This is a genomic window from Chitinophaga chungangae, from assembly GCF_017742215.1.
Classification (GTDB): Bacteria; Bacteroidota; Bacteroidia; order Chitinophagales; family Chitinophagaceae; genus Chitinophaga; species Chitinophaga chungangae.
Genome location: NZ_JAGHKP010000001.1, coordinates 807,402 through 865,072, shown reverse-complemented (window position 1 = coordinate 865,072; position 57,671 = coordinate 807,402). Strand labels below are relative to the sequence as shown.

General features: G+C 53.8%; 47 protein-coding genes (2 of these 47 cut by a window edge). 12 read left to right on the top strand and 35 right to left on the bottom strand.

What is annotated here, in order from left to right; translation table 11 throughout:
- The 7 genes from J7I43_RS03735 to J7I43_RS03705 form a co-directional block, all read right to left on the bottom strand.
- Nucleotides 1–159, bottom strand: the 5' end (the start) of a protein-coding gene (locus tag J7I43_RS03735; protein ID WP_209143379.1) for a TonB-dependent receptor. It extends 3,216 nt beyond the left edge of the window; only the first 159 of its 3,375 coding nucleotides appear in the window; the start codon lies at nucleotides 157–159; the stop codon falls past the left edge of the window.
- A 50-nt stretch (nucleotides 160–209) separates the two neighbouring features.
- Nucleotides 210–1,346 (bottom strand): FecR family protein, encoded by a 1,137-nt coding sequence (locus tag J7I43_RS03730; protein WP_209143377.1) that lies wholly within the window; start codon nucleotides 1,344–1,346, stop codon nucleotides 210–212.
- Nucleotides 1,347–1,424: 78 nt separating this feature from the next.
- A complete protein-coding gene (locus J7I43_RS03725) occupies nucleotides 1,425–2,006 on the bottom strand; it encodes an RNA polymerase sigma-70 factor (RefSeq protein WP_209143375.1) in 582 nt (193 codons plus the stop codon).
- Between the two features lie 237 nt (nucleotides 2,007–2,243).
- Nucleotides 2,244–3,659 (bottom strand): efflux transporter outer membrane subunit, encoded by a 1,416-nt coding sequence (locus J7I43_RS03720; RefSeq protein ID WP_209143373.1) that lies wholly within the window; start codon nucleotides 3,657–3,659, stop codon nucleotides 2,244–2,246.
- A complete protein-coding gene (locus tag J7I43_RS03715; RefSeq protein WP_209143371.1) occupies nucleotides 3,652–6,786 on the bottom strand; it encodes an efflux RND transporter permease subunit in 3,135 nt (1,044 codons plus the stop codon). The genes J7I43_RS03720 and J7I43_RS03715 overlap by 8 nt, the downstream gene beginning before the upstream one ends.
- Nucleotides 6,787–6,821: 35 nt before the next feature.
- Nucleotides 6,822–7,940 carry an efflux RND transporter periplasmic adaptor subunit gene (locus J7I43_RS03710; RefSeq protein WP_209143370.1) on the bottom strand — a complete coding sequence of 373 codons (1,119 nt, stop codon included), beginning with the start codon at nucleotides 7,938–7,940 and terminating at the stop codon, nucleotides 6,822–6,824.
- A 98-nt stretch (nucleotides 7,941–8,038) separates the two neighbouring features.
- Complete coding sequence (locus J7I43_RS03705) at nucleotides 8,039–8,404, bottom strand: hypothetical protein (RefSeq protein WP_209143367.1); 366 nt, start codon at nucleotides 8,402–8,404, stop codon at nucleotides 8,039–8,041.
- A 245-nt stretch (nucleotides 8,405–8,649) separates the two neighbouring features.
- Between J7I43_RS03705 and J7I43_RS03700 the strand changes: the two genes are divergently transcribed.
- Nucleotides 8,650–11,397, top strand: coding sequence for a sugar-binding domain-containing protein (locus tag J7I43_RS03700; protein WP_209143365.1), 2,748 nt, complete (start codon nucleotides 8,650–8,652; stop codon nucleotides 11,395–11,397).
- Between the two features lie 57 nt (nucleotides 11,398–11,454).
- Here J7I43_RS03700 and J7I43_RS03695 read toward each other — a convergent pair whose 3' ends face one another.
- From J7I43_RS03695 to J7I43_RS03675, 5 genes are all read right to left on the bottom strand, one after another.
- Nucleotides 11,455–12,042 carry a hypothetical protein gene (locus J7I43_RS03695; RefSeq protein ID WP_209143363.1) on the bottom strand — a complete coding sequence of 196 codons (588 nt, stop codon included), beginning with the start codon at nucleotides 12,040–12,042 and terminating at the stop codon, nucleotides 11,455–11,457.
- A gap of 70 nt (nucleotides 12,043–12,112) precedes the next feature.
- On the bottom strand, nucleotides 12,113–15,295 hold the full coding sequence (locus J7I43_RS03690; protein WP_209143361.1) for an error-prone DNA polymerase: 3,183 nt from the start codon (nucleotides 15,293–15,295) through the stop codon (nucleotides 12,113–12,115).
- Between the two features lie 180 nt (nucleotides 15,296–15,475).
- Entirely contained in the window at nucleotides 15,476–16,975 is a 1,500-nt protein-coding gene (locus J7I43_RS03685) for a Y-family DNA polymerase (RefSeq protein ID WP_209143360.1), read from the bottom strand.
- A 238-nt stretch (nucleotides 16,976–17,213) separates the two neighbouring features.
- Nucleotides 17,214–17,948, bottom strand: a complete 735-nt coding sequence (locus tag J7I43_RS03680; RefSeq protein ID WP_209143358.1) for an ImuA family protein — start codon at nucleotides 17,946–17,948, stop codon at nucleotides 17,214–17,216.
- A gap of 237 nt (nucleotides 17,949–18,185) precedes the next feature.
- Complete coding sequence (locus J7I43_RS03675) at nucleotides 18,186–19,235, bottom strand: sensor histidine kinase (RefSeq protein WP_209143356.1); 1,050 nt, start codon at nucleotides 19,233–19,235, stop codon at nucleotides 18,186–18,188.
- A gap of 130 nt (nucleotides 19,236–19,365) precedes the next feature.
- Between J7I43_RS03675 and J7I43_RS03670 the strand changes: the two genes are divergently transcribed.
- The gene (locus J7I43_RS03670; RefSeq protein ID WP_209143354.1) at nucleotides 19,366–20,295 is read left to right on the top strand and encodes a dihydrodipicolinate synthase family protein; all 930 of its coding nucleotides are present in this window, start codon (nucleotides 19,366–19,368) and stop codon (nucleotides 20,293–20,295) included.
- A 134-nt stretch (nucleotides 20,296–20,429) separates the two neighbouring features.
- Nucleotides 20,430–21,923 carry a TlpA family protein disulfide reductase gene (locus J7I43_RS03665; RefSeq protein ID WP_209143352.1) on the top strand — a complete coding sequence of 498 codons (1,494 nt, stop codon included), beginning with the start codon at nucleotides 20,430–20,432 and terminating at the stop codon, nucleotides 21,921–21,923.
- Nucleotides 21,924–21,957: 34 nt separating this feature from the next.
- Here J7I43_RS03665 and J7I43_RS03660 read toward each other — a convergent pair whose 3' ends face one another.
- The 7 genes from J7I43_RS03660 to J7I43_RS03630 all read right to left on the bottom strand — a co-directional run bounded on the left by J7I43_RS03660 (nucleotide 21,958) and on the right by J7I43_RS03630 (nucleotide 27,932).
- On the bottom strand, nucleotides 21,958–22,812 hold the full coding sequence (locus tag J7I43_RS03660) for an NAD(P)-dependent oxidoreductase (protein ID WP_209143350.1): 855 nt from the start codon (nucleotides 22,810–22,812) through the stop codon (nucleotides 21,958–21,960).
- 33 nt (nucleotides 22,813–22,845) lie between these two features.
- On the bottom strand, nucleotides 22,846–23,289 hold the full coding sequence (locus J7I43_RS03655; RefSeq protein ID WP_209143348.1) for a hypothetical protein: 444 nt from the start codon (nucleotides 23,287–23,289) through the stop codon (nucleotides 22,846–22,848).
- Between the two features lie 5 nt (nucleotides 23,290–23,294).
- A complete protein-coding gene (locus J7I43_RS03650) occupies nucleotides 23,295–23,648 on the bottom strand; it encodes a cupin domain-containing protein (RefSeq protein WP_209143346.1) in 354 nt (117 codons plus the stop codon).
- 90 nt (nucleotides 23,649–23,738) lie between these two features.
- Complete coding sequence (locus tag J7I43_RS03645; protein WP_209143344.1) at nucleotides 23,739–24,164, bottom strand: secondary thiamine-phosphate synthase enzyme YjbQ; 426 nt, start codon at nucleotides 24,162–24,164, stop codon at nucleotides 23,739–23,741.
- A gap of 134 nt (nucleotides 24,165–24,298) precedes the next feature.
- Entirely contained in the window at nucleotides 24,299–24,544 is a 246-nt protein-coding gene (locus J7I43_RS03640; RefSeq protein ID WP_209143342.1) for a hypothetical protein, read from the bottom strand.
- Nucleotides 24,545–24,753: 209 nt separating this feature from the next.
- On the bottom strand, nucleotides 24,754–26,166 hold the full coding sequence (locus tag J7I43_RS03635; RefSeq protein ID WP_209143340.1) for an alkaline phosphatase: 1,413 nt from the start codon (nucleotides 26,164–26,166) through the stop codon (nucleotides 24,754–24,756).
- A 110-nt stretch (nucleotides 26,167–26,276) separates the two neighbouring features.
- Nucleotides 26,277–27,932 carry an FAD-binding dehydrogenase gene (locus J7I43_RS03630; protein ID WP_209143338.1) on the bottom strand — a complete coding sequence of 552 codons (1,656 nt, stop codon included), beginning with the start codon at nucleotides 27,930–27,932 and terminating at the stop codon, nucleotides 26,277–26,279.
- Nucleotides 27,933–28,022: 90 nt separating this feature from the next.
- Here J7I43_RS03630 and J7I43_RS03625 point away from each other — a divergent pair, with 90 nt between their 5' ends.
- Entirely contained in the window at nucleotides 28,023–28,451 is a 429-nt protein-coding gene (locus J7I43_RS03625; RefSeq protein ID WP_209143336.1) for a protein kinase family protein, read from the top strand.
- Between the two features lie 77 nt (nucleotides 28,452–28,528).
- Here the strand turns inward: J7I43_RS03625 and J7I43_RS03620 are convergent, their stop codons facing one another.
- The 7 genes from J7I43_RS03620 to J7I43_RS03590 all read right to left on the bottom strand — a co-directional run bounded on the left by J7I43_RS03620 (nucleotide 28,529) and on the right by J7I43_RS03590 (nucleotide 40,504).
- A complete protein-coding gene (locus tag J7I43_RS03620) occupies nucleotides 28,529–29,857 on the bottom strand; it encodes an esterase/lipase family protein (RefSeq protein ID WP_209143334.1) in 1,329 nt (442 codons plus the stop codon).
- Nucleotides 29,858–30,080: 223 nt separating this feature from the next.
- Nucleotides 30,081–31,505, bottom strand: a complete 1,425-nt coding sequence (locus tag J7I43_RS03615) for a Gfo/Idh/MocA family protein (RefSeq protein WP_209143332.1) — start codon at nucleotides 31,503–31,505, stop codon at nucleotides 30,081–30,083.
- Nucleotides 31,506–31,568: 63 nt separating this feature from the next.
- Nucleotides 31,569–32,060 carry a DUF1772 domain-containing protein gene (locus J7I43_RS03610; protein WP_209143330.1) on the bottom strand — a complete coding sequence of 164 codons (492 nt, stop codon included), beginning with the start codon at nucleotides 32,058–32,060 and terminating at the stop codon, nucleotides 31,569–31,571.
- Between the two features lie 106 nt (nucleotides 32,061–32,166).
- On the bottom strand, nucleotides 32,167–33,690 hold the full coding sequence (locus J7I43_RS03605; RefSeq protein WP_209143328.1) for a DUF5689 domain-containing protein: 1,524 nt from the start codon (nucleotides 33,688–33,690) through the stop codon (nucleotides 32,167–32,169).
- 45 nt (nucleotides 33,691–33,735) lie between these two features.
- Nucleotides 33,736–35,253 (bottom strand): SusD/RagB family nutrient-binding outer membrane lipoprotein, encoded by a 1,518-nt coding sequence (locus tag J7I43_RS03600; RefSeq protein ID WP_209143326.1) that lies wholly within the window; start codon nucleotides 35,251–35,253, stop codon nucleotides 33,736–33,738.
- A gap of 11 nt (nucleotides 35,254–35,264) precedes the next feature.
- Nucleotides 35,265–38,522 carry a SusC/RagA family TonB-linked outer membrane protein gene (locus tag J7I43_RS03595; RefSeq protein ID WP_209143324.1) on the bottom strand — a complete coding sequence of 1,086 codons (3,258 nt, stop codon included), beginning with the start codon at nucleotides 38,520–38,522 and terminating at the stop codon, nucleotides 35,265–35,267.
- A 632-nt stretch (nucleotides 38,523–39,154) separates the two neighbouring features.
- Nucleotides 39,155–40,504, bottom strand: coding sequence for a glycoside hydrolase family 140 protein (locus J7I43_RS03590; protein ID WP_209143322.1), 1,350 nt, complete (start codon nucleotides 40,502–40,504; stop codon nucleotides 39,155–39,157).
- Between the two features lie 106 nt (nucleotides 40,505–40,610).
- On the opposite strand from J7I43_RS03590, the gene J7I43_RS03585 reads away from it, so the two are divergent.
- From J7I43_RS03585 to J7I43_RS03575, 3 genes are all read left to right on the top strand, one after another.
- Nucleotides 40,611–40,814 (top strand): hypothetical protein, encoded by a 204-nt coding sequence (locus J7I43_RS03585; RefSeq protein ID WP_209143320.1) that lies wholly within the window; start codon nucleotides 40,611–40,613, stop codon nucleotides 40,812–40,814.
- Between the two features lie 113 nt (nucleotides 40,815–40,927).
- Nucleotides 40,928–41,230 (top strand): polyhydroxyalkanoic acid system family protein, encoded by a 303-nt coding sequence (locus J7I43_RS03580; RefSeq protein WP_209143318.1) that lies wholly within the window; start codon nucleotides 40,928–40,930, stop codon nucleotides 41,228–41,230.
- Between the two features lie 109 nt (nucleotides 41,231–41,339).
- Nucleotides 41,340–42,353: a LacI family DNA-binding transcriptional regulator gene (locus J7I43_RS03575; protein WP_209143316.1), complete on the top strand. Its 1,014-nt coding sequence runs from the start codon at nucleotides 41,340–41,342 to the stop codon at nucleotides 42,351–42,353.
- Nucleotides 42,354–42,810: 457 nt separating this feature from the next.
- On the opposite strand, the gene J7I43_RS03570 is transcribed toward J7I43_RS03575, so the two are convergent.
- The gene (locus J7I43_RS03570; protein ID WP_209143314.1) at nucleotides 42,811–44,073 is read right to left on the bottom strand and encodes a hypothetical protein; all 1,263 of its coding nucleotides are present in this window, start codon (nucleotides 44,071–44,073) and stop codon (nucleotides 42,811–42,813) included.
- A gap of 177 nt (nucleotides 44,074–44,250) precedes the next feature.
- On the opposite strand from J7I43_RS03570, the gene J7I43_RS03565 reads away from it, so the two are divergent.
- From J7I43_RS03565 to J7I43_RS03555, 3 genes are all read left to right on the top strand, one after another.
- Nucleotides 44,251–45,138, top strand: coding sequence for an oxidoreductase (locus J7I43_RS03565; protein ID WP_209143312.1), 888 nt, complete (start codon nucleotides 44,251–44,253; stop codon nucleotides 45,136–45,138).
- A gap of 72 nt (nucleotides 45,139–45,210) precedes the next feature.
- A complete protein-coding gene (locus tag J7I43_RS03560) occupies nucleotides 45,211–46,014 on the top strand; it encodes an AraC family transcriptional regulator (protein WP_209143310.1) in 804 nt (267 codons plus the stop codon).
- 79 nt (nucleotides 46,015–46,093) lie between these two features.
- Nucleotides 46,094–47,656, top strand: a complete 1,563-nt coding sequence (locus J7I43_RS03555) for a hypothetical protein (protein ID WP_209143308.1) — start codon at nucleotides 46,094–46,096, stop codon at nucleotides 47,654–47,656.
- Nucleotides 47,657–48,473: 817 nt separating this feature from the next.
- Here J7I43_RS03555 and J7I43_RS03550 read toward each other — a convergent pair.
- Nucleotides 48,474–48,989 carry a DinB family protein gene (locus J7I43_RS03550; protein ID WP_209143306.1) on the bottom strand — a complete coding sequence of 172 codons (516 nt, stop codon included), beginning with the start codon at nucleotides 48,987–48,989 and terminating at the stop codon, nucleotides 48,474–48,476.
- A gap of 115 nt (nucleotides 48,990–49,104) precedes the next feature.
- Here J7I43_RS03550 and J7I43_RS03545 point away from each other — a divergent pair, with 115 nt between their 5' ends.
- Complete coding sequence (locus J7I43_RS03545; RefSeq protein WP_209143304.1) at nucleotides 49,105–49,986, top strand: glutamate--tRNA ligase family protein; 882 nt, start codon at nucleotides 49,105–49,107, stop codon at nucleotides 49,984–49,986.
- Between the two features lie 42 nt (nucleotides 49,987–50,028).
- Nucleotides 50,029–52,470, top strand: coding sequence for an ABC transporter permease (locus J7I43_RS03540; protein WP_209143302.1), 2,442 nt, complete (start codon nucleotides 50,029–50,031; stop codon nucleotides 52,468–52,470).
- Nucleotides 52,471–52,525: 55 nt separating this feature from the next.
- On the opposite strand, the gene J7I43_RS03535 is transcribed toward J7I43_RS03540, so the two are convergent.
- From J7I43_RS03535 to J7I43_RS03505, 7 genes are all read right to left on the bottom strand, one after another.
- On the bottom strand, nucleotides 52,526–52,807 hold the full coding sequence (locus J7I43_RS03535; RefSeq protein WP_209143300.1) for a BBE domain-containing protein: 282 nt from the start codon (nucleotides 52,805–52,807) through the stop codon (nucleotides 52,526–52,528).
- A 157-nt stretch (nucleotides 52,808–52,964) separates the two neighbouring features.
- Entirely contained in the window at nucleotides 52,965–53,198 is a 234-nt protein-coding gene (locus tag J7I43_RS03530) for an FAD-binding oxidoreductase (protein WP_209143298.1), read from the bottom strand.
- Between the two features lie 133 nt (nucleotides 53,199–53,331).
- Nucleotides 53,332–54,690, bottom strand: coding sequence for an acyl-CoA dehydrogenase family protein (locus J7I43_RS03525; RefSeq protein WP_209143296.1), 1,359 nt, complete (start codon nucleotides 54,688–54,690; stop codon nucleotides 53,332–53,334).
- A 23-nt stretch (nucleotides 54,691–54,713) separates the two neighbouring features.
- Complete coding sequence (locus J7I43_RS03520; RefSeq protein WP_209143294.1) at nucleotides 54,714–55,169, bottom strand: OsmC family protein; 456 nt, start codon at nucleotides 55,167–55,169, stop codon at nucleotides 54,714–54,716.
- A gap of 36 nt (nucleotides 55,170–55,205) precedes the next feature.
- The gene (locus tag J7I43_RS03515; protein ID WP_209143292.1) at nucleotides 55,206–56,291 is read right to left on the bottom strand and encodes an amidohydrolase family protein; all 1,086 of its coding nucleotides are present in this window, start codon (nucleotides 56,289–56,291) and stop codon (nucleotides 55,206–55,208) included.
- 83 nt (nucleotides 56,292–56,374) lie between these two features.
- Nucleotides 56,375–57,520 (bottom strand): glycoside hydrolase family 130 protein, encoded by a 1,146-nt coding sequence (locus J7I43_RS03510; RefSeq protein WP_209143290.1) that lies wholly within the window; start codon nucleotides 57,518–57,520, stop codon nucleotides 56,375–56,377.
- Nucleotides 57,521–57,538: 18 nt separating this feature from the next.
- Nucleotides 57,539–57,671, bottom strand: the 3' portion of a protein-coding gene (locus tag J7I43_RS03505) for a hypothetical protein (protein ID WP_209143288.1). 374 nt of this gene lie beyond the right edge of the window; the window shows 133 of its 507 coding nt (coding positions 375–507); the start codon falls outside the window, past its right edge — the gene reads right to left on this strand; its stop codon occupies nucleotides 57,539–57,541.

Genomic DNA, 57,671 nt, shown 5'->3' with positions numbered 1-57,671 from the left:
TTTTAATTCGATCAGCACGGCTTCTACCGAAGCGTCTTTGACCTTCAGTGTGATCAGTTGCGCAAATGCGGACGCCCGCACCTGCATAAATGCGATCATACATAACGCGAAAGTCAGCTTCCCAAAAATGAGGAATTTCAATGTGTGGAACCGTTGCATAGCAAACATTTTGGCTGTTATGGTTAATAATGGCAAATATGATATGGCGATCAGCGGAGCACCTCGATCGTGCCGCCTTTCAGTTCAAAACGAACGCTTTCTGTCATTTCCAGCATCTCTAATACGCCGGAAACATTACTGTAACGTGATACGGTGCCGGAGAAGGTCAGCCCCGGCATGTCGCCCGCGTATACGGACCGAACGTCGTACCAGCGGGCGAGTTTGCGCATAATGCTATGGATTTCTTCGTTATCGAAAATAAAAAGCCCGTTCTTCCAGGCCACGGCTTCTTCCACGTTCGCCTGCCTGGTAGTGATGGCATTGCCGACCACCGCCTGCATGCCGGGTTTCAGCAGCTTCCTGCCGGATGCGTTGCTCACGGCCACGCTGCCTTCCAGCAGCGTTACTTTGCTTTTGGATTCGTCCGGGTAGGCCATTACGTTGAAATGCGTACCGAGCACTTCCACCGCGGTGCCGTTGAACGATACTTTGAAGGGCCGCGCGGCGTCTTTCGTTACTTCAAAGTAGGCTTCGCCGGTAATTTCCACGGCGCGCTCCCGCGCGCTGAACGCGGAAGGGAAACGAAGCGAGGAAGCGGCATTGAGCCATACGTTCGTGCCGTCTGCCAGCGTGATCCTGAATTGCCCGCCTACCGGCGTGGAAAGCGTATGCACCTGTATCGCACCCGCATCCGCGCCGGCGTTGTACGCCAGGCTGCCGCTGTCCAGCTTTATCGCGCGGATGCCGCCCTGCGCGAATAACGTGCCGTTAGACGCACTGTCCAGCACAATACGCCGACCATTGCCTAATGTGAGCGTGGCTTTGTTACCGCCCGGGGGGCGGTCGTTTTCGTGAATGGCAACAGCGGTAACGGGAGAAACAGGAGAAGGTTTGAGCAGCCACCAGCCCAACGCGGCAAACAGCAGTATGGCCGCAGCGGTGGCGACACGCCTCAAAGTGCGGATGCGCGCGGTTTTCCGCCACCCGATCTTCTGCTCGATAGTGCGTAGCAGTCTTTTTTCATGAAGCTCGCGGCTTTCTGCCAGCAACGACGGCACTTCCAGCTCACGTCCGTCATCGTGGGCCAGCCATCCGGCCAGCTCAGCAGATTCTTCGGGCGTAATATCGCCCTGCAGCTGCTTTCGGGCAAGCTCGCGGTAACGTTCGTTCGTGGAATGGCCTTGCATCAGCAAAAGGGTTTCTAATACAAGGTCAATTGAAAAAGGATTTACCCTGAACGGAAGGAAAAAAAATTTTGAAAGGGATTACAGGAACATCATCAGCATCCTGGAAATGAGCTGCCCGAGGCCGGCGCGGAGTACTTTAAGCGCCCTGCTGATGTGGGTTTCGACGGTTTTTTCGGACACTTTCATGTAACGGGCTATTTCGCGCTGGCTGTATCCCTCGCCGCGAAGGCGGTACGCGAGCCGGCATTTTTCAGGCAGCGCGGCGACCATTTTTTCGAGCCAGCCTCTCAGGTCTTCGAACCCGAGCCATTCTTCGGTGGAGCGGTCTTCGGGCGAAAGACTGCGTGCGGTATCGCGGAGATAAGTTTCGGCTTTGTGCTGCCGGGCGAGGAAATTCAGGATGCGGTACCGCACGGCCACCACCAGGTAACCGGTCAGCTGCTCCCGTACCTCCAGCGATTCGCGGCGCTGCCAGAGGTCGGTGAACACGTCCTGCACAATGCTTTCCGCTTCGGAAACGTCGTTCAGTTTTTTGCCCGCGATGTAAAGCAATTTATCCCAATACCTTTTATAAATCTCCCGGAACGCGTGCGGCTCACCGCTCCGGAGAAGACCCAAGAGTTCTTCATCAGTGTGGAATTGCAGATGGATGACCGCCATCAATGTAGGTATTAAAATGTGGTTGAATTACCCAAAATCTCTTCTACCTGTCTTTTGCAAACATACTGCTAAATCGTTAATGCAGGAGGTTAAAAATTGAAATAAAACAAACCAATGCGTATTACGGGGGAGTATGTTTATATATATGTGGCAGGTTAACAATCGTTTTGAAAAAAAAAGGCGGAACAGGTCATTACAACCCGTCCCGCCGGTATAAGTCAGTAATTTTTATTGATATTATTGCAGCACCCCCCCGCCAAGCGCCCGGTACAGTTCCACGAGGCCCACATTTACGTGCCTTCTCGTGGAAACCAGCGCCAGCTCCGCTTCCAGCACGCTTTTCTGCGCGGTGATCACCTCGAGGTACGAGGCGTAGCCGGTCGTGTACATGGTATTGGCGGTAGCCACCGCGCCCGTGAGCACAGCTACTTCCTTATTTTTCAAAGCATATACCCGCTGCTGGTTCTCCACTTTGTTCAACGCCGTGGCGATCTCTTTGTAACCGTCCACCACGGCCTGCTGCCAATGATAAAACGCGCTGGTGGCCGATGCGGTGGAGATATTGAACTGCGATTTCAGTTGCCGTTTGTTAAAGATCGGCGCGGTAATGCCGCCAGCAATGCCCCATGCGATGGACGCAGGGGTTTGAAACAGCAGTCCCGCTTTAAATGAATTAAAACCCGCGTAAGGCGTAAGGGTAAGCGACGGCAGGAAAGAAGCGCGCGCGGCTTCCACATCCGCGCGGCTGGCGGCCAATTCCAGTTCGGCCTGGCGTACGTCCGGGCGCCGCAGCAGCAAACTTACGGGGATGTTGCCCGTTACCGCGACGGGCAACGAAGTGTCCACCCTCCGGGCGATGGGCATCGGGAAGCGGCCCAGCGCGGCGTTCAGCTGGTTCTCGATCGCATTGATCTCCTGCCGGATGTTATACGCCAGCCCCTGCGTGCTCAACAGCTGTGCGGTGAACTGCTGTACGGCCAGCTCGGTGGCGCGCCCCGCGGCCTTCTGCACGTTCACGGTGGCTACGGCGGTTTCCTGCAAAAGAATATTCCTTTCAATGATCCTCAGCTCCTCATCCAGCGCGGTAAGCTCGTAATACATGCCCGCAATGCCGGCGGCAATCTGTGTTTTCAGCAGCCGCTGCCCTTCCTGCGAAGCCAGCAGCCGGTGGTACGCAGCTTTTTTCCGGCTTTTCAGTTTCCCCCACAGATCGATCTCCCACGAACTGCGCAAGCCCACGAAATAATCGGGCACGTTGCGCGGGATGCGCTGGTCTTTATCGATGTTGGGCGACAGGTTCGTATCAAAATTCCCGACGCCGTTCATCGTATAATCGCCGTATTTCTCCACGCCTGCGCTCACGGAAAGATCAAGGGAAGGCAATGCCGCGTTTTTTGCGGACAACAAATTCGCGCGCGCCGCTTCGATGCGCTGCGCCGCGGCCAGCAGGTCGTTGTTGCGCAACATGGCCGTATCTATCAGCGCGCGAAGATGCGGGTCGCGGAACACTTGCTGAAAAGCGGACAAAGAAAGCGTATCGTTCCCCGCAACCGGTACGGGCCGGGCTTCGGGCAGGGTGAGCTTCCCGGGCATACTGCACGCGCCAAGGCCCGTCATCGTCAATACCAGCAAGCCTTTGCATATATTATTCATTCGTATAAGCATTTAATTCAACATTCTTTTTCCTCGTGATGGACGCAAACAGCACATACAAACCGGGTATAACGATCACGCCGAACAGCGTGCCGATCAGCATGCCGCCCGCCGCGGCGGTACCGATGGAACGGTTGCCCATGGCGCCCGCGCCCGATGCAAGACACAATGGTATCAAACCCGCGATGAACGCGAAAGAGGTCATCAGGATCGGCCGCAGCCTCGACACCGCTCCCTGTATCGCCGCCTTCCGGATACTTGCGCCCTGTTTGTTGCGCAGTACGGCGAACTCCACGATCAGGATCGCGTTTTTGCCCAGCAGGCCGATCAGCATCACCAGCGCAACCTGTGCGTAGATGTTGTTTTCCAGGCCCAGCAGGTACAGGCTGAAAAACGCGCCGAAAATGCCTGCGGGCAGCGAAAGCAGTACCGGCAAAGGCAGCAGCAGGCTTTCGTATTGCGCGGCGAGCAGCAGGTAAACGAATACCAGGCAGATCAGGAAAATAAACGCCGCCTGGTTGCCGGAAGCGATCTGTTCGCGCGTCATGCCGCTCCATTCGTACGTGAAACCGCGCGGCAACTCCTTCGCGGCAACTTCTTCCGCCGCACGGATGGCGTCTCCGCTGCTGTAGCCGGGTGAGGCATCGCCGTTGATCATGGCGGAGGTGTACATATTGTAACGTGTGAGCTGTTCAGGTCCGTATACCCGTTCCAGTTTGATGAAATCCGCGTAAGGCACCATTTCTCCCCGGTCGTTTTTGACGTGCAGCAGCAACAGGTCTTCCGGTTTGCTGCGGAACTGCGGTTCGGCCTGCACCATCACCTTGTACATCTGCCCGAAACGGATAAAGTTGGACGCATAATAGCTGCCCACCAGCGTTTGAAGGTTACTCATCGCATTGTCGATATTCACGCCTTTTTTGGCGGCCATCGCCTGGTCGAGGTGGATGAGGTATTGCGGAAATTCCGCGTCGAAGCTGGTAAAAGCGCTGCTGATCTCGGGGCGGTCGTTGAGCGCGTCGATGAACTTGTTCGTGATGCGCGCCGTTTGCACGAAATCGCTGCTGCCCGTGCGGTCTATCACGCGTAATTCAAAACCGCTGGAGTTACCAAAGCCCGGTACGGTGGGCGGCGGGAAAAATTCTATCGAAGCGTCGGAAATGGAGCGGGTCTCTTTTTGCAGTTTCGCGATCACCGCGTTAACGTCCATCTCACGCTCTTCCCAGGATTTGAGGTTCACCATCGCCATACCGTACGATGCGCCGGCCACTTCGTTCACGAGGCTGTAACCCGCCAGCGTGGAGATCGATTCCACTTCATCGAACTGCCCGGCAATGGCCTGCACTTCGTCCAGCACCTTTTCCGTGCGCTCCAGCGTAGCGCCCGGCGGCGCCGTTACGTTCACGTAGATGATCCCCTGGTCTTCCGTCGGGATAAAACCGGAAGGCAGCACCGCGCTGACGCCCCAGGTGAAAATGAAGAACAATATGAGGCTGATCAGCGTCACCCACCTGCGGCCGGCTATCAGCCGCATGAAGCGGGCGTAACCGCGTTCCGTTGCGTTATAGCCTCGGTTAAAGCCGTTGAAGAAACGTTGCAGCCAACCTTTTTTCCTGCCGGTATTATGTTTCAGCATGATGGCGCAAAGCGCGGGGGTAAGCGTAACGGCGTTGATGCCGGAGATCACGATCGCCACCGCCAGGGTAAGCGAGAACTGCCGGTAAAACACGCCCACGGGGCCGGATAAAAACGCCACCGGGATAAACACGGCGGACATCACGAGCGTAATGGCCACCAGAGCGCCGCTGATCTCGCGCATGGCCGCCAGCGTGGCTTCCATGGGCGGCATGTGTTCCTCTGTCATCTTCACATGCACGGCCTCCACCACCACGATCGCATTGTCTACCACGATGCCGATCGCCAGCACGAGTGCAAACAGGGTGAGCAGGTTGATGGAAAAACCCATCATCTGCATAAACGCCAGCGTGCCGATCAGCGCTACAGGCACTGCCAGCGCGGGAATGAGCGTTGACCGGAAGTCCTGCAAAAAGATGAACACCACCAGGAACACCAGCAGGAAAGCTTCCACCAGCGTGCGCATCACTTCGGAAATAGAAGCGTCGAGGAAGCGGGAAACGTCGTAGTTGAAGTTGTAGGTCATGCCCGGAGGGAACGACGTACGCTGCATTTCTTCCATCTTCGCTTTTACGTTGCTGATCACGTCGCGGGCATTGGAGCCGGGGCGTTGTTTGAGCATGATGGAAGCCGACGGTTTGCCGTCTGTTTTGGACACCATGCTGTACGTGAGCGAACCGAATTCCACGTCCGCCACGTCTTTCAGCAACAACAAAGCCCCGTCCGATCCCGAGCGCAGCACGATCTGTTTGTATTGCTCCGGCTCGAAAAATTTACCGGTGTACCGCAGTACATATTGCAGCATCAGCGGGTCTTTGTCCGAGCTTTCGCCCGTTTTGCCCGGCGCGGCTTCTACGTTCTGTTTGCGGATGGCGGCGATCACTTCTTCGGCGGAAATATTGTATGCCAGCATACGGTCGGGCTTCAGCCAGACGCGCATCGCGTATTCCTTAGCGCCCATGATCTCCGCACGGCCCACGCCGTCGATGCGTTTGAGCTCCTGCAACACGGTGATGTCCGCAAAATTGTAAATGAACTGCTCGTCGAGCGTGGTATCGTCGCTCATGATGTTGAGGTAGAGCAGCATGCTGTTCACTTCCTTTTCCGTGGTCACCCCGCTTTTGATCACCTCTTCCGGCAGCTCGTCGATGATGGTGGCCACGCGGTTCTGCACGTTCACTGCGGCCTGGTCGGGATCGGTCTCCACGCTGAAATTGATCGTGATCACGGTAAGACCGTTGTTGCTGGAAACGGAGGACATGTAGGTCATGCCCGGCACGCCGTTGATGGCACGCTCCAGCGGCGTGGCCACTGCTTTGGCGCATACTTCGGCGTTAGCGCCGGTGTATTTCGCCGTTACCGTTACGGAAGGCGGCACGATGTCCGGGAATTGCGTGACCGGCAGCGAAATGAGCGCCAGCAGGCCTACCAGCAGGATAATAAGAGATATGACCAGTGATAACACCGGTCTTTTTATAAAAGTATCAAACATGTTCTTCGTGATTTTTCCGATAAAGGAGGTTTAGGTCAACTACGCAGCAAACTGTCCATTGCAACGGGTTTCGGCTCGATCTTCATACCGTCGCGGATATTGCGCACGCCTTCGCAGACCACGCGTTCCCCGGGCTTCAGCCCGCTTTCCACGATATAAAAATGAGCGAACCGCGTTTGCGGATGGAAGTTTTTCATTTTCACTTTATTTTCCTTATCCACCACGAAAACATAGTTTTTGTCCTGCATTTCAAACACGGCCTTTTGCGGTACGATCACCACGTCTTCCAGTTCGCTGCGGAGCTTTACTTTACCGCTGGCGCCGTGTTTGAGCAATTTGCCGGGGTTCGGGAACCGTGCGCGGAACGCGATGGAACCGGTGTTTTCCTCGAACTCCCCTTCCACCGTTTCGATCTCGCCGATGTGCGCGTAACGCGCGCCGTCCGCCAGTTCGAGGCGTACTTTGCGGTAGGCGTCTTCCCCGTTGGCGAGGGATTTTTTATAATGCAGGTACTCGGTTTCGGAAACGGAAAAATAGGCGTACACCTGGCGCGTGTCAGACACGGTGGTGAACAGCGAGCCTTCGTTGATGAGGCTGCCGGTTTTCAGCGGGATGCGGTCTATCAACCCGTCGAACGGCGCGCGCACGTTGGTGTAGCTCAGCCGCATGGCCGCGTTGGCTTCGGCGGAGCGGGCTTCGTCTATTTTCGCTTTGGCCGCGGCAAGCCGCGCTTCGGCCACTTCCAGTTCCGTTGCCGCCACTACTTTTTTTTCCACGAGCAATTTCACTTTGCCTGTTTCGAGCTCGGCGGCTTTCGCTTCGGCGATCACGTTGGTGAGGGCGGCTTTGGCGCGGGCAAGCTCGGCGCTGTATTCGGCATCGCTGATGCTGAACAGCAACTGGCCTTTTTTCACTTCCTGGCCTTCGTCCACATAGATCTTTTCAAGAAAACCGCTTACCCTGGCCCTTACTTCCACGTTCTGAACGGCCTGTATATTGGCTACGTACGAGCGGTAGAACATGGTGTCTGTTGCGATCAGCTCGGTTACGGGTAATGTTTTGATGTCTTTTTCGTTGGTCTTTTCTCCTTTCGCGGCGCATCCGGCCATGGCAAGCACAGGCAGCGATGCGATCAGCCACTTCGTCAGTTGCATAATAAAAAGTTATAAGTATTTGGTTACGGCAAAAAAAATCCCGGCCGGCCGACATTCGGCCGTTAAAAAAGTAGGAACAAAAATGCTGGAAGCGATTGTCAGAATGGGGTTAACCGGAAAAGGAAAGAATAGTACGCAGGTAAAAATGCGTGTTGGAAACGATATTCCCCGGTTTTGTTTTCGGGGATGAAGATGCTTAATGTAGGGTTTTGCGGAAGCCTGAAGATGGCGTAATTCTCGAAGCTGTATTGCCTGGAAGCGCCGGAAATATACAGGCGCGATTTGCGGCGGTGTTTCGGTGTTTTCGCGATCTCATGAACGGGCTCGTCTTCTTCCATGTGCACCGGCGCTCGGTGTTTCTCCGCAAGAGACTGCCAGCCGCCGTCCGCAAGCTGGCGATGCGCTGCTACAACGGGCACGGAAAGGCTCACCAGCTGAATGGTCAGCATGATGACACAGATCATCCATTGCTTTAATATGTGTTTGTTTTTCCGCATCACGAATCGCAAAAATAAAATTTATGCGTTAGAAGTCAAAACCGCTCTTCAACTTTTAGCACAATCGTGTTATTCGGCAGTAAGCCGTAAAACAAGCTGGAACAGGCGATGCGAGGGGATCGTAAAATAATCCATCAATTTCCATACATCCTCTATTTGGGCGCAGGGCTGTATCTTCTATTTTAGCGGCATCGATCAACAATCCACGTGTAATGAAAAACAATGTATCCCGTTATGTATTCCTGTTATTGTTGCTGGCTGCCGCGCCGCATGTAAATGCCCAGCAGCGGGAAAATACATCGTCCATTTCACTCGCCGGCATCTGGAAATTCAAGCTCGACGCCTTCGAAACCGGCATCAGCGCCAACGGCGTGCAACTCTTGCCTTCGCTGCCTGAAGAGATCACGCTGCCGGGCTCTACGGACCAGGCTGGAAAAGGCTATAAAACGCAGGACATGGGCTCGCTGCGCCTCACCCGGCTGTTCGAATACAAAGGCCCGGCCTGGTACGAAAAGAAAATATTCGTTCCCGCCGAATGGCAGCACAAAGACGTGCAACTGTTCCTCGAAAGGGTACACTGGCAGTCCAGCATATGGATCAACGGCAAACCGGCCGGCAAACGCGAAAGTCTTTCCACCCCGCATACCTACATGGTTACCGGGTCCATCCAGCCGGGGAAGATCAATACCATCCTTATCCGCGTGAACAATGACAACATCTACGGCATCGCGTATAGCCACGCCATCAGCGCCGAAACACAAACCAACTGGAACGGCATCACCGGCAAAATGATGCTGCAGGCGTTCGATAAAGTGCGCATCGGCGACGTGGAGGTATTCCCGGACATCGCGCAGAAACAGGCCCGGTTGAAAATAAAAGTGGTGAACAACAGTGGCAAACCGGTGCAGGGAAAACTCAATTTCACTTCCGGCTCCAAAACCGCCACCACCGCGTTCTCCGGAAAAGATTCCATTATTCACGCGGAGGCGGTGCTGCCGCTTGGCGGCGATATGCGTTTGTGGGATGAATTTGATCCTTCATTATACACGCTTCATTCTGATTTGTCCGCCGGCGCAGGCGAACAAACTTACCGCGATTCGCGCGACATTACTTTCGGTATGCGCGAAATAACCACCGATAACAAACGCATCGCCGTCAACGGCAGGCCGGTGTTTATCAGGGCTACCGTTCATTGCGCGGAATTCCCGGTCACCGGTTACCCGCCCGCCGACATCGACGCGTGGCTCCGCATTTTTTATACCTGCAAGGCTTACGGCCTCAACGCCGTGCGTTTCCATTCCTGGTGCCCGCCCGAAGCGGCGTTTGATGCGGCAGACCAATTGGGGCTGTATCTACAGGTCGAAAATTCCGACTGGCGGTTCACCGTCGGGCAGGATTCCGCCACCAACCGTTTCCTGCAGGAAGAAGCCGTGCGCATACTCGAAACATACGGCAATCATCCTTCGTTTACGATGATGGGCGAAGGCAACGAACTGGTAGGCCCTACGGTGAAACCATTTCTTTCCGGCCTCGTGAGCGAATGGCGGAAAAAAGACCCGCGCCGCATTTACACCGGCAGCGCGGCTTACCCGATGGTGCCGGAAAACCAGTTCAACGTTTTTTACGGCGCCCGCCCCCAGCGGTGGAAAGAAGGCTTAAAAGGAAGGTTCAACGTAAAACCGCTCGATACACGGTACGATTATGCGGAATACGTCGCCAAATCGGAGGTGCCGATGATCACGCATGAAGTGGGGCAATGGTGCGTGTACCCGAACTTCGCCGAGCTGCCGAAATACACCGGCGTGCTCAAACCCTACAACTACGAGCTTTTCCGCGAATCGTTGCGCGAGCATCATATGCTGGACCAGGCGGAACAATTCACGATGGCTTCGGGGAAATTCCAGGTGATACAGAAAAAAGAAGAGATCGAATCGTACCTGCGAACGCCGCAGCTGGCGGGTTATCACCTGCTGCAGCTGAACGACTTCCCCGGCCAGGGCACGTCGCCCGTGGGTGTGGTAGACGTATTCTGGGACCCCAAACCTTACGTTTCCGCCAAAGAATTCAGCGCTTACCAGGCCGCAAGGGTGCCGTTAATGAGAACGGACGGGCTCACCTATACCAATTCGCAAACTTTCCGCGCCACCATTCAATTCGCCAACTTCGGCCCTTCCGCGATGGAGAACGTTTCCACGGAATGGTCGCTGCAATACGAAGACGGCCGGGCTTATGAAAAAGGCAGCTTCCCGCAGCAACATATTGCGATAGGCAGTCCTTTCACGCTCGGGGAAATATCGTTGCCGCTGAACCGGATAGAAAAAGCCTCGCGCATGACGCTCACCGTGAATGCGGGCGGGCACAGCAACGAATGGCGCATCTGGGTATACCCGGCCACGCTGCCCGCCGTGCCGGCCAAAGGCGTACTGGTAACGGGCAGCCTGAACGACAAGGCGAAAAAGACATTGCAGAACGGCGGGAAAGTATTGCTGCTGGCGGATACGGCCGCCATCGCATCCGATGTGCCGCCGGGTTTTTCCGGCATTTCCTGGAACGCGGTATGGTCTGGTATGCCGCCCAACCTGCTAGGCATTCTTTGCGACCCGCAGCATCCGGCGCTGGCCGATTTCCCGACCGAATACCATTCCAACTGGCAATGGTGGGATGTTGTGGCGCATTCCCGCCCCATGCTGCTGGACAGTATGCCCGCGTCGTTTAAACCACTTGTGCAGATGATACCGGACTGGAACAAAAACAACAAAATTGGGTTGGTGTTTGAAGCGAAAGTCGGGAAAGGCAGCCTGTTGATGACGAGCGTAGACCTGGTGCACGATATGGACAAAAGGCCCGTGGCCCGGCAGTTGCTGTACAGCCTGCAACGGTACGCGGCCGGCGAACAGTTCACGCCGGGGAATGAAATTTCGCTGCAACAGTTGGAACAGCTTTTTAAGACGGGAAAATAATCGCATAAAAAAGGGCTGCTCTGTTTAAAGCAGCCCTTTCGTTTATTTTGAAACCTGTTATTTTGCCTTTTTTGCTACCAGTTTGCCGAAATCCTTACCGGCTTTGGCATAAGCGTCGCCGATGCGCAAACCCGTGTCGAACTGGCCTTTACCGCCTTTTTCACGGTCTACCCTGATCTTGCAGACCGGTTTTTTCAGGTCGGCCGTATCATAAATGGCGATTTCCAGCTCAATTTCCGCGTAAGCGGATTTAATGCCCACGTTGTAACCCGGCTCGATAAAACGGGTGTCTACCACCATCACATATTTCGAAGCGGCGCCCTCGTCGAGTTTGATTTCGGCGTATTTGGAAAACAGCTCTATGAATTTGGGATGATAACGTTTCTCCCTGTCTGCATACCAGCTTTTTTCCCATTCATCGCCTTTGCCGGCCTCCTTGTCATTTTTTTCCTTTTTCTTCTTTTTGATGTAGTTCTCTTCTTTACCGAGCTCGCCTACACGGAGTTTGTCGTATATGAACGACACTTTCATTTCAGATACGTCTTTGAGAAATACAAGGCTGCCTTTGGTCACTTCCTGTGCCTTCGACTGCAGGGCGATAAACGGGGCTCCCGCGAACATTGCGAGAAAAAGTAATTTTTTCATACGTTAAGGGATTAATTTTTAAACGGATCGAAATTACATATTTTATCCATCTATTTTCGTTTATTTTCTCTTAATGAAAGTTCCGGCCTTTGTAGAAGATGTTTTTCGCGTCCGTTTCGCCGGGCGTTGGTTGTTGCGGGGTGGGGATCAGCGGTTGGTCGTCTCCGGGGATGGTCATGTTGCGCAGCAGTTTGGTGAGGTTAAAACATTTCTGAACGACTACGTGCACCACTTCCCCTTCGCGCTGCACTTTTCCCTCCACCATCAGCAATCTCGATTGTACGATCTCCTTGCGGTATTTGTCGAACAGCTTTTCGAAGACCACGAGGTTGGAAAAACTGGTTTCGTCTTCGATAGTGATAAAACACACGCCGCTGGCGGTAGAGGGGCGTTGCCTCACCAGCACGAGGCCGGCCACTTTCACGAGCGAACCGTCTATTGTTTCGCTGATCTCCTTCGTGGAGAGCACGTTCAGCATCTTCAGCTGTTCCCGTACAAAACTCACCGGGTGCGCTTTCAGCGATAATGTGGTGGAAGCGTAATCCTGCACTACGTGTTCCGCTTCGCTCATAAACGGCAGCTCCACCTGTATTTCTTTTGCGCTTTCCGAAGGCTGCCCTTCAAAAAGCGCGATGGGCCTGTCGTGCAGGGCGGCCACTTCCCAGAGGGCCTGCCGGCGGTCGAGGCCGAGCGAGCGGAAAGCATCGGCGTCCGCCAGTTTTTCCAGCGCGGTTTGTGAAACGCCCGCTTCGCGGATGGCGGTGATGCTGGTATAACCTGTTCCGCGTGCGGCGGTGAGCGTATCCGTATCTTCTTGTTTAAAGCCGCCTACCTGCCGGAAACCGAGGCGGATCGCGCGGTATTTCGGGGCGCCGTTTTCGAGGGTATTGTCCCAAAGGGAATGGTTCACATCCACGGGGCGCACTTCCACGCCGTGTTTTCGCGCATCGATCACGATCTGCGCGGGCTGGTAAAATCCCATCGGCATGCTGTTGAGCAATGCGGTGGCGAATACGTCAGGGTGATGATATTTCAGCCAGGAGCTGACATATACCAGCAATGCGAAACTTGCGGCATGGCTTTCGGGGAAACCGTAGCTGCCGAAACCTTCCAGCTGGTGGAATACGCGGCGGGCGAAATCTTCCTTGTAACCTTTTTTCATCATGCCGTCGACCAGTTTTTTTTCGAAGCGGCTTACTTTTCCGTGGGACTTGAAGGTGGCCATGCTGCGCCGCAGCTCGTCTGCTTCTGCGGGCGTAAATCCCGCTGCAACGATCGCGATCTTCATCGCCTGTTCCTGGAACAGCGGCACGCCCAGCGTGCGTTTGAGAATATCTTCCAATTCTTTTGAAGGGTATTCCACATCCTCTTCTTTATTTCTCCGCCGCAGGTAAGGATGCACCATGTCTCCCTGTATAGGCCCGGGCCGCACAATGGCCACTTCGATCACGAGATCGTAAAAACATTTCGGTTTGAGCCGCGGCAGCATCGACATTTGGGCGCGGCTTTCGATCTGGAATACGCCGAGCGTATCGGCATGACTGATCATTTTATACACGTCGGCATCATCTTGCGGGATATTCGCGAGCGTGAGCGCCCGGCCGTAATGCTGCTTCGCAAGGTCAAAAGCCTTGCGGATGCAGGTAAGCATGCCCAGCGCCAGTACGTCTATTTTCAGGAAACCGAGCGTGTCGATGTCATCTTTATTCCATTCAATATTCGTTCTGTCTTCCATTCTTGCGTTCATCACCGGGCAGAGGTCGGTCAATTTGCCGCGCGTGATCACGAAGCCGCCGGTATGCTGGCCCAGCTGGCGTGGGAAGCCCATCATCTGTTCCGTCAGTTCCAGTACTTTCCGCAAATGCGGTTCGGAGGGGTCGAGCCCTTCTTCCCGGATGCGGTCTTCGTCTACCCCGTCATCGAAATAAGACAATGCGCCGCTCAACCGGTCGATCAGGTCGATCGAAAGGCCCATGGCCTTTCCCACGTCCCTCACCGCGCCTTTTTGCCGTTGCTGGGTAACGGTGGCTACGATGGCGGCGCGGTCGCGGCCGTATTTTTCATAAATGTACTGGATCACTTCTTCGCGGCGTTCGTGCTCAAAATCCACGTCGATATCGGGCGGCTCGTTGCGGGCCGATGAAATGAAACGTTCGAACAGCGTGTCGAACTTGGCCGGGTTCACCGCGGTGATGCCGAGGCAATAACAGACGGTGGAGTTGGCCGCGGAACCGCGTCCCTGGCACAGGATGCCTTGTTTCCGCGCAAAACGAACGATGTCGTGTACGGTCAGGAAATAAGAGGCGTAGTTCATTTCCTCCATGAAAGCCAGTTCGTAAACGATGGCCGAGGAGATCTTTTCCGGGATATTGTTGCCGAAATGTTCGCGCGCGCCTTCCCAGGCAAGGTGGGTAAGTTCCTCCTGGGGCGTGCGGCCATCGGTGGTCAGTTCTTCGGGATAAATATATTCCAGGCTGCTTAGCGAAAAAACGCAGGCTTCTTCGATCTCTTTGCTCCGCCTGATCGCGTCGGGGTAACGCATGAAGAGGCGCTGCATTTCACCGATCGGTTTGAGGTAACGTTCTGCGTTGCTGTGCAGCAGGTATCCCGCTTCCTGGATGGTCGTTTTTTCGCGCACGCAGGTAAGCACGTCCTGCAGCTCGCGGCGTTGCGGGATGTGATAATGCACGTCGTTGGTGGCTACCATGGGCATGCCGAATTTTTCGGAAAGCCGGGCGAGGCGGTAGAGTTTTTTCTGATCGTCGCCATCATAAGAGCGGCTTGCGCCGAGATAAAGGTTTTGTCCGAATGCTTCGCGGTATTGCTGCAATGCCGCCGTAAAATCCTCTTCGAAATCGAATTGTGCGTTGAGCGTGACGGGCGGCACCACGATCAGTTTCATACCGTGATGATGCGCGTATACATCCTGCCGGTAGAGGTGGCATTGTCCTTTTTCGGCGCGCAGGTTGCCGGTGGTGAGCAGCGCGGACAGGCGGCTGTAAGCGTCTTTATCCGTCGGGTAGGCCAGCAGGCTGGGACCGTCCAGCAGATCGATGCGGCATGCGGGAATAATGCGGATGCCGTATTCTTTAGCGGCGGCATGCCCGCGCACGATACCGGCAAAAGTGTTCCTGTCGGTAATGGCAATTGCCGAATAGCCGTATTCAGCGGCCTGTTCCACCAGTTCTTCCGGGTGCGATGCGCCGCGAAGGAAACTGAAATTGCTGGTAACCTGCAGTTCTGTATAATTCATGCCTCTTTTCTTTCTTCACGCAAAAAATGTATAGGTAAAACCATTCCGGGCAAACAAATCATTTATCATTTTTACTTTATGGAAATTTTCCCGGGCTACAAACGTTGTTTTGTTTTATGAGATTAATTTTAAACCACTGCCTGCACTGTAATACCCGAAATCGAAAATGCGGTTTTCCCCTCACGCAAAAAAACCATGTATAAACCACTGCCTGCGCTGGTCTTCGTTGTAATGCCCGGACCGGAACAGCCAGTAACGGCCGCCCTGTTCGTCTTCCACGGTGTAATAATCCCGGTGCTCCCCTCCATCGATCCACCATTCGCGTTCTATGCGCTCCGGGCCGTCCGCTTTTTTGATCTGGTGCAACCGGCCCCTGTAGCGGAACAACATCGGCGGGTAATCGGGAATGGGCGCAGTGACCTCCACCTCTTCGGGATGCGGCAGCAACAGCACCGGCCTCGGCCTGTCCAGCCGCCAGCCGGAGGCCGGTTTGTCTTTTAAAGACAACGCCTTCGTTACTGATCTTTCCGGCCAGTAATGTTCGCCGGGCAAAAACCGGCGGACGGCGCCTTCCCCTGCCTTACCGGCCAGCCTGTCCAGCAATTCCGCCACAGCAGCGTCTTCCAGGCCCGGGCCGGATGCCCATAGTTTCTCCTGCTCATGTTCCACTTCTTCCACCTGCGGCGCTTCCAGCACAAATAATTCGATGCCCAGCGCCGGCTCGATGGCGGATATTTTCTGTTCGAATAATTTGTACAAATGCTCCCTGTGATGCGAAGCGCGGGTAACGGCCACGTTTATCTCCACCATTTTTCCATCTACCCTGAAACATTTCAGCGCAGCGGTCCTCAATCCTTTCCCTTCCGCTTCCAGGCGTTTGCAAAGCGTTTCCAGCAGGCGGTCGATGGCAATGCCGATGCCCGTCGCCGTTTGGATAGGTTCCAGGCAATTGAGCCGTTCCTGGTACGGCGGATTAATGTAAACGGGACGGAGAAATTCTTCCGCCTGCCCCAGCGCCTGGCTCAGCCTGACCAGCAGGTCTTCGCCGAAACGCCTTCGCAGCACGGCTCTTGGCATGTCCGCAAAACCCGCAATGCGATGAAAGCCCAATTTCTGCAATTTCAACAACACTGCCGGATCGGGCCGTAATGCGGCGGGCGGTAAGGGCAACAATGTGGCCATCAATTCATCGTCGGCAATAATATTTTTCTCTCCGAACCGCGAGACGGCCCATGCCGCGCCTACGGTGCCGGCCATTGCCGCCCGCGCGTCGAAGCCGGCGGCTTTCAATTTGGTCAATATCTCATCCAGGTAAGCCTGTTCGCCGCCCCAGAGATGGGCGCAGCCGCTCGCGTCGAGCACGATACCGTCGGGCGCATCTATTGCGGCAACCGGCGTAAAACGGATGCACCATTCGGCGAGTGTTCTTAATAATTTCTCTTCCAGTCCGGGCACGTCGTCGAATACCGTTAAACCCGGTTCAATCGCTTTTGCGTCGGCAACGGGCATGCCGGGGACAAGACCGGTTACTTCCGCCAGCCTGTTCACCGCGGTGATGGTCATGCGCCCGTGCACCGGCGCAGCGAATACAAAAGGCGTTTTCCGCAAAACAGGCCGCCGGCGGGCCATCCAATCCGTTACGAGGTAACGGAACCATATTGCAACATACCGTTTCTCCATCTTATCCTCCTCTTTTTTCACCGGATGTTACGCTGATAAATATGCTTTTATGTACAAAAGCATTTCCCGGCTAAACAAACCAACATCGGGCTATACAGCCGGTTACCGCGTAGCGGAATCCTATTGCAACAAACTATTTCATCATCCTGTCCTTCTCTTCTTTTTCACCGTTACCACGCTGCTAAATAAGCCCTATGTGCAAAAATGTTTTCAGGCCAGACAAGCCTTCCCACTATCATTACCCCGCCTTCCTGTTCTGATCCGGCGCCGTGGAAACCAACTGCTCCGGCAGCATCGCAAACTGCCCGGCCGACCATTCTACTTTCCATGCACCGGGCTGACCATTGCGCACTTTCAACAGTTCCACATTCCAGCGCGGGAAACCAACGCCAGGCATCCCTTCTTCCAGCAGGCTGGGCAAAGGCCGCACCTTCCACTGTGCAACACTTGCAATCGTATTCAGCTTCCGCGGATCGGTACGCAGCAAAAAACAAGTGACACCGCTCTGCTCCACCACCAGCTGCACCCTCCGCGACTGCGTAAACGTCATGCCCGCCAGGTCCACGATCACCGCGGAAAGCCCTTCACATTTCAAACTCTCCTCCATCGCCCACAACACATCCTTCTCCCGCTGCAGGTCAACAAATATGAACCTGTCCGGCTCCACGCCGAACATTTTTAATGCAGGCGGAAAAAACCTGCGCGATGTACTGATCCAGATACAGGCGCCGCCACGCTGCATCAGCGTAGCCAGCAACCCGGCAATAAAACCGCCCGTCGCGGCAGTGTGTTCGGGCGCTTCCGTCAGAAATTCGTGCAAAGCACCGGTAGGGAAAACTGCATGGGGGAAAGATCTTGTAATCGCTTCCAGCCCTACATTCACAGCAGCGCCATCGCTAACGGCCCTGTAACCCTGCAAAGAAAGGATCTCCCTTTGCAAGGCAGCAATAATATCTGCTTTGCCACTGTTCATGTCTGTAATGGTTAAGGATGCTCAATTTATTAGCAATAATACTAAATTTTTTAGTATTCAAAATAATAATGCCTGGAAAAACTTCCTTCCAGGCATATATTGATGATATATTACCCCTTTGAGACGATCCTGGAGGATAATAAAGAAAGCTATGCCAGCATTGAAGAAGTGACGCAGATGAGGCGGACATGAGCCGGACTTGATCGGGGGTTAAAAAAGTATCAGCTGAGTAATATCTTATGCTGAAAACCTTATCGAAAAAATATGCGCCGCATTCCCGAACCGGTATACAACCTGCCAGCCATAACGCCCGCAGATCTGCTTTACCAGCGCAAGCCCCAAACCCGTGCCGGGCGATTGAGACGATGCGGTACTGAAACGCCTGAACAGCTGCTCTTCCTTCAACCCCACTTCTCCCGGATTACGAACCGTTAAACTGTCCGGGGCCAGGCTCAGCACGATCTTCCCGCCTTCAGGACTGTAACGGATCGCATTGGTCACCAGGTTATTGAGCAGTATTTCCACCAGTATCCTGTTACCTTCCACTTCCACCCCATGCCGGATGTTTGTTTCCAGTGAAAGCCCCCGGCCTTCCGCCAGCGTGGCGAACAACGACGCATTATTGTCCAGCAAAGCCGAAAGGTCGATCCGCTCCCGGTCCATAAACTGGCTGTTCTCGATCTTGGTGAGCAGCAAAAGATTTTTATTGATGCGCGTTACCCTGGCCAACGCCCGGTTCGCATCTTCGATGATGTTGTATTGTTCGGTCGTAAGCGATTTGTTTTGCAGCAACAGGTCTAATTTCGACTGCACGATGGCCAGCGGCGTCTGCAACTCGTGCGAGGCATTGTCCGCAAACTCCTTCTGCTGCGCATAAGCGGCGATACTGCCGTCTATCAGCCTGTCCAGCCCGTGATTCAACTCTGAAAATTCCTCGATATCCGTTTCGCCGAACATGATCTTTTCCTGCCGCCCCAGGTCGAATTTTTTGATTTGCTCGAGGCTCCTGTAAAAAGGCTGCCACAACCGGTTCGATATTCTCCGGTTCAGCAAAATAAAACCGGCGAGCATGAGCGCAAAAAACAGCACGGTCAATACCGTAACGGCCAGGATGATAAGGTAACGGTCTTCCCGGCCATCTTCCGCCGAAGGAATAATATTATGCTCGTCAAATTCATATCGCAGCAGCAGGCTGATGGTGATGTAATACACCGGGATGCTGAACGCCAGCACAATACCGGCATAGATCAACAGTTTTTTCAGCGAGCGGTCCAACAACTTGTTCATATTACCAAATATACCATGTTCCATCGTTCCGCCACAGCCGGCTTGGAATAATTAATAATGGAAAGCGGCAATTCTGTATTAAATTGGCTGTCGATTTTTTCCCAGGTCTGTTTCTTTATAAAACATTATCATGATTCCTTTACAAAGCCGCGGGATACGCGGCAACTGGGCTACGCTGCTGCTGCCCATCGGTACGGACGACAACATCGATTACAGCCGGCTGGCAGACGAGATCGACCTGCTGACGGGCATGAAGGTAGACGGCATTTATTCCAACGGCACGGCCGGCGAATTTTACAATCAAACCGAACAGGAATTCGACGAAGTGAACCGCATACTGGCCGAAAAATGCAATGCCGCCGGCGTCCCGTTCCAGGTGGGCTGCAGCCATATGAGCCCGGTCATTTCTCTCGAAAGGCTCAAAAGGGCGGTGGCGCTTGCGCCTTCAGCCATCCAGGTGATATTGCCGGACTGGTTCCCGCCAAAAATGGAAGAGACCGTTTCGTTCCTCCGCAAAATGCAGGAAGCCTCGGGCGATATCGGCCTGGTGCTGTACAATCCGCCGCATTCGAAAGTAAGACTGAGCCCGTCGGATTTCAAAACCATCCGCGAAGCGGGCATTTCGCTCGTGGGCTGCAAGCTGCCCGGGGGCGATGCGGCGTGGTATAAAGAAATGCTTTCGCTGAACCCGGGCCTGTCCGTATTCATTCCCGGCCACCACCTGGCCACGGGCGTACGCGCGGGCGCGCATGGCGCTTATTCCAACGTGGCCTGTCTGAACCCGCTTACGGCGCAGCAATGGTACGACAGCATGCAGACGGACATGGAAGGCGCGCTGGAATTGGAATCGCGCATCCAGCGGTTCATGAACGAACAGATCGTGCCGTACATCACGCAGAAAGGGTATTCCAACCAGGCGGTAGACAAATTCCTCGCGGCCGTTGGCGGTTGGGCGGAAGTAGGCACCCGGCTCCGCTGGCCTTACAAATGGATCTCCGAAAACGAAGTGGAAGACGCCAGGAAAATATGTAAAGACCTGTTGCCGGAGTTTTTTGCGTAACGGCTCAAACGTATCAGGAAAGGCTTCCGTGAGGGAAGCCTTTTTTATGGCATTTCCCGACCGGTTCGTCACAGGTTTGGGCGGTTCCGTCACTTCCCGGAAAAGGGGGGCGGAAGCCGTGTTATTTTTATTCCATGAAAACAATCTGTTGTCTGGCACTACTTCTGCCGTTAGCTCTGCGGCTCCCCGCCCAGTTCACCCTGGGCGGTAAAACGCCGCAAAAAGGCGATACCCTTGTACAGGTGAATACGCCCGTCGTGTATGGGTTTAACAGGGAAAACACTGTCGATATCTCCATCGGTAAAACGGGAACGTTTAATGTTATCCTTCCCGTGAAAGGGCAAAAATTCGTGTCGCTGATATACCGCAGGCAGTTTTATACTCTGCTGCTTACGGAAGGGAAAGACCTGCGCGTTGAACCGGGCGAAAAAACACTACGGATAACCGGTGGTACCGCTTCCCCTGAAAACCGGCTGCTGCAGCAGCTCGATATGGACACGCCGCCGTTTTTTATGAGCGATACTTCACTCGCAAAACTTTCCCCTGAAGCGTTAAAAGAAAAAGTGCTGCAGCCGTTTATGGCGAAGCAGGAAGAAAAATTCAGGCTGATCAACGCCAGCAACATCAGCGCGCGTGATAAAAAACTGGTGGCTTCGGAGGTGAAATACCTCGGCTACAATTATCTCAGCGATTTTGCAAGAACACAACTCCGCGACCGGGAAACCATTAACGCCTTTGTTATCGAAGTGTTCGACCATTGCATGATAGATCCTGAATTTGTACCCGCCGGGCCGCAGTATTACGCTTTTGCAGATAATTATCTCCGTTACCTCGAAACAAAAGCTTTCGTGAAGATCCGGAAAGAAAACATCCCGCCCGGTCAGCCCATTCCCTATTTCGGCATCAGCCTCGACAGCGCCAACACGCTCGTTCAGAAATACGGAAAACCCTACTGGCGCTGGATAGGCAGTCTCCGCCATTTCCCGCAGGACGTAACGGAAACCTATACCTTCCAGGAGATCAAAAACCAGTACTACGACAAAGACCTCAACCAGGCGCAAAGCCTCGCAAGCGCTTTTATGCAACGTTTCCCGAAAAGCCGCTACAATAGCGAGATCCGCGGCATGGTCGCCGAATTGCAGAACAGGCTTTCCGCCAATAATAACAATGAAAACATTGTGCTGGTGAAAGATTACAACAACGTACGATCCATTTACGAAGTGATAAAACCGTTGAAAGGAAAAGTGGTGTACCTGGACGTCTGGGGCACCTGGTGCGGGCCCTGCAAGGAAGAGCTCAAACATCTGCCCGGTCTCAAAGCCGCATTCGCGGGGAAAGACGTTGCGTTCGTGTACCTGGACATGGACGACGAAAGCCGCGACGCGCTCTGGAAAAATTTTATCCGGGTCAACGACATGGAAGGCGTACATCTCCGTAAAAACCGCCATTCGATCGCGCCGTTCTGGAAGGAGTTATTGGCCGGTCATCCTGACAAAGCCGAATATTACCCGCAATATTTTCTCTTCGATAAAAATGGCAAACTTGTGGTGAGCAAAGCCAGAACGCCAAGCGAGAAAGGCGCTTTGTACGAACAGATCAACGCTGTTCTGAATAATAAAAGCGAATAAAAAAGGCTCCCGCAGGAGCCTTTTTTCGTTGGGATTATTTTATCGAATCTTTCGCGATCACCGTCCAGTCGCTGGCGCCGAATCCCTGCCCGATCATTTTGTCCATCTGCGCGGCGATGGCGGGCAATACGGTCAGCGAACCGTTCTGCGCATTCACGGTATCGATGAATATCTGCGTGTCTTTCCGCGCCATGTTCAATTCCCAGGACGCATTGTTGTAATCGCCGCTGCTCAGGCGCTGCAGGCGGCCGCTGAGCATTTGCGCGGGGTTCCAGATACCGAGCAGCGAGCCGATGTCTTCCGCGGAAATACCGAGCGCTTTACCGAGCGACAAAGTATCGGACAAACCGGCTACAAACGCCACCAGGAAGCTGTTCCCAATCAGTTTCATACCCGCGGCCTTTCCTTCTTCCGGGCCGAGGTTGACGAGCTTTCCCGTCATTTTTTCCAGCAGGGGCTGCACCTGCCCGATCACCTGCTGGTTCCCGGACACGAGCATAAAACCGCTGCCTTCGCGGGCATTTGCGGGGCCCATGAATACGGGCGCATGGAGATATACAAAACCTTTTCCTTTCCATTCCTTCGTGCGCTGGCGCGCGCCTTCGGCGGTGGTAGTGGTATGGTCGATGATGACAGCGCCGGGCTTGAGGCCGGGAGCAGCCGCGGCCAGCACTTCGTCCACCGCCGCATCGTCTTTCACCGTGATATGCACGTAATCGGCGCCTGTTACGGCTTCAGCCGCGGTAGCCAGCACCGTTGCGCCGGATGCTTCCAGCGCCTGGGCCCTGGCGGGATTGCGGTTCCACACCTGCACTTTCTCTCCTTTCTCCAGCATCGCCTTTACGAAATTCGCGCCAAGCAGGCCCATGCCTAAAAATGCTTTTGCCATGTTCTTTTTTATTTAAAGTTAAGGACTAACCGTTTATTGCATCATTGCCAGCGCTCTCCGCACAATTTCCAGGTCGCTGGCGCTGGTGAAGCCGCCAAAGCCCGCGGCGATCATTGTGCCGTCGGGCAGGGCGAGAGGCTGGCCGCCTTCCCAGCCGATGAGGTCCGGGCGGCGGATGCCGTATTTGCCTTCGTCTATTTCCTTGTTAAACACCTGTCTTTCATATTCGCCGGTAGGCAGGCCGGTGATCCATGCCTGGCTGGCCTTGATCCAGGCTACGCGGTAACGCTCGCGGGCCATGATGGCGTCTGTTCCGAACATTTTGCCGTACACGCGGCCTTCGGGGTCGAGGATGCAAACGGCCGTGCCGCCTCTTTCTTTTTCTCTGTCTTCTTTCCGGGCCATGTATTCGGGTATCAGCGCTTCTACTTTGTCGATCAATGTGTTGATGAAAGTGGCGATCTCGGGATATTGCATGTCGTTTATTTTCCTGTTAAAAAATCTTCGCGGAGAGGCGTGAATACGTCGATCAGCACGCCGGGCTCGAGACATACGCAGCCGTGCGGCACGTTTGAAGGCACAAAATAGCCGTCGCCGGTATGCAGCGTTTTTTTCTCGCCCCCGATGGTCAGCTCGAAAGAACCGCTTTCAACATAACTGGCCTGCGTGTGGGGATGCTGGTGCATATCGCCAACCGCGCCCTTTTCGAATTTCACTTTTACCAGCATCATGGTTTCGTCGTAACCGAATACCTGCCGCTGGATGCCCGGTGCGGCGTTTTCCCAGGCAATGGCCTGGCTGTACTGGTAAATCCCGCTTTGTATTTTGTTGCTCATAAGAAAAATCGCTCCTGTTAAGGGAAGCTAAGGCGCTAAATTACTAAATGACCGTTACTTCCTTCCATTACGTTTAAATTGTCCTTCAGCCTATTCCTCTCCCCATGCCGTAATCACCAGTTCGCGCGGGCCGCCGTGGTTGCGGTGCTCGCAGAGATAAACGCCTTGCCAGGTGCCGAGCGCCAGCTGCCCGTTGCGCACCGGGATCATCACAGAACTGCCCAGCAGCGAGGCTTTCAGATGAGCGGGCATATCGTCCGCGCCTTCGTAATCGTGCTCGTAATCCGGGTCGTTTTCCGGGACTGTTTTGCTGAAATACATTTCAAAATCCTTCCGCACGGTAGGGTCCGCATTTTCGTTGATGGTAAGCGAGGCGGAAGTGTGGCGGATAAATACCTGGCACATGCCGGTCTTCAATTCGCGCAGCTGCGGCAGCGCCTGCAACACTTCGGCGGTAATGAGATGAAAACCGCGTTTTTTTTCATGCAACCGTATAAATGCCTGGTGGATCTTCATTCTGCAAAGATAAAAAAAGAAGGCCGTCTTGACAGACAGCCCCTTTTCCTATGATAACCATTATTCGAAGCCATTAGTAGATGACCTGCGGTTCCGGCCTCATCGCTGCGGAGAGTGCCGTTTTTTGCAGGAGTTCACAATATTCGTTTTATTGAAAGTCCCCGTGAAACGGCCGTTCCGGCGAAATTCTGTTCGCGGCCTGTTTTACGGATAAAAGATTTATTGGGTACCGGAAATATCGCTGGTGAGTGATCGTATATTTTCCTGACGCGAAATGCGGCCGCTTTTGCAAACGCCGTGGCAAACAAACCTGATAATGCAATTGCTGCTCCCGAATACGCCTTGAAGCGCACCCGCACACGAAGGATAAAATTCTTCATAGGCGTCGATGGTTATTGAATAGTTCGCCCTGTCCTGAGTATTGGGCCGGGGTGTCTTGCACTAAGGTAATGCCGGGAAAAGCCGTCGCTGCTAGTGCAAGTACGATAGCCTTGTAGTAGTTGTACTACGGTCGCTTCAGCCGTAACGCAGGCAAAAGGGCCGGTCGAATGACCAGCCCCATAAGTTCCACTATAAATACCCCCGCCGTCTATGCCTTTTTTACGCCGGCGGCTTCCAGCATCAGGTTATGCAGTTCTGTATTTTTCATGAAGGGTTTCAGCAATTCGCTGCCGGGGCCGAGCATGGTCAGTTCCACATGATCGCCCGAATGGTCCATGGAAGCCCAGCGAACGGTGGTATAATTGCCGAGCATCTCACCCAGTTCTTTAAACGGCAGCTTCGCCTTGTTGTAAAGTCCTTCACCGTCGGGCCGGGCGTAATGGCCCAGCAGCTGCCGCGCTTCATCGGGGCTGATCGTAAAGCCCAGCGCGGCTTCCACCCTTTCCCTCACCTGGCTGGCCGTAAAATCTTTGTTGATGCCTTTCAGGATCCAGTCGTTGGTGTGTTTGAAACCGAAAATGCTGTCGAATTTTTTATTGTCTTTGCTGCCGCCGAAGATGCCGGGGTTGGCGTTGCCGTGATCGGTGGTAATGATAATGAGGGTGTTTTTGTCTTTCTCCGCAAAATCGACCGCCACCCGGATCGCTTCGTCGAAAGCCACCTGGTCGTAGACCAGGCCGCCGAGGTCGTTGGAATGTGCGCCCCAGTCTACCTTTCCGCCTTCCACCTGCAATACGAAACCCTTTTTGTTTTTATTGAGACGATCGATGGCGTTTTTGGTCATTTCTGCCAATGTTGGGATCGTAGCCTGGAATTCCGTGTCTTGTATATGATCGATGCTGTAAGGAATGGCGTCTTCATGAAAAACGGCCATCAGCGGCTGGCCTGCCGCGCCATCCAGCATTTCCTGCTTTGTGCGCGCCACGCTGAAGCCGGCTTGCGCGTATTTTGCGAAAAGGTCCTGTTTATCCGGGCGTTTTTCCGCGCTGAAAAATTCCGTACCGCCGCCCATCATCACATCAAAACGGAGCTGGAGATATTGCTCCGCGATCCCGGGTTGTGCGTTGCGGCTGGCGTTGTTCACGCAAAAACCGGCCGGGGTAGCGTGGGTGATGGGCACGGTGGTTACGCAACCCGTGGCTTTTCCGGCGGCTTTGAACTTTTGAAGAATGGGCGTGTTAAAAGAGCCGTCTGCATTCACGTTGAGCATTCCGTTCGGCACGCGTACGCCGCCGCCCCAGGCGGAGCTTCCGGCGGCGGAATCGGTAACCAGATTGTTGGCGGATGCCGTATCCATCAAACCTCTTTTTGCCTTGCCCTGTTCGTACAGTTCCATCCAGGCGCTGGAGCGGCCTTCTTTCCTGTGCAGCAGTATATTGGTCATAGACAAAGTGCCGATGCTCATGCCGTCGCTGACGAGGAAAATGATATTGCGGGCGGTGGTGCCGTCCCATTCCCCGTTTTTAGTTTCCGTTCCGGAAGCCAGCAGCTGCGCGGGCGCGAATATGGAAGCGGCTAAGGCCGCGAGGGAAGATTGTTGCAGAAATTGTCTTCTTTTCATTGCGAGGTAACGTTGAAGCGGTAAAGATGCTTACGTTACGCGAAATATCACGGCCAGGCGTATTAAGGTTTTATTATTTAAACGTTACGGAAAAACAAAACCGCCCCGGCCTATTTAACCCCCAATATCCCCCTCGCCGCCGTTCTTCCCGAAAAAATACATCCGCCCAGGAAAGTGCCTTCCAGCGCACGATAGCCGTGCATGCCCCCGCCGCCGAAACCGGCGGCTTCGCCCGCGGCGTACAATCCTTCCAGCGGTTTTCCCGAAAAGCCGAGCACCTGGCCCTGCAGATTGGTTTCGAGGCCGCCGAGCGTTTTGCGGGTAATGATGTGCAGCTTCACCGCGATGAGCGGACCGGCGGAACGATCGAGCAGTTTGTGCAGCGGCGCGGTGCGGATGAGCCTGTCGCCGAGATACTGGCGGGCGTTGCGGATGGCCGCTATCTGCAGGTCTTTGCAGAATTTATTGTCCAGTTCGTTGTCGCGGGACCTTACTTCCCGCAGCACCTGTTCATAATCCAGCAATGCTTCCGGCGTCAGTTTGTTCATGCCTTCCACCAATGTTTTCAGATCGTTGGCCACCACAAAGTCTTCCCCCTTTTCCTTGAACGCTTCCACCGGGCCGGTGGCCTTTTTACCGGCGGCGCGGCCCAGCACCTGTTTCCAGTCTTTGTTGGTTAGGTCGGGGTTCTGCTCCGAGCCGGACAATGCAAATTCTTTTTTGATGATCTTTTGAGTGAGGATGAACCAGGAATAATCGAAGCCTGTATGACCGATGTGTTGCAGCGTGCCCAGCGTATCGAAACCGGGGAACAGCGGCACGGGCAGTCGGTTGCCGCGCGCGTCCAGCCAGAGCGACGAAGGGCCGGGCAATATCCTGATGCCATGGTTCTGCCAGATGGGCGACCAGTTTTTGATCCCTTCGGTGTAATGCCACATGCGGTCAGGATTGATGATGCGCGCGCCGGAAGCTGCGGCTGCTTGCAACATGCGGCCGTCCACGTAATGCGGCACGCCGCTCAGCATATGCGCTGGCGCGGGGCCGAGCCGCTCCGGCCAGTTTTTGCGCACGAGATCGTGATTCGCGCCAATGCCTCCTGAAGTGATCACTACCGTTGACGCCCCTACGTAAAAATCGCCGGTAATGGTTTCCGAGCTGCGCTCCCCCCTGTTTACATTGGTAGGTTCCAATATCACGCCGCGCACGCCCTTCACTGCACCGTTCTCCACCACCAGTTCCGTAACGCGGTGCCTGAATTTCAATTCCACCATTCCTTTTTTTGCCGCCTCCTTCACCCTTTCCGCAAACGGCTCCATCACTCCCGGGCCCGTGCCCCAGGTAACATGAAAACGCGGCACGGAATTACCATGCCCTATCGCACCGTAACCGCCGCGCTCGGCCCAGCCCACCACCGGGAAAAACCGGAGGCCGTGCTGCCTGAGCCAGCTGTATTTTTCACCGGCTGCAAAATGTACATAAGCTTCCGCCCATTTGCGCGGCCAGCGGTCTTCTTCCCGGTCGAACGCCGCGGTGCCCATCCAGTCCTGCAGGGCCAGCTCAAGACTGTCTTTAATGCCCATGCGCCGCTGCAACGGGGAATCTACCAGGAACAAACCACCCAGCGACCAGAACGCCTGCCCGCCGAGGCTTTGTTCGCCCTCCTGTTCCAGCAGCGTTACTTTCACGCCGTTTTCCGCGAGTTCTTTTGCGGCCACCAGGCCAGACAGGCCGCCGCCGATAACGATCACTTCTGCGCTTTGTTTCATCGTTAAAAAGTATTGTTACTGAATATCGCATTTTTCCGGCGATCCGGGAAACGTAAAAATTGTACATTGAAAGCTCAAAAAACGTATCCTTTGCGCAAGGTTTATCCCGTCTTTCTTTTGCTGTTATGCTGCGCCTGCAACAATCGTTCTTCCCCCGCAAAAACAGACAGCTTCGTCGTGGCGGATACCATTCATCCCGCGGCTCACAATGCCGAACGGCCAGGTTCTTCCACGATCCGCACTACGCTGGATACCGGGCTGCTGTTAAGAACATGGGTGGCCCATCCCGGCCCGGAAGCGCCGCACGCGGACTTTCAAATTTCAAAAGAGCATTTTTTCATTGTAGATTTTGATGGAGACGGGGCGATGCCTTACAAACTGGAAGACCGGAAACTGACGATCTATTATCCTGAATATATTGCCGAATGCGAGATACTGCTGCTGAACAAAGACAGTCTGAAGATCATGTGGAGCGATTACCCGGAAGGGCCTGTGGTGTACACGATCTGGAAGCACTAACCGCGGCAGCGTGCACCGGTAAAGAAAAAGACGGCCATCCCGGCCGTCCTTTCTTTTTAAATGGACATCCAAACTTTCTATTCCATCTGCGATAACAGTTTCGCGATATTCGTGTAGAACGGCCGTACGCTTTGCGGATAACCGATGCCGATCACATCAAAATGATCGTAACCGTTATATAAGCCGATGTGATTCCAAACGCCTTTCTGAAGCGGCATTGCGGGATTATATTCCACGAGCGCGGAACCTTCGGGGCCGCTCATGCCATACACGTTCGCCGCGCCATCGTTTGGCCACCATTTCGAATCGATGGTTACTTTGCCGGAACGCGTGTAATTGCCGATACCTTTCAGCAACGGCACCGGGAAAGAAACGGCCATCAGTGCGGGGAACATGTCGGGGCGCGGATATTCCCACCCTGTCAAAATCCCTCGCAGCGAGGCTTTCGTGGAAATGGAAAAATAATAGACGTTACGCGAATCAGGTTCGGCAACCTTTCGTTCCAGCGCCGCTTCGGGCGTAACATCGTGCCCGGAATAATCGGCTGTTTGCCAAATGGCGCTTTCTTCCACCCGTTTCGCATAAGCCAGCCAGTTTTCACCGGGCTTTTGTTCCAGTCCCCATTGTTCAAGACTGAAATCATAGATCTTATCTACCCCCGGGAAAAGCCCGGCCAACGCGGCAACGGAAGTGATCAGCTGCCGCACGAAAGGAATGTAACCGTCTTCCAGAATGTAAGTCAGCGTGGCGCCGTTGTGCGGCGTACTGATGGTGGTCACCGATTTCACCCAACCGGTCTTATCGCCGTTAAAAACCGGCGAATGGTCCGGCTGTTGACGCTCCGCGGCATCTCCCCGTTCCAGCAGCGTAACCAGTTTGCGCACGGTAAGGCCTCCCATGCTGTGGCCCAGCAAATGAACGGGATGATCCGCATCCCACTCCGGGTAAATACCAGGATAATAACGGCCTTTCATGCGGCTGTGACCGTATTGACCGCTGTGAAAGCGGCCATAATCCACATGACCGCCTTTGATGTAATAATAAAGCTCCACCGCGCGGTCCCAGTTGCTGCTGAAAGGCCCTACCTTGGCGGCAAACGCGGGATAGCCGCTTTCGGTGAGGAATTTCGGGATATCGTCGAAGCCGCCCCAGTAGCGGTATTTATCGAGCATATCGCCGGGACCGATGCCGCCGAAACCATGCACCATGATAATCGGGATATTGCCGGCCCTTGCGTTTTGATGTTTACCGCCGGGCGGAAGAGGGATCGGTTTGCCGATGGGCGTAACCGGCTCGTCCGCAAGTGTTTCTTTGCCGCCGGGTGGAGGCGTTGCGTCGGAAATCTCTTTTTTGCAGGCTGCCAGTATAAGAAGAAAGCCGAACAGGGGAAGATAACAATACTTCATAAGCGAAATTGAATGAGAAAAAAGCCCATGAAGGCCAGGGTTTACAGGTCACAATAAATTTTAACATTCGCAGGATGATTCCGTGCTAATCATTTGTTAATGGGAAAAATCACAAACATAACAGTGAAGAGAGGGCTCAGCGGGTTTTCCAAAAACTATGAAAATCTGCAAAAAAAGAGACGGCCCAAACGGCCGTCTCCCGGAATATTTCGCATGCAATGCACTACACTTTGTAGTACTGCTCCCAGCCTTTGCGCGGCGGCGGGCCAATGAGCAGCTCGTTTGCATGTTTGTTGTTCGTGATGATCTTTTTCGTGCGGTCGAACTGGATCTTTTCACCGGTCCATTGGGCCAGTACGCCGAGGCAGAACACCTGGCTAAGCGGGCCCGCGATGGAGAACGGGGAACGCGTTTTTTCTTCGCCTTTACAGGCTTTCAGGAAGTTGGCGAAGTGGTTGGACGGGCTTTTCGGTACTTCGGGCAGTTTGGAAGCCATTTCCTTCGCTTTTTCTTCGGGAATGATGGAAAGCGTGCTGCCGTGGGAAGCGCCTTTGAAGGTCAGGTCTTTGCCGTAAATGATCTTGCCCGGGTTGAGCTTGGCGGGTTTGATGGCGCCGGTGCTCGGCGGCGGGATATTCGGGTCCAGTCCGGAAACGCCATAACCGGCGGGGATCGGCGGCAGGTTGTCCAGGCCGTCGTACCATTTTACTTCTACCGCGGGCATGTTTTTGCGCTCGGGGAATTTGAAGCTGAGCGTGGTGCTCATGGGGTAGAAGAAATTATTGTGTCCGTCCAGTTTGAGCGGGTCTACTTCGTAAGGCAGGCCGAGATCGAGGAACTGGTGGGCGGTATCGAGGATGTGCGCGCCCCAGTCGCCGAGGGCGCCCATGCCGAAGTCGAACCAGCAGCGCCACTGGCCGTTCACAAAATCTTTATTGTAGGTATGACCTTGTGTGGCCATCTGCCAAACGTTCCAGTCCAGCGTGGAAGGAACGGGCTCGGCCGCGGGGAATGATTTGATATTCGGGTCCCATCCGTGCCAGCGGCGCGGAGAGTTCATATGCGCGTCTATGCGGGTCACGTCTTTGATAATGCCTGCGTCTACCCAGGTTTTGAACTGGAAATAGTTCGCGTCGGAATGGCCCTGGTTGCCCATTTGGGTAACCACTTTCGGGTGTTTCGCGGCAGCTTTCATCATCAGTTCCACTTCGTTGAAAGTACGCGCCATCGGTTTTTCGCAATACACGTGTTTGCCGAGGCCGATCGCCATCATGGTGATGGGGAAGTGCGAGAAATCGGGCACGCCTACGGTTACGGCGTCTATCTTGTTGCCCATTTTGTCGAACATTTCCCTGAAGTCCTGGAAACGAGGCACGTCGGGGAATTGTTTGAGGATCTTCTGGGTATGGGGAGCGCCCATGTCCACATCACAAAACGCTACAAAGTTGGCCAGGCCTGTTTTGGCGAAAGCCTCGGTGATTTCCCCGCCGCGGTTACCGATACCGATACAGGCGAGATTTACTTTGTCGTTGGGCCCGATCCTGCGCGGGCCTCGCTGGCCGGCCATCAGGATGCCGGGAGTGGCCGCCGCGGCGGACGCCAGCATCGCTTTTTTAAGGAACGACCTTCTGGAATATTCGTTGTTCATCTAAGAGGAATTTTAAAATGAGGTTTCCAAAGTATAAAAAATAAAATTGCGTCGCTAATTATTTTATACCAGCGGCCCTATAGCGGTTATTTTCCGGTATTTCAACACGCAAAAGATCATCGCCACGAAACTTCCCCCGCCCGCCAGCGTGCGCGCGAGGTTAAACCAGTTCCAGCGGCGGAGGTGCTCCAGCCATCCCTCCGGCGGGGCTTCGGGCGGCCAGCTGCGTATCAGGCCGTTGATGGGCACATTGCCAAACCGGGTGACCAACAACGCCGTGACGGCAAGCAAACCCGCCGCCATGGCCAGGTCGCGGGCTGCCTTTTCCTTGCGCGCCAGCCAGGCAAACCAGAGCGGCATCGCGAAACCCAATGCCATAACGGCCTGCATGGAAGCGGAATTGTATTTCATTAAGTGCACACGATACACCAGGTGCACGGCGGGCGGCACATCATAAAAAGCGGGCACCATATTGAGCGCACCGTAATAAAAAGCGCCAGCCAGCAATCCGGTGCACAGCAGCGCGAGGAAAAGTACCAGGGTTTGTATCCGCATATGTATTTCGTTTTCGTTATTCAACATCACAATATACAACGAAAACGAAACAAAAAAGGGCTACCCCTGATCGGGTAACCCTTTGCTCCGAAAGTTGGCAAAAAATCTATTCTAAAAGCTTGGTGGCGCCTTCGCCTTCCAGTTCTTCGATGGTCGTTTGTTTGGTCATTTCGAAATTGATATGCTGGCGTGCTTTCATCCAGCGGCCGAGGGTGACGTTGTACTCACCGCCGAGCATGTACCAGAAACCCACGTCCGCGGTATTGTAACCGAGGCAAAGCATATTGGAGCCTTTGGTGTAATAGGCCTGGCTTTCGAGGGTGATCGGATTTTTGATATCGTAATAATCCGTGTTGGTGATCTTGTATCCTCTTTCGGGAGGACCAGCACCCCAGAGGCTGCCGCCGTTGTGGATAAAGAGCACGTCTACCGGGCGGGAATCCACGGTGATGTTCGTGCCTTCGAACACTGCCACGCCGCAGGCGTTGCCGCTGTTCGCCATCAGGCCGCCGGTTTTGTTGCCGAAGCCGTCGCCGTCGGTGTTGGTGTAGTTAAAATACCTGATCCAGTTGGAAGATGAGATGTCTGTAGAGCCGGAACCGTTAATCTTCCTGCCGGAGCCGCCAACATAAAAGAAGGTGCCTTTTGCCGCGTGGCCGGTGGTAAGGTTGAATTTAAACGTGCGCATACTGCCGGTGGCCCATCCTGCGATCGGGGGGCCGGTGGGCGTAGAGGCGTTTGCGTTATTGGTGGTTACGAGCGAGAACGGCGTTACGGAGAAGTCGATGTCGCGGGTAGCCATCAGCTGGAAGTATTCGTAGTTGCCGTCGCCGCCTTTAACGTCGGTCACCATGCCGGTGATGATCACCGGTGCAATGGTAATGTCCGAGCTGAGCAGCACCACATCGTCCGGCGTGCGCATATGCAGCTGCGGCGCCACGGAATCTTCGGTTACCTGTTTGTTGAAAGGAATGCAATAATAGTTGGCCAGCACGGGTGCATCCACGTTGGCGATCGGGCTGGTGGCCTCCGTATGCAGGTTCACATAACCGAAACCGTCGTTGAGCTTTTTATCGCCGGACAGTTTATCGCCGGGCTGTGGCAGCGGGTCGAAGCCGCCTTTTACGATCACTACCAGGGAACTTTCGTAGTTGTCCGGGTTAGCCAGCAACTTGTTCACCGGTACGCGGTTTACCGCAATGGGCTTGCCGGACGCTACTTTGGTGATATCGTCCGCCGTTACGCCGGTTACCTGCAGCACGGTGTTCACTCTTTTCAGCGTAGCGCCTTCCACGTTCACGATAACGGAATCGCCGGGAACATAGTTGGCCGCGGCCGCGCCGAGATCGATGGAGATGCCGCGAAGGCCGATGCGGCGCGCATCCTGGATGCACAACAGGCCCGCGGGCAGGTTGCCTGCCGAATGGTCGGATACTACCACGCCGGTGAGTTTGTCCGAACCGAACATTTTGTCTTTGGTAAGCGTCACGTCTTCCCCTTTGTACAGGCTCCGGAGATCGTACATCGAGAAGTAGGGGCTTACCTGCGCCCCGGGATAATTATCGTCCGCGCAGCCCCACAGGAAGGCCAGCGACAGTAAAAGGAATGAATATATGAGCGTTTTTTTCATTATGCTTTTTTTAGTGCGTAACAACTAGTCTTTGATCATCAGGCATTACGGTTTCTGCCACCATACCTGTGTGGAAATCACATCCGGTCCCTGGGCCGCAACGGCCAGTTTGTAATTGGTAGGATTGGTGGATTGCACGTACACTGGATAGGTCATCCTTGCGGGCATCACGCCGCCGTTCCTCAAACCTGCGCCTTTCGGCAGCACCGGGAGGCCGGTACGGCGGTATTCAAACCACTGCTGCATGTCTACCAAAAAGAGCGCGTAATATTTCTGCAAATGGACCATTGCCATTTTTTGTTCTTCGGTATATGCATCGTCCCACTGGATGTCCGCATCTGTAAGATAAGTGGTGGTGTTGGCGGTGGGCCATGCGGGCAGCCAGTATTGAATACCGGCGTTCACGCCGTTGAGGTATTCCGTTCCCGCGTTGCCGGTAATGATGCCTTTTACCATCAGCTCAGCTTTAATGAACCTTATTTCCGCATAAGGGAAGATCAGGCCGGTCATGGCATCGTTCATCAAAGTAAGGGCGCTGGTGGTGGAATAGAAATAGGAACGTTTCACCGGGTTCTCTCCTGGCGCGTAACCGCTGGGAACGCCAACGTAAGCGCCCTGCGAAGGTGCGATGCGCCACCTGTTGGCGGTGCCGCCGCCCCATGTGGGAATGTCGATGCGGGGATCGTTCCAGGAAACGAGGTTTTTGATAAAGAACTCGGCGATAGCGGGAGAAGAATAATCCTGCGCGCGCACGCTCATCAGCGGCGATACAAGCGCTCCCTCACCGGTCCATTTCAACACGGCCGATTCGGCTACGGAGTTGATCAGCGGGTATTTGCTGGCGCTGGCGCCGAGCATGTCCTGGATCTTGGCGATCACTTCCGCCGATACGTCTGATTTATGCGCTACCCTTAGCAGCAGGCGGAGATACAACGAGTTGCCGAATTTGCGCCACAAGGCCGGGTTGCCGGCATAAATGGGGTCCGCGGAAGTCATTACAAGCGTAGGGGCTCCGCTGGAAAGAATGGTATTAGCCTCTTCCAGTTTTTCGAAGATATCGAGATAGATCTCTTTCTGGCTGTCGAACACCGGCTCGAAAATGCCTTGTTCTTTCGCCAGGTTAGACTGGGAATAAGGCACGTCGCCGTAAGTATCGCTGAGGATGGAATACATCCAGGACTGGCAGATCAGTGAAATGCCCTTGTAGGTCATGCTGTCTTTTTCATGGGCGTTCTTATAAACGTCCTTGATATTGGTCAGCTCCGAATACAGCCCGTTATAGAGATAATCGGCCCAGTTGGAACGGAAATCGTACCTGAATACTTTACCTTCCGCGTCGCTGGCGTCTACGGTCACCTGCATCAGTTCGTTGTTGAAGTTGCGGTTGCGCAGCTGGAGATATCCCATCGTGCTTATCAGCGCGGGCGGCAGCAATTGCTGCGGCAGCGCCTCCGGCGAGTTGTTAGGGTTTGTATTGATTTCTTCGAAGTCTTTGGTGCAGGAAGTAACGATCATACTGATCAAAACTGCTGCCAACGATAATTTATAGATGATTCGCTTCATTCTTTTTCAAATTAAAATCCAACAGTAAGGTTTAAGCCCATAGTGCGGGTAGACGGGAACTGACCGGTTTCGAAGCCCTGAACGATATCCGTGCCGGACATGGTACCGAACTCGGGATCGAATATCGGCCAGTCGGACCAGATGAACAGGTTACGGCCGTAAACGCCCAGGGTAGCTTTTTGCAGGCCCAGTCTTTTCAGCATGCGCGCATTGAGCGTATAATCGATGCGGGCTTCCCTGAATTTGATGAAGTTGGTGCTGAAAGTGCTGCCTTCCGCATTGTCGATACCGTAATGCGAGCGGTAATATTCGTCGATGTCGGTAGCGATCACGTCGTTGGGACGGTATTTCCCGTCTGCATCCATTACCACGCCGTTGCCGATGATGCCGTTGTAACGGCCGGGCAGCGTTTTGGTCAGTTTACCCTGTTCGGCGAGTTTGTAGTGCATCAGTGAATGCGCCACGCCGCCGTACTGCCCGTCGAACTGGATGCCGATGCGGAAACCTTTGTAAGAAAATTCGTTGGTGAAGCCCAGTTTCCATTTCGGGATGGTGTTGCCGAGATATACCACATCCTGCGAGATCAGCGCGAAGCCGGTTCTCGCATCGTATACGATCTGGCCATCGGGGGAGCGTACATATCCCCTTCCGTAAAGATCGCCCATGCTGCCGCCTACGCTGGCCACGATCTGGCCGCCGCCCACGGGGCCGGTTCTCAGCACCACGGAGCTGTCTAACAATTCTTCAACCCTGTTCCTGTTAGCCGAAAACACAACGCTGGAGGTCCATTTGAAACCGCTGCGGGAAGAAACCGGCGTACCGTTCAGTGCAATTTCAACACCCTGGTTACTTACCTTGCCGGCATTGATCAGGATCTGGTTGTAACCGGAAGCCCTGTCTACAATACGGCGAAGGTGCTGGTCTTTTGTGGCGCCTGTATAAACTGCCACGTCGAAGCCCAGGCGGTTCTTGAACATTTTTGCCGCAACGCCCGCTTCATAGGAGTTCGTTCTGAGCGGTTTCAGGTTCGGGTTAGCCAGCAGGGTCGGGTTCTGCAGGCCGGAAGAAAGGCCGCCGGCCCGTTCGTAGGTGTAGGCCGTGAGATAAGCCGCGGTGTTGCCGCTGCCCACGCTGGAAGCGGAGAACCTGATCTTTGCGTAGTTGAAGGCCTCGGGAAGTTTCGCTACTTCAGACAACACAAAGCTGGCGTTGGCGGAACCGTACATAAAACCCGCGCCATCCGAGCGTAGCGGGGTCGCCAATACGCTGTTATAGTCCTGGCGGCCGGTGAAGTCTACAAACAGGTAGTCTTTATAACCAAACGCCAGCATTCCATATCCGCTGTTGATGGCGTATTTGCTGCTGAAAGGCATGGTCACGAGCGTGCCCGCGGCGTTTGCCATGCTGTAAACGCCGGGGATGATCAGCGAATCCGCGCGTAATTCATCCTTCGTATAATTGTTCCGCAGAAGGCTGCCGCCGAGCGTGCCGGAGATGTCGAAGTCTTTGCCGATCTTTTTGCTGTAACGCAGCAGGAAGTCGGTGGTGGATTCCATACCGAAGATGTTCTGCGTGCGGTAGCTGCCTTTGGAAAGTTTGGTGCCTGCGTCGTACGGGCGCTTCTGCGCACGGTTTTCGTAAGCCATGTCCAGCGAGGTTCTCACCATCAGGCTCAGGTCTTTCGTAAAATTATACGTAGCCGAGATGTTGCCTGTTACGTTATGACGGTTGGATTCGTTGATAAACTCGTACGCCACGGCGTAAGGGTTTTCAGGATAGCTGCTGAAAGGGAATTTGATCTTCCTTTTTTCATCGCCGGTTACCCAGTAATCGCGCAGCCAGTCGAGATCTGCGTTCGGCTGCCAGAAGATGTACCAGTACATAATGGACTGGTTGCCATAACCGGCGCCTGGCAGGTTGTCGCTGGATTTGTTGGTATAGTTCACTTTGGCCGCGATCTGCAGCTTGTCGCTCACTTTTGAATTGACGGACAATGCTACGGTGTTACGTTTGTAACCGGTGTTGGGCATGATCCAGCTGTTGTTCACGTTGGTGATGGAGAAACGGGCCGATGTTTTTTCGGTGCTGCCGTCTACGCTCACGGAGTTGGTATAGGTTTCGCCGGGGCGGAAATATTCGTTCACTTTATTCGGATAAGCAACCCAGGGCGTTCTTTCTTTGCCCACGCCCTGCAATTTCGGGTCGTACTGGAAAAAGTTCTGGCCTTCGAAACGGGGGCCGTAGGCGGAGCTGGTGCCGCTGGTGCTGCCGCCGTCTGCCGATGCGCCGTAGGAATAATAATTCATGCCTTCGAGGCCCTGGCCGTATTCGAACTGCAGGTCGGGCCAGCGGTTCACGTATTCGCGGGAAGCATTGGAATTGACGGTTACGCCAAGACCTTTCTTTTTACCGCCGCCCGATTTGGTGGTGATGATCAATGCGCCGCCTGCACCGCGCTGACCGTACAGCGCCGCAGCGCCGGGGCCTTTCAGTACGGTGATGGTCTCAATATCGTCGGGGTTGATATCGTTCAGGCCGCTGCCGTAATCCGCGGGCATGTTGTCGCTGCCGGTACCGTATACGCTTTCGCCGGAAACCGCTGTGCGCGCGCCGCTGGCGTTGTTGATCACCACGCCGTCTACCACGATCAGCGCTTCGGTAACGCCGGTGAGATTGCTTTCACCGCGCAGCACGATCTTGTTGGAACCGGTAGGGCCGCCGCCGGAGCGGATCAGGTTGAGGCCCGCCACTTTGCCGGAAAGCGCGTCCGTCCAGTTATTGGAGATCGCATCGGTAAGCTGTTCGTTTTTCACCACGGTAGCGGAATAACCCAGCGCTTTTTCGTCGCGTTTGATACCGAGGGAAGTTACCACCACTTCGTCGAGGCTTTTGGGGTCGGGCAGCAGCTGCACGTCAAGGCGCTCCGTTTTGGTAACGGCAAACTCACGCGGCAGGTAGCCGATGAACGAAAATATCAATGAATTGCTGCCGGGAATAATCAGGGTATAAGTACCGTCGGGGCCGGTTACCGAGCCTTTGCCACCCGATTTGGTTTTGATGTTCACCCCGATCAGGGCTTCTCCTTTTTCATCCGTCACTCTACCTCTCACCACAATATTGGAATCTGCCTGGTATGCAGCGGGCGCAGCATATTCCGTTGTTTTGGCTTCCGGAAAAGAAGCGCCAGGATGTTTGATGTCAGCCTTACCAAACGCAATGCTACTGGCAAACAATTGCAGGCCGGAGATAAGTAGGAAAAAATGTTTCATTCAACAAAATTTTGTAAGTAATTATAACCCCGTTATAACAGATGAAAAAGATGGAAACGACGATGCAGTTTTAAAAACGTTTTAAAATTTCAGTTTATTTATTGGCCGCAAAGGTAGGCGGAGCCGTTTTAAAGTCAATGTTAAGTGATTATTAAGTCCCGATAATTCCGCAGGGACGGGGGAAAATGTGTGGAAATGGCACAGAATAGTCCACTGCGGCTCATTCCTGGAAAAGCGACGTATTACATTCATAGCGTTACTGACTTTGGTCTGTTACTTTAAAGGGACTTAAATAAACTGGTACGGAAAATTGACAACCTGCCTGCGGCGGTAAGGCCGGGCGGCATACGTGAAATTCTAAAAAACCCGGCTTCCAAGCCGGAAACTCCCGGAAATCCTTGCTAATGATGCATTATACCCGGTTTTCAGCCGGACATATCGTGGAACCCGTCTGCTTCGACCTCATCTTCAAAAGGGACAATGCTAAAGTAGAGAAAAAACGAAATTAAACAAAATTAAAATAAAAATAATTATTCAAAACACAATATGAAATATAGCGAAAGAAAAAGCTTTCACAAATGAAATAGTCCTGATCATAAAACAAAGCGGGAATCGTAAAAAAGAGAGATGGGTTATAAAGTGACAGCACGCGCCGCATCCTGCAGCACCAGCACCCAATCCTGCCCGTAACCCGACGAAGGCGGCCGGAAAGTATGTTGCCCATGGTTATCAATCATTTCAGCAGGTTTATATTGCCCGTTGCGCGGGTTGAACCAGCCCGTTTGCAGCCTCGCGCCGCTTACCCGGCCCAGGTTCACCGTAAACGCCCGGCCCGTACAGGTATAGATATAAACATAATCTTTCCCCCGCAAGGCCTGCACCCGCACCGCCGCCGGCAGGCCGTTTTCCTTCACCAGCGACTGGTCCGGCTCACGGCCCTCCGCCGGTGATGCCTCCATCAGCTTTCGCACGAACGCCATTTGCTTCGCGCCCGGCAAGTCCATCGCCTGCCGCCAATACACATGCGGCCCGTTCACGGCTTCCCTCCCTTCGGCATAAAACTGCCAGATGTCATGACAGCCGTAAGTATGACCGAAAGCCCCGGCAAAAAGATCGAGATAGGCGTACATCCGCACATCGTACGCCGAGGAAGTGCCGAGGTCGGCGGCGTTGAAACATACGGGATGGTCTTCGTACAGCGGTTCCCCGTCCAGTACAGGTTTTACCGGCTCGCGGTCGTATACGGATCTGATCTTGTCGTACACCGCCGTATTCCTGCAATGGCCGTTCTGGAACATGTTGAAGCTCAGCCAGCTGTCGTTATGGAACCATTCCGCTGAGCCGGCGGCATTGGGCTGAGGGTGAAAAGTAATAAGCGGGCGGCTTTCTTTCCCCACCCCTTCCAGGATGCCCGCGGCCATTTCGCGCCAGATGGTTACATGCGTATCGTTTTGCGGGTTGCGGTCGCCACCGAGTATCCATATTATATTTTTCCTGCCGCCATACCGCTTGCCCAGCCAGCGGCCGTACACGCGGGCGTTCTGCGGGTTAAACACTTCAGGGCCTTTCCCCCACGACGACTTCCACACTTTGTCGCCCCAGGTGGGCAGCAGCCCGATCACCAGGCCGTAACGGTCGGCCAGGCCGATCAATGTGTCTGCATATTTAAAATAGGCCTCGTTGGGTTTTGCGGGATCATTGTGCTGCAAAGGAAGATCGCCGTTGGCATTGGGCGTGGCCAGCCCGTCGAATTCCGCGAGCAGCACCGCCTGGATTACGGTAAACCCTTGTTCCGCGCGATGTTTGAGGTATTCGTCAGCCTCGTTGCGGTTCAACCGGTGGAACAACTCCCATGCAGTGTCTCCCAGCCAGAAAAAAGTTTTACCGTCGCGCAGGAGGTAACGGCCGTTATCGCTCACGCGCAGCTGGGCCTGGCAAAATGTTGAAACGAAACAAAGGATAAGGAGGAAGCGGATCTTCATAACATGCGGATTGCTGATCAAAATACAAAAAATACGATCAACCGTACGGGTGGCACAGTTTTGGCCGCTTTTACACGGAAACGTATTGTTCATTTAAATGATCGTTATGGCACGCAGAACCATCGGCAGCAGCGGGCTCGAACAAGGCGGGCCCAATCTCGGCAACGATTACGGCAGGAACATCACCCGCGAGGTAACGGCCGACGATACGCAGAAGATCGTCATTCCTAAAAAGAAAAAAACGACGGCCCGTAAAACCGCTGCAAATAAAGCGCCCGGGGCCAAAGCCGCCAAAAGAAGCGGCCGCTGAGGGCATGTAAAATAGTTTCTGAAAAAGCGCTCCGCAAAGGGGCGCTTTTTGTATCCGCCGGAAAGCGCAAGCCGGCCCGTATTTTGTACCTTTGCCCGAAATTTCAAGCAAAGATGTCCACACTCAACGTAAATATTCCCCATCAGCTGCCGAAAGAAGAAGCACAGGAAAGGATCAAAAAACTGCTGACCAACCTGAAAGAACAGCAGGCGGACAAAGTTTCCGACGTAAAAGAGAACTGGGAAGGCGACAATGCCACTTTCTCCTTTAACATCAAGGGTTTCGATATTTCCGGCGGCATCCAGGTAAATCCTGAAAGCGTGGATATCCAGGGCGAGCTTCCTTTTGCCCTCTCTTTTTTCAAAGGCATGATCTCCGATCTTATTTCCTCGAAAGCAAAAGAGCTGCTTGCCTGAGCGGCGCTGAAATAGTAGTTTTTTATACCATTTGACGGCCCGGCAGCCGCCGGCGCCGGCAAAATAATATTGCTGCTGGCGGTATATTTTCACTATCTTTTAGTCCGATATGAAAAGTAGTGTTGTCACTATCAAGGATATAGCTGAAAAACTTAAAGTGTCGCCCTCTACCGTATCCCGAGCATTAGGCAATCACCCGCGCATTGGCCTGAAAATGCGGATGCAGGTGCAGGCGCTTGCCCGCGACATGGGCTACGAGCCTAATTCGCAGGCCATTTCATTCAAACAGAAACGCACTTCCATTATTGGCGTCATTCTCCCTTTCATCCGCGAAGATTTTTTTTCCTCCGCCATCAGCGCCATCGAAATGGCCGCCATCGCACAGGATTACACCATCCTTTTCGGGCAAAGCCTCGACGATCCCGAACAGGAAAAAAAGATTGTGGCGGCTATGAAAAAGCAACGGGTAGACGGTTTGATCATTTCCCTCAGCAAATACACCGTTAATTACGAACACCTTTTATCGCTCAATAAATATGGAATTCCCGTCGTGTATTTCGACAGGGTGCCGCCGTTTAAAAGCGCGCATAAAGTGTTCTGCAACATGCACCGCGGCACCGTGCAGATGGTGAACTGGCTGCTGGCCGCCAAACACAGGCGCATCGCGCTGATCAACGGGCCGGACAGTATGCCTGCCAGCAAGGAAAGACTGGTGGGTTACATCGAAGCGCTTTCGAAAAAACAGATCAAGGTGGATATGCAGCTGGTGGAAACCACGGACCTTTCCAGCGAAGAAACTTCCGCGGCGGTTGCGCGGCTGCTTCGCCTGAAAAAGCCGCCCACGGCTATTATCAGCTTCAACGATTATGTACATATGGATGCGGCGCGCTACGCGCAGCAGCAGGGCGTGAAAGTGAACGAAGACATTATTTTCGCCAGCTACGCCAATCTCCCCGTTACCAGTTACATCGCATTCCCGCCCGCCGCATCGCTTGAACAATTTCCGTTCAGGCAGGGCGAAAAGGCCATGGAACTGATTATCCGCGCGATGCACGAAGAACAGTCAGACGAGTTTTATACCGAAGAGATTCTCCCCGAACTCGTGTTCAGCATACAGAAATAAAAAACGGTTGGCAGGGAAGGATAATGTTGTGTTAAAAGAAAACAATAAAGAGTAGCATCTAACGGCTGCTTATGGCGATGCTTATCATCAAAGTGCTTACAATTTTTAAAGAGTAGCAAATAACAGTCCCGCGGCGGTTTTACACCACCACCCGTATGAAAACGTTAAAAGGATGAATCGTTTTTACGACGTCTGTGCTTGCGTATTTTTTCTCTCTCAGTTTGTGCTAATCAGTTGTACTATCAAGGATATCGCTGGTTGACAATTCAAATATAAGTCAGGAATCGATCCGAAAAATGCGCAATCGTTTGTGCAAATTTGCATGGTGCGCACGGGGTTTTTATGAAATGGATTGCATGTTATAACGCACGCCGGGCGAAGATGCCAACAAAACAATACCGGCCGCTACATCCGTAACGGCCGGTACTGGTCCCGTCTGGCATGAAAACGGAATGTTTTACCAGTTATACGGATACTCGTTCACCCATCTGAAACCGCGGCTAACAAGCCTGAAAGTGCGGTGATCGAATTTTTTCAAACGGTATGTTACGGTGTCGTTGTTCAGTACGCCATCCAACGTAAGATAGGTTGAATCAAGCGTATAACGCATCACGTTTTTGCGCGAAGTATCGCCCGGGGTAAATACCGTTGCGGTTTTCGCCGTCGTATCTATATCGAAGGCCAGGGCTTTCAGCGAATCGTTCATCAGTTTCACCTGCGCATAATTCGCGAACTGGATGATGACCTGCCGCCAGCGCGTAGTGTCCGTCATCAGCGGCGGTATCGTATCGTGGTTGCGCACGAGCAGTTCGGTGTTGTAAATGCCATACAACGGCGGGCGACTGGCGGCGGCGCCATATCTTTTGGCCCCGCTCATCGAGTTCGCTACCTGCGAATACAGCACCAGGCCGATAAACAGGAATTTCACCACGCCGGCCGTAATGCGCAGCCAGCGTTTGTTCAGGTAAGTGCGGTATACTTTCGGCTGTACGGTTTTGTTGAAAAGGAACAGGTTGCCCAGCCGCCGCATGTCCGGCGCCATCAGGAACAGCGAGACCAGCAGCAGGAAAGAGGAATATAATTTCACCGGCACGTCGAAACAGAAATTGATCGCTACCACGTTGAGCATTACGAACGCGCAAAGCACCGATCCCATCAGCACGGTACGCCTGAACAGCAGCAGCATGCCCGAGATCACTTCGGCCCAACCGGCGAACGCGCTGAACGCCGCCGAAAACCCAACGTACGACCAGGCCAGGCCCATCGGGCTTTTGTCGCCAAAAGGCTGCACCAGCTGCGACAGGAAAGGGGAAGGCATCTGCAGGTGAAACACTTTCGCGAAACCGTACACGCCCATCATATAAAACATATAATACCGCAAACCCACGCGCAGCCAGTGATGCAGGGCATCGTAATTCCGGCGGCGCCTGTCCGCCGCAGACCAAACCAGCGCAGCCGTAACAGACAGCACCGCCATGCAGAACAATTTTACATAATCGTAAGTGGTATCGCCGCTGCCATTGGTGAAGATCGTGATCTTACCGGGCAGGTGCAGCACGTGCTCCCCCACCCAGGGCACGGCCTGGCGCCAGAGAAATTCATATCCTTCGCCCAGGTACGGGATAAAGGAAAAAGGAATATACAGCACGAAAAAAACGAAGAAGAACCGGAAGAGCAGCTTTTGACCGGAGCTCCAGGTGCGGGATAATTGTAAAGACATAGGAATTGCAAGGTTTACATTGTAACGAAGGATGAATTTAATTCAAAACGGGTGGATCTCATAGACCCCAATGTTATTTGTTCCCCCAAACATGAGCTTTTTAACAAAATAAATTGAGCTTTCTAACAAAATGGCGGCTTGAAATACGGCCTTACTTTGCAGTAAATACTTATCACAATGACACAAGTTTGGTTTATCACAGGAAGTTCCCGCGGGTTGGGCCGCAGCATCACCGCCGCCGCGCTGGAAGCCGGCCATAAGGTAGCCGCCACCGCCAGGAACACCGCTCAGTTACAAGACCTCGAAGAAAAGTATCCCGGTCAAATACTCCCCCTCCGCCTGGACGTTTCAGACGCCGGGCAGGTGCGCCGGGCCGTGGCAGACGCCGTGGCGCATTTCGGCCGCCTCGACGTGGTGGTGAACAATGCCGGCTTCGGCATTACCGGCGCCACGGAAGGGTATACAGACGAGCAGGTGCGCAGCCAGATCGAAACGAACCTTTACGGCCCCATTGAAGTATCGCGCGCTGTATTGCCTTACCTGCGCAAACAGCGTTCGGGCCGCATTTTACAGGTAAGCTCCATTGGCGGCCGTTTCGGCAATGCAGGGCTGAGCATTTACCATGCCACCAAATTCGCCGTGGCCGGCTTCTCCGAAGCGCTCGCCAAAGAAGTGGCGCACCTGGGCATTCATGTTACCAGCGTAGAACCGGGCGGTTTCCGTACCGATTGGGCGGGCAGCTCCATGACCTTCGCGCCGGGCGTGGAAGGGTATGAAACGAATATCGGCGTGATCGAAGAGATCTTGTCCAGCGGGAAGTTCAAGCCCATGGGCGATCCGGACAAGGCCGCCAAAGCCATTGTGGACCTGGCCTCCCACCCCAGCCCGCCGGTACACCTGGTATTCGGCAGCGAGGCGGTAGCATTGCTGGAACAGGCCAACGCCGCCCGCGACGCGGAAGCCGCCGCCTGGAAACATGTGAGCGTTTCCACGGATGCGGACGATGCGGAGAATTTTTTCGAATCCGAAGCCAATGCTCTTGTTTCGAGAGCCAAAGGAATGTAAACCTCTTTTTCAGCGGAACGGTATTGTTGCATAGATTTGTGCAATAATGCCGTTCCGAATTAACATGAACATATGGAAGATCTGGAGAAGCCGCATATTTTGTATGCCTGTTATTCGCACCTGAGCCGCGAAGGGGAAAACTTTGTGCCGGAACATGTTTTCAGCTATGTAATGTCCGGCAGCATGGAGATGTTCGCCGGCGGAAAAAAATATCTTTTCGGTGAAGGCGATTACCGTTTTTTCCGGAAAAACCAGCTTGCCCGGTTCGTAAAACATCCGCCCGCGGGCGGCGAATACCGTGCCATCAGCGTGCTGATGGACAAAAACACGCTGCAAACGCTGAGTAACGAATTACATCTTCCCGTCCGCAAACCCTACACCGGCGACGGCATTATCACCCTCCGGCCGCATAATCTTTTCAGCAGTTTTATCAGTTCCCTCAAACCTTACATGGATAGCGGGCAGGTCATCAATCCCGCGCTTACCAACATCAAAGTGCGCGAAGCCGCGATGATCCTGCTCGAAACCAATCCCGAACTGCAGAACGTGCTGTTCGACTTCAGCGAGCCGGGCAAGATCGACCTGGAAGCGTACATGAACGAACATTACCGTTTTAATGTGGACATTGCGCGGTTCGCTTATCTCACCGGCAGAAGCCTCGCCACTTTCAAACGCGATTTCGAAAAGATCTATCACACTTCGCCTAACCGCTGGCTGCAGCAAAAACGCCTGGAAGACGCTTACGTGCTGCTGAAAGAAAAAGGCTGGAAAACCTCGGATGTGTACATGGAAGTCGGTTTCAAAGACTTTTCGCATTTTTCCTACGCCTTTAAAAAGGCCTTTGGCATGGCGCCTTCCATGGTGGCGGCGCAATAGGAAGATTTTATCCGCGCGGTTTGGGTATTTTTTCGGAAATTCAGGGTGTATTTAACCCCGAAAATTTCAATCCAACCCCATGGGCAAACCCGTTCATACACCTGATACGGCAGGCAGCGCCCCACAAACAAAGCCGTTTTTCGGCCCCGGCGGCGTGCCCGACCCGTTTTTCCAACCCGGCAAAGCCGCACCGGATACCGTACAGAAACAGGACGAAGATAAAGGGGCGGAATCTCCCAAACAGGAACCGAAGAAAGAACCGGCGCCTGAAAAGCCACACGTCTTCTACAGCATCTTCGACGATCTCGTGCTGCAATTCCCGAAACGCTGGCAGGATTCCTATTACCGTTCCAAACAATTCGGCACCAGTATCGTGTTCGATCCCGCGTTCGGGCAGGAACTGCTGTCTAACGAGATCATGGCTTTGTGGAACGTGTTTTACGCGTTGCAATTAAAAGCCACGTCGCCGTACGGCAGCAAAGTCGATTTTTCGAAGGGGCTCGAAATGGCGGAACAATTGTCCGGCACTTCCGGCACGTATATCAGTCTTGCTTCCATCGTGCTGCATAAAGACATGAAAAAATACCTGTCAGTCGACCTGCCCGCTTACGCGAAAGACAATCTTCCAACTTTCCTGATCACCGGCGCGCTGCTGCAGGGCGGCATGGTGGGCCTTAACGCGCTGATGGGCAGCGAGCTGGATTTCAGTTCGCTGATCGGACCTGCCACCGGCAAATACACCGAGCCGCCGGCAGGTTTCAAGCGGCCTTTCCTGCTCAACAATATCCCGGACAAACGTTGGAAATCGCCCTTCCTGGATGCGCCGGAGAAATTCGAATTAAAATATTCCGGCACCGACAAAGAAGCCGAAGAAAAAAAATGGAGCCTGGGGTTGGGATTCAACCTGGCTTCGGCTTTGGGTAAATACCCGGAGAATGAAAAAGACAAACCCAAATACAAAGGCTTCGAGTTTTTCCCATATTTCTCGTATTCACATAAAGAGCAGGCGGAAGGCAAACCCGCACCGGACGAAAAACACAAGTTCATGGGCGGCCTTTACACCGGCGCCGCCGGTTATTACGGCCTGCTGGAAGGCGGTGCGCGGTTCAGCGATTCGTCTGCTTTGGAAACCTATGCCCGCGCGGGTTTCATGATGAAAAACATCGGCCCGCTCAGCTTAATGCAGCTCACCGGCGAGCTGGATTACCGGCCGGACGTTCCTTCGCCTTACCGCGGCCGCCTCAACGCAGCGGCGGGGTTCGACATACTCGACAACGACAAATGGAAATTCCAGCTGGGCGCCGCAGCCGGCGGACTGTTGCCTTCCGGCGAAGAGCCCGGCGCGTTCGATTTCAGAACGAACCTTGCCTTGTCGCGCAGGTTTAACGCTCCCAACTTCCCGCTGCCGCTCAGCACCGGGATAGACGCAACTTTCAATTACGGCAAACAAGACCCCTTCAATGCACAATCGCCGGACATGTACGGCGTACTTACGCGCCTTACATTTTTCGACATGGTGAAGTTCGGGCTTGAATATTACAAGATAGACCAGCATGTAGAAGGCCTCCCCGACCGGGATCTTCGCGGCATGCTTACTTTTGATTTTGCGCCGGTGTTTATGAGGAAGAAGAATGATAAATAATTTCGTTAAACTACCCGGTATGCATACGCCGGTGTGGGCGATGCTGATATTTTGTTGTCAGAGAGACTCACTTTAAGAATCGCGCAGTCAAATATCACTCATTAACAGATGATTAACAAGCAGAAGTTTTATTTTTTGATAAAATAGGGTGCACAAATCCCTTTCAAATGTTTAAGTCGCCTTTACTTATGAGACATCCCTAAAAACAACAATCCCGCTGTTCGCGGGACTCTTGTAATAGTTTTCACTACGGAATAATCCTTATTGTGATTTGCTTCGAATTGAAGATAGGAATTTTTTATAAAATACAAAAGGTCAATATTCTCTTTTAAAAATGAAAGCAAATCACAGACCAATTGGTTTATTCGCGTGCTTAGGCATCATTGCGAATTAATCATGTCAACGTATATTGAATGCAATTCCAACTGATCAGACTTACAAAAATGTATTTGATAAAAATCAATATAATGCCTATTACAAGGCTCCTGAGACAAGAGGCTAATAGACTATCGGCAACAAAATATATTGTACAATAATACATTCAACTTCCCCTCCCAAAATTTCCCTCAATTACCAACTATGCTTTCGCGTATGATACACCAAAAAACCACCAGCTCGGCCACGTCGGCTCCGCGGAGAAATAAAAGTCAAAATCCGTTAAGGTTTCAGTGAAGCATTTGCCTTTCAGTCCTGCATTTATGGAGGAGAAAATAAAGCTGCGACTTTTGAGAGCACTTATCTCCACCCCTCAAGGCGAACATATGGCCGATCAAGGCCGGTGCAGGCCGATACAAGGTGGACTAGAGGCCATGAACAACTACGCCTCCCCTCCCTTCAACACCCCCACAATCTTCCTCAACTGCCTGTTATGCCGCGTTGTATGCCATGCCACAAAATGCACCAACTCCGTTCGCGTCAATTCGCCGAGGAAAGGGAAATCGAAACCGGTTAATGTTTCGTTGAGGTCTTTGCCGCCCAGCGTGCCGTTGAGCTCGCGGCGAAGCTTTTCCATCTCTTTGCTCAATGCTTCTTTGTCGTATATTTTGTCTTCGGGCTGTACAAAATCCGGCGATTCCATTTTGATGTTGTAATCGAGAAATACCTGGAGGTCCGGTACCTTGGCGTCGGGCGAGCGATGTGTGGTGGGTTTGGCGCCGCCCTGCAGCAGCTCGATGCACCCGCTGATCGATATGCGCATATGTTCTACTACCTGTGCTGCCGTCCAGCTGCCGGAGAAAGGTACCCGGTTGGCCTGTTCCTGGCTGCATGAGGCCAGAAGTCCCGCCATTTCAGTGATGGCGTCGTCTGCTGCGATCCTGATATCCGCTTCCATATGATTTCTTTTTTTACAAATATCCGTTCATCCGTTCGATTAAGAGGTGGGCGGTAATGACAAGTTAGGTGGCAATTCGGGACAAACTGTTATTTTGCAGCATCAACAACATTTGATGAATCTTTCCAGAACAAGAATTGCGCCTACGCCCAGCGGGTTTCTGCACCTGGGGAACTTTTTTTCTTTCGCCGTTACCGCAGCGCTGGCAGAGCGTACCGGTGCGAAAACGCTGCTGCGGATAGACGATATGGACCGCGACCGCGTAAGGCCGCCGTACGTGCAGGATATTTTCGACACGCTGCGTTTTATGGGCATTCCCTGGCAGGAAGGGCCAATGGATGCGGAGGATTTTAACGCGAATTTCTCCCAGCTCCACCGCATGCCGTTATACGAAAAAGCGTTGGATCAACTGGCCGGCAGCGGACGGGTTTTCGCCTGCGCCTGTTCGCGCTCACAACTGGCGGCCGCCAAACCCTGCGCCTGCAAAGACATTCCGTTGCAGCAGCCCGGCGTCAGCTGGCGGCTCCGCACCGATCATGAAACGGTGCTGAACGTTCAAACCCTGTCCGGGAAATCCATTCAGGCTACATTGCCGCTTTCGGTGAAAGATTTCGTCGTGAAGAAAAAAGACGGATTCCCGGCGTACCAGCTCAGCTCCGTGGCAGACGACGACCATTACAACGTAGACCTCGTCGTACGGGGACAGGACCTCTGGGATTCAACGCTGGCACAGCTTTACCTGTCGCGTTTTATTCCCGGCTCATCTTTTTCACAAAACACATTTTACCATCACCCGCTGCTGACGGAAAGCCCCGGCCGCAAACTCTCCAAATCCGCCGGCGACACTTCCATCCATTTCCTGCGCAATGAAGGAAAACACGCGGAAGACATCTGCGCCCTGATCGCCGGGAAAATGAACCTGCCCGCCGCACACGATTATCGCGGGCTCGCCGCGCATGTTATTGAACACGCGCTGTCCGGAAATGAACGGGACTGAATCAGATTAGAACTATCAAAATATATAAAATTTTAATCCCCGGTGACATACACCAGCCCTGTAAAATGGCAGTTTTCTTGCTGCGCCTGTTTTATGCTGATGAACTACTTCAAGACCGCCCTGAGAACGCTGCAACGCAATAAAGCCTATACGCTCGTCAATATACTCGGCCTTACGCTGGGCCTGGCCTGCGCCATTCTTATCTTCAGCCTCGTAAAATTCCACCTGAGCTTCGATAATTTCCATGAAGGGAAAGAACGCATCTACCGCGTGCTTACAGCTGTGCAGGGCGGGCAGATGACCTGGCAGCCAGGCGTTCCGCCGCCGCTTGCGGAAGCCATGCGCAACGATTATGCATTTATCGAAGAAGCAGGCAGGGTAGCGACTTTCAAAGATCAGCTCGTGAGCGTGCCGCAGGAAGTTTCCGTTAAAAAATTCCAGGAAGAAGCGGGATTTTCATTCGCTGACCCCTCCTTTTTCCGCATCATGCATTACCCGCTCGCCAAAGGCAGCCTGATGGCCAAGCCCAATACCGCCGTGATCACGGAGCGGATCGCGGAAAAATATTTCGGCAATACAAATGCCATCGGCCGCAGCATCCGCGTGATCAACCGGTTCAACAACAACAAGCTGGAATTCAGGGTCACCGGCATCCTGCAAAACCTGCCCGCCAATACAGACCGCCGGCAGGAAGTCTATCTCTCCTATCAAAACCTTCACGATTTCCACCGTGGTTTCGCGGAAGACAACTGGTACCAGACATCCGCCATCCACCAGTCGTACTTTCGCCTGAAACCCGGCGCCACGGCGGCGGAAGCGGCAAACGTATTACCGGCTTTCAGCGATAAACATTACAACCCGCAGCAGGAAAATCGTTTCCGGTTCAGCCTGCAGCCTTTATCTGACATACATTTCAACACGGGCATCGACGGAAAGGTGGACAGGCAGCATCTCTGGGCATTGTCACTCACGGGGTTGTTCCTCGTTATCACGGCCTGCGTGAATTTCATCAACCTTGCCACGGCGCAGGCTTTGAGCCGCTCCAAAGAGATCGGCATACGAAAAGTGCTCGGCAGCCTGCGCCTGCAACTGTTCCGGCAGTTCATCACCGAAACGGCCATTATCGCCACAACGGCCATGGTATTGGCTTTTGTGTTATCTATTTCGATATTGCCATACGTCAATCAATTGTTCGGCACGCAACTCAGCATTCATCTTTTCAGCGACGTGCAGCTGATGCTCTTTTTGCCGGTGCTGTTGCTGGCCGTGATATTTTTCGCTGGTTCCTACCCGGGGCTTATCCTTGCCGGCTTTCAGCCGGTGGCAGCGTTAAAGGGAAAACTTTCGCACCGCCACGCCGGCGGGCTGAATGTGCGGAAAGGCCTGGTGGTAACCCAGTTCGCCATTTCGCAGCTGCTGATCATCGGCACGCTGGTGATCGCCAACCAGATGCGCTACGCCAAACAGGCCGATCTCGGTTTCAGGAAAGACGCGATGGTGATGCTGCCCGTCCCGGTGCGGGACCAGGCTTCCACCGGCACGCTCAACGCCCTGTTGGCGGCGGCTCCCGGCGTGGAAGGCCTAACTTTTTGCGGGGAAGAGCCCGCCGGGCACGAAACCTACATCACCAATATCCGTTACGCGGGCAGGGAAAAATCCGAAGACTTCTCCATCTATCTCAAAGGCGCTGACGCGCGCTACGTGCCCGTATTCGGCCTGCAGCTGGCTGCGGGGCGCAATCTCTCCCCGATCGACACGAGCAAAGAGTATCTCGTCAACGAAACCACGGTAAAAAAACTCGGTCTTTCTTCTCCCGAACAAGCCATCAACCAGCCGGTAAGAATAGATGGCAGCCAGGGGCTGATCGTGGGCGTGGTAAAGGATTTCCATAACCGATCCTTTCATGAGCCGATCATTCCCATTTGTCTTACCAGCGGCACCGGCTGGTACGGCCGCTGCGCCGTAAAAGTGGACGCATCCCGCCTCAGCGCCGCTATGCCGGCCATCGAAGCCGCCTGGAACAAAACGTTTCCCGATCACCTTTACAAATATGATTTCCTCGACGAAAAGATCGCGCGGTTTTACCAGCTGGACGATATGCTGCTGCGGCTCATACAATTTTTCGCGGCCGTTGCGATCCTGATAGGCTGCATGGGGCTCTACGGCCTCATGTCTTTCATGGCCGCGCAAAAAACAAAAGAAGTGGGCGTGCGGAAAGTGCTGGGCGCCAGCGTGCAAAATATCCTCTGGCTGTTCGGCAAAGAATTTGGCAAACTGCTGCTGATCGCGTTCGTGATCGCCGCGCCGGTGGCCTGGTATGTAATGACCGACTGGCTGCAGAATTTTGCTTACCGCATCAGGATCGGCGTGGGTATCTTTGCCCTGGCGATCCTTGTAACGGTAGTGGTGGCGGTGGTTTCAATCGGCTATCGCTCGGTGCAGGCCGCGTTGATGAACCCGATGCGCTCGTTGCGTTCCGAATGATCTTTCTTAGCGTTTAACCATAAAAAAGGCTGCGATTTCCGCAGCCTTTTTCGTTTTATTGTAGCGGTTGAATGGAAAGCGCATGTTTGAAGATGTTCAAAGGATCATACCGCATCTTTACCTGTTGCAGCCGCGGATAATTTTCTTTCCAGTAAAAGGCGCTGTAGTGAAGGCCCGAAGTATTGAACGCAGGATCGGCGCCTTCATTCACCGCATCCACATGTTTCCTGCAAAGCGCCGCTACATCCGTTTCCGCAGTGCTGAGGCCAAACATTGCGAACGAGCCGATCTGCAAACGGCGTAACATCAGCAGGTTGTATAAAGTCGCCTCGGGCATTCCCGACCGGCTGTTTTGCTCGCATCCGCTACAATAATTTTTCACCAGCCGCACGAAGTTTCTTCACTCACGCCTTCCCACGGATTGCCGCTGCTCACGCAATGTTTCCTGAACCAGAATTTCGTTACGATGCCGTAATACCCGCCACCGGCGCCCGTCAATGCCCAAAATAGCTCATGATACGGATCGATCCTTCCAGGCAATGCCCGCCGCTACGCACGGAAAGGCGTTTGCCGTCGTTTAACGCTTCCTGCACGGCCGCCACTACGTCTTCAGGTTTCTCCGCCAGCCTGATGTATTCCGGCCTGCCGGTAAAACGTTTGTTGAAATTCCTGCGCAGCAGCACGTCAAACCTGGGGTCTTTCTCTCCTATTTTGGGTAATAAAGCCATACGTTCCGTTTTTGGACTATAAAACTAAGACCTCTCACCGTCTCTTCACGGAGCCTGTCGCGACAAATACCGGGGGACTTCGGGACAAAAAAAAAGCGCCTTCCAGGGGCGCTCTTTCTAAAAAGAATATCGTTTATACGAATGCACTGAAACCGGTGATCGCCCTGCCTACGATCAGCGAATTGATCTCTTTGGTGCCTTCGTAAGAATAGATCGCTTCGGCGTCGGCTACAAACCGCGCCACGTCGTACTCCAGCAGGATGCCGTTGCCTCCCATCACTTCACGCGCCTTGCTCACGATGTCTCTCGTGCGCAGGGAACAAAATACCTTGGCGAGGGAAGCATGTTCATCACGGAGCAGGCCCTGGTCCTGCAGTTCAGACAGGCGAAACACCAGCGACTGCATAGCCGTGAGATTGGAGAGCATTTCCACGAGATGGTTCTGGATCAGCTGGAACGATGCGATGGGTTTGCCGAACTGCTTGCGTTTGCGGGTGTAATCCAGCGCGTTCTCATATGCGCCGCGCGCACAGCCCACCGCCATCCAGGCTACGCCTGCGCGCGTCATTTGCAGCACGCGGGCCGTGTCTTTAAAGGAATTGGCGTTTTGCAGCCGGTCTTTTTTCTCCACCACGCAATCCGTCAGCGTGATGAGCCCGTTCTGCACGATGCGCAGCGCCATTTTCCCTTTGATCTTCTCCACGTTAAAGCCGGGCGTGCCTTTCCGAACCAGGAAACCTTTTACCTGGCCGTCGTCTGTATCCCGCGCCCAGATAATGGTCACATCGGCGAACGGCGCGTTGCCGATCCATTTTTTCTGTCCGTTCAGCACCCATCCGCCTGCAGTGCGTTTAGCCGTTACCGTTAAGCCGCCTGCCGCGCCGGAACCAACTTCGGGCTCAGTAAGCCCGAACGCGCCGATCACCTGCATCTGCTGCATTTTTGGCAACCATTCCTGTTTCTGTTCTTCGGAGCCGCACATATAAATGGAGCCCATCGCCAGGCCGCTCTGCACGCCGAAAAAAGTGGCGATGGACGAATCGATCCGCGCCATTTCCATGGCGATGATGCCTTCCATGAGGAACGATTTTCCGGGGCAGCCGTACCCTTTATAGGTTACGCCGCAAAGGTTCAGCTCCGCGAATTTTGGAATGATCTCGTGGGGAAAGTCGTCGTGCAGCCAGTAATTGTTCACCAGCGGCTTGATCTCTTTTTCCATGAACTCGCGCACCTTCAGCTGCACGGCCCTGTCTTCTTCACTCAACCGCAAATGCAGCTCGTAAAAGTCGCCATTGATCTCCGGCAGTTCTTTTTTCTTCTGCCCGCCATCCATCATTTTCATCAGGCCTTTCAGCTGACTGTCGTCCAGCTTCGAAAAACCATCCATGACCTTTTGCAGGTCCACTTTCCGGCTCAGCTTGTCCAGTTTTTCAAAATCGATGGATTTGAACAGCTTGTAAGCCTGTTTGATCTTCTCAAAAGTTCCGGCCATATCGTTTCATTTTTAATCAGGAATCATACGGATACGCGGGGCAGCATGCCTGCTTCGGGCTGCGCGTCGCGCACTTCGGTGGTGAGCACGATGGCGCCTTCCAGCAGCCTGGATACGGGGCAGGCTTTCGCGATGCCGATCAGGCGTTCCCGCTGCTCGTCGCTTACGGGGCTGAGGAAATACAGGTCTTTGTCCACCTGCGTCACCAGCTTCCCGTCGCGCGTGGCCTGGCTGAGATTGGCGTTCATGGCCAAATCAGGAATGTTCCAGCCTTTGCGGTCGATATACATGCGCAGCGTTGCCAGCGTACACGACACGATAGAGGAAAGGAAGAGGGTGAACGGGTCCGGCCCTGCGTCCTGCCCGCCGAGGGAGACGGGCTCGTCGGCAATGATCGTTCCGTTCCGCCATTCGATCCGGCAGCGGTAATTTATTTCACCGGTCGTTCCCCTGACGGGATTTTCCATTTTATACTGCATACTGCAATTTACGTTTATTGCAGTTTTGAACCTTCATCAGGGAAAAAGTGATTTGTCGATGCGGGGAATGATGCGTAATGCGTTTTTGTAGTAGACCTTGCGCAAGATGTCGTCCGGCAGGTTCATGCCGTACATGCGCCAGAAGGCGTGGTATTTTTTGTGATAGGGGAAATATTCGTCCGCCGTTTCGAGTACACGGAAATAGGTGGCGTATTCGTCGGGCTGCCAGGAATCTTTGCCGAAAAGTATCCTGTCCTGATATTTTTCAAAAAATTGCCGCGCCATTTTGGGCTGGCGGCCCAGTTCGGCGATCACGGCGCCGAATTCCACCACGATATTGGGCATTTCGTCCATCAGTTTGGAAAGATGGCCGAGATCGTTGGCGTACCATCCGAAATGCGCGTCGATGAACGTGGTGCGCGGGTGTTTTTTGAACATGCGGTGTTGCTCGGCGATGAGCGTTTCCCATGGCGCCGGGTTGTCCGGCCCTCTCCTGCGCCCCGGATGGGTCTGCAATTCCAGCCAGCGTTCGTTGTGATCGTCCATCGGGTCCCAGAAAGGTTTGGGGTCTGCGGTATGGATCAGCACGGGCATTTTCAGTTCGCCGCATTTGTCCCAAATTGCGTCCAGCCGCGGGTCATCGACCGTTACGCGTTTGCCGCTGTTGTCCCTTACGCTGAGACCGAGATTCTTGAACACTTTCAATCCTCCCGCGCCCGCGTCGTAATCGGCCTGCAGCTGTTTCACGGCTTTTTCCGTCCAGCCCTGCTCACCGATGCCGCTGAAATCGATATTGGCGAATATGATAAAACGTTTGGGCGCATTGGCTTTCACGTTATCGGTCATTGCTTTGAGACCGGAGCCGTTACCGCCGCTGAGGTTCACCATCACTTTCATGTTCAGCGCGTCCATGTCGCGGGTCAGGTTCTCCAGGTTCCCGGAGCCCAGCCCCCGCTGGTGGTTATGCACGTCGATAAAAGGGAATTTGGCTTTTTTCAGGGGATGTTCCGGCACCACGAGGGTCGAAACAGGGTCGTACTTTTCGAAGTCCATTTTCTGCTGGGCATGCAGCAAACCTGCGGCCAGCACTAAAGGGCAAAGGAGGGCGTTAAATTTTGACATACGATCGGTTATAAGATAGTATGCTAAAACTAGGCAATTCTCCGGCTTATGCAAGCGGCAATTGATAAACGGCTGTTCCGCAGCTACTTCGCGGGCACCGGGTCGCCCGGGATGGGATGTTTGGGGTCGAATACGGCCACCGCTACCCGCGAATCGGCGCATCCGTAATACAGGAACCATTTTTTGCGGTGATAGACCAGCCCTTCGATGAACACGGTGCCGTCTTTATACTGACCGCTTTTTTCAAAGGCTTCCATGGGCCGGAGGAAAGGCACGTCCAGCCGGGCGATGGGTTGGGTAGGATCGTTTTTGTCGAACAATACCTGGCCGGCGCAGTAGGCGTTGGCGTTGAAACGTTTGTCCCTGCCTTCGCCCCCGCTGTTCTTACCATTATACAGCAACAAAATCCCTTTATCGGTGATCACCGCGGGCGGGCCGCATTCGGTAAGGTCGCTGTCGAAATAACCTTTGCGCGGCCGGATGAACGGCTTGATGCCGCCGGTATCGTCGAGCACAGGCTGCCAGTCCAGCAGGTTCTCGGACGTTGCGCCGTACACGGCATGTTCGCCCCAGTACATAAAATATTTCCCGTTCACTTTGGTGATCACCTGTTTGCCTTGCCGCACCTGCGTAACGATGGAGGCGGATTTGCTCCAATGTTCGAGGAATTTCCCGTCATACGCATTTTCAAAAGCCGGCCCGTGTTTCTCCCAATGCACGAGGTCGCGCGAAGTGGCCACGCCCAGGCGCGCCACGCTGCGGTTCCATTGCGTGTAGAGCATCACGTACAAACCGTCTGCGGTAACGGCCACCCGCGGATCTTCGCAGCCGCCGGGAAATTCGAACTTTTGCTGATCGTCGTTATTGGGATACAGCACCGGAACCGGTTTTCTCGTAAAATCAGTACCGTTGCGGCTTGCGGCATACCCGATGCGGGAAGTGCGCCTGCCGATGCCCTGCCCGCTTTTGTCTTCCGCGCGGTACAGCACCACGATGTCTTTTTTCAGCACGGCCGCGGCGGGATTAAACGTGTCGTTGGATTCCCAGGCGATGGAATCTTTTTGCATGGGGCACCAGAAATACGTGTTGCCATTGGGTGAAATGACGGGATTTTTCCCGCGTACGCGTATAAAGCCGCCCAGCGCCCAATCGGGCAGGGTATTTTGGGCGACGCTGCCTGTTGCCAGCAGCACCAGCAGCGTCACAAAAAGGAGGCGTGGAATTTTCATATCGATAAAATACAAAAATTACCTTTTCAGCGCGATCATTTTATATTGACCCTGTACTTTTCCAAAGAAAAGCGTCGTGTCTTCCACTTTCACGCTGTAAATGGCGGTGCCGCTGTCTGAGATCTGGCGCAGGCGCTGATGGTATTCCCCG

What these genes read in the sequence shown, in the direction of transcription:
- J7I43_RS03665 (WP_209143352.1), top strand. Translation starts at nt 20,430, where the DNA reads ATGAAAACAATCTGTTGTCTGGCACTACTTCTGCCGTTAGCTCTGCGG.
- J7I43_RS03670 (WP_209143354.1), top strand. Translation starts at nt 19,366, where the DNA reads ATGATTCCTTTACAAAGCCGCGGGATACGCGGCAACTGGGCTACGCTG.
- J7I43_RS03580 (WP_209143318.1), top strand. Translation starts at nt 40,928, where the DNA reads ATGTCCACACTCAACGTAAATATTCCCCATCAGCTGCCGAAAGAAGAA.
- J7I43_RS03590 (WP_209143322.1), bottom strand. Translation starts at nt 40,504, where the DNA reads ATGAAGATCCGCTTCCTCCTTATCCTTTGTTTCGTTTCAACATTTTGC.
- J7I43_RS03705 (WP_209143367.1), bottom strand. Translation starts at nt 8,404, where the DNA reads ATGATCTGTGTCATCATGCTGACCATTCAGCTGGTGAGCCTTTCCGTG.
- J7I43_RS03700 (WP_209143365.1), top strand. Translation starts at nt 8,650, where the DNA reads ATGAAAAACAATGTATCCCGTTATGTATTCCTGTTATTGTTGCTGGCT.
- J7I43_RS03525 (WP_209143296.1), bottom strand. Translation starts at nt 54,690, where the DNA reads ATGGCCGGAACTTTTGAGAAGATCAAACAGGCTTACAAGCTGTTCAAA.
- J7I43_RS03695 (WP_209143363.1), bottom strand. Translation starts at nt 12,042, where the DNA reads ATGAAAAAATTACTTTTTCTCGCAATGTTCGCGGGAGCCCCGTTTATC.
- J7I43_RS03650 (WP_209143346.1), bottom strand. Translation starts at nt 23,648, where the DNA reads ATGAGCAACAAAATACAAAGCGGGATTTACCAGTACAGCCAGGCCATT.
- J7I43_RS03605 (WP_209143328.1), bottom strand. Translation starts at nt 33,690, where the DNA reads ATGAAAAAAACGCTCATATATTCATTCCTTTTACTGTCGCTGGCCTTC.
- J7I43_RS03610 (WP_209143330.1), bottom strand. Translation starts at nt 32,060, where the DNA reads ATGCGGATACAAACCCTGGTACTTTTCCTCGCGCTGCTGTGCACCGGA.
- J7I43_RS03680 (WP_209143358.1), bottom strand. Translation starts at nt 17,948, where the DNA reads ATGAACAGTGGCAAAGCAGATATTATTGCTGCCTTGCAAAGGGAGATC.
- J7I43_RS03630 (WP_209143338.1), bottom strand. Translation starts at nt 27,932, where the DNA reads ATGAAACAAAGCGCAGAAGTGATCGTTATCGGCGGCGGCCTGTCTGGC.
- J7I43_RS03620 (WP_209143334.1), bottom strand. Translation starts at nt 29,857, where the DNA reads ATGAAGTATTGTTATCTTCCCCTGTTCGGCTTTCTTCTTATACTGGCA.
- J7I43_RS03675 (WP_209143356.1), bottom strand. Translation starts at nt 19,235, where the DNA reads ATGAACAAGTTGTTGGACCGCTCGCTGAAAAAACTGTTGATCTATGCC.
- J7I43_RS03510 (WP_209143290.1), bottom strand. Translation starts at nt 57,520, where the DNA reads ATGAAAATTCCACGCCTCCTTTTTGTGACGCTGCTGGTGCTGCTGGCA.
- J7I43_RS03550 (WP_209143306.1), bottom strand. Translation starts at nt 48,989, where the DNA reads ATGGAAGCGGATATCAGGATCGCAGCAGACGACGCCATCACTGAAATG.
- J7I43_RS03530 (WP_209143298.1), bottom strand. Translation starts at nt 53,198, where the DNA reads ATGGCTTTATTACCCAAAATAGGAGAGAAAGACCCCAGGTTTGACGTG.
- J7I43_RS03515 (WP_209143292.1), bottom strand. Translation starts at nt 56,291, where the DNA reads ATGTCAAAATTTAACGCCCTCCTTTGCCCTTTAGTGCTGGCCGCAGGT.
- J7I43_RS03575 (WP_209143316.1), top strand. Translation starts at nt 41,340, where the DNA reads ATGAAAAGTAGTGTTGTCACTATCAAGGATATAGCTGAAAAACTTAAA.
- J7I43_RS03555 (WP_209143308.1), top strand. Translation starts at nt 46,094, where the DNA reads ATGGGCAAACCCGTTCATACACCTGATACGGCAGGCAGCGCCCCACAA.
- J7I43_RS03725 (WP_209143375.1), bottom strand. Translation starts at nt 2,006, where the DNA reads ATGGCGGTCATCCATCTGCAATTCCACACTGATGAAGAACTCTTGGGT.
- J7I43_RS03520 (WP_209143294.1), bottom strand. Translation starts at nt 55,169, where the DNA reads ATGCAGTATAAAATGGAAAATCCCGTCAGGGGAACGACCGGTGAAATA.
- J7I43_RS03690 (WP_209143361.1), bottom strand. Translation starts at nt 15,295, where the DNA reads ATGAATTATACAGAACTGCAGGTTACCAGCAATTTCAGTTTCCTTCGC.
- J7I43_RS03710 (WP_209143370.1), bottom strand. Translation starts at nt 7,940, where the DNA reads ATGCAACTGACGAAGTGGCTGATCGCATCGCTGCCTGTGCTTGCCATG.
- J7I43_RS03645 (WP_209143344.1), bottom strand. Translation starts at nt 24,164, where the DNA reads ATGAAGATCCACCAGGCATTTATACGGTTGCATGAAAAAAAACGCGGT.
- J7I43_RS03720 (WP_209143373.1), bottom strand. Translation starts at nt 3,659, where the DNA reads ATGAATAATATATGCAAAGGCTTGCTGGTATTGACGATGACGGGCCTT.
- J7I43_RS03600 (WP_209143326.1), bottom strand. Translation starts at nt 35,253, where the DNA reads ATGAAGCGAATCATCTATAAATTATCGTTGGCAGCAGTTTTGATCAGT.
- J7I43_RS03535 (WP_209143300.1), bottom strand. Translation starts at nt 52,807, where the DNA reads ATGCCCGAGGCGACTTTATACAACCTGCTGATGTTACGCCGTTTGCAG.
- J7I43_RS03730 (WP_209143377.1), bottom strand. Translation starts at nt 1,346, where the DNA reads ATGCAAGGCCATTCCACGAACGAACGTTACCGCGAGCTTGCCCGAAAG.
- J7I43_RS03635 (WP_209143340.1), bottom strand. Translation starts at nt 26,166, where the DNA reads ATGAAAAGAAGACAATTTCTGCAACAATCTTCCCTCGCGGCCTTAGCC.
- J7I43_RS03565 (WP_209143312.1), top strand. Translation starts at nt 44,251, where the DNA reads ATGACACAAGTTTGGTTTATCACAGGAAGTTCCCGCGGGTTGGGCCGC.
- J7I43_RS03640 (WP_209143342.1), bottom strand. Translation starts at nt 24,544, where the DNA reads ATGAAGAATTTTATCCTTCGTGTGCGGGTGCGCTTCAAGGCGTATTCG.
- J7I43_RS03585 (WP_209143320.1), top strand. Translation starts at nt 40,611, where the DNA reads ATGGCACGCAGAACCATCGGCAGCAGCGGGCTCGAACAAGGCGGGCCC.
- J7I43_RS03715 (WP_209143371.1), bottom strand. Translation starts at nt 6,786, where the DNA reads ATGTTTGATACTTTTATAAAAAGACCGGTGTTATCACTGGTCATATCT.
- J7I43_RS03615 (WP_209143332.1), bottom strand. Translation starts at nt 31,505, where the DNA reads ATGAACAACGAATATTCCAGAAGGTCGTTCCTTAAAAAAGCGATGCTG.
- J7I43_RS03570 (WP_209143314.1), bottom strand. Translation starts at nt 44,073, where the DNA reads ATGTCTTTACAATTATCCCGCACCTGGAGCTCCGGTCAAAAGCTGCTC.
- J7I43_RS03655 (WP_209143348.1), bottom strand. Translation starts at nt 23,289, where the DNA reads ATGCAATATCCCGAGATCGCCACTTTCATCAACACATTGATCGACAAA.
- J7I43_RS03685 (WP_209143360.1), bottom strand. Translation starts at nt 16,975, where the DNA reads ATGGAGAAACGGTATGTTGCAATATGGTTCCGTTACCTCGTAACGGAT.
- J7I43_RS03545 (WP_209143304.1), top strand. Translation starts at nt 49,105, where the DNA reads ATGAATCTTTCCAGAACAAGAATTGCGCCTACGCCCAGCGGGTTTCTG.
- J7I43_RS03660 (WP_209143350.1), bottom strand. Translation starts at nt 22,812, where the DNA reads ATGGCAAAAGCATTTTTAGGCATGGGCCTGCTTGGCGCGAATTTCGTA.
- J7I43_RS03560 (WP_209143310.1), top strand. Translation starts at nt 45,211, where the DNA reads ATGGAAGATCTGGAGAAGCCGCATATTTTGTATGCCTGTTATTCGCAC.
- J7I43_RS03595 (WP_209143324.1), bottom strand. Translation starts at nt 38,522, where the DNA reads ATGAAACATTTTTTCCTACTTATCTCCGGCCTGCAATTGTTTGCCAGT.